General features: G+C 71.7%; 51 protein-coding genes and 1 pseudogene (2 of these 52 only partly in view). 29 read left to right on the top strand and 23 right to left on the bottom strand.

All coding sequences use genetic code 11. The features are described from left to right. The 4 genes from ACTVZO_RS21155 to ACTVZO_RS21140 form a co-directional block, all read left to right on the top strand. On the top strand, positions 1–314 hold the end of the coding sequence (locus tag ACTVZO_RS21155; protein ID WP_443299884.1) for a dihydrolipoamide acetyltransferase family protein. It extends 1,123 nt beyond the left edge of the window; only the last 314 of its 1,437 coding nucleotides appear in the window; the start codon falls outside the window, past its left edge; its stop codon occupies positions 312–314. A gap of 128 nt (positions 315–442) precedes the next feature. Next, entirely contained in the window at positions 443–1,378 is a 936-nt protein-coding gene (locus ACTVZO_RS21150) for a GNAT family N-acetyltransferase (RefSeq protein WP_443299883.1), read from the top strand. A gap of 26 nt (positions 1,379–1,404) precedes the next feature. Further along, complete coding sequence (locus tag ACTVZO_RS21145) at positions 1,405–2,169, top strand: hypothetical protein (protein ID WP_443299882.1); 765 nt, start codon at positions 1,405–1,407, stop codon at positions 2,167–2,169. Positions 2,170–2,334: 165 nt separating this feature from the next. Further along, a complete protein-coding gene (locus tag ACTVZO_RS21140; RefSeq protein WP_443299881.1) occupies positions 2,335–5,112 on the top strand; it encodes a PKD domain-containing protein in 2,778 nt (925 codons plus the stop codon). Positions 5,113–5,189: 77 nt separating this feature from the next. On the opposite strand, the gene ACTVZO_RS21135 is transcribed toward ACTVZO_RS21140, so the two are convergent. Further along, positions 5,190–5,609, bottom strand: coding sequence for a PPOX class F420-dependent oxidoreductase (locus ACTVZO_RS21135; RefSeq protein ID WP_443299880.1), 420 nt, complete (start codon positions 5,607–5,609; stop codon positions 5,190–5,192). Between the two features lie 82 nt (positions 5,610–5,691). Continuing rightward, positions 5,692–5,853: a hypothetical protein gene (locus tag ACTVZO_RS21130; protein WP_443299879.1), complete on the bottom strand. Its 162-nt coding sequence runs from the start codon at positions 5,851–5,853 to the stop codon at positions 5,692–5,694. 492 nt (positions 5,854–6,345) lie between these two features. Here ACTVZO_RS21130 and ACTVZO_RS21125 point away from each other — a divergent pair, with 492 nt between their 5' ends. Then, positions 6,346–8,226, top strand: a complete 1,881-nt coding sequence (locus tag ACTVZO_RS21125; RefSeq protein WP_443299878.1) for a C1 family peptidase — start codon at positions 6,346–6,348, stop codon at positions 8,224–8,226. Between the two features lie 15 nt (positions 8,227–8,241). Then, positions 8,242–8,583, top strand: coding sequence for a protease inhibitor I42 family protein (locus ACTVZO_RS21120; RefSeq protein ID WP_443299877.1), 342 nt, complete (start codon positions 8,242–8,244; stop codon positions 8,581–8,583). Here the strand turns inward: ACTVZO_RS21120 and ACTVZO_RS21115 are convergent. Further along, a complete protein-coding gene (locus tag ACTVZO_RS21115) occupies positions 8,576–9,751 on the bottom strand; it encodes a DUF418 domain-containing protein (RefSeq protein WP_443299876.1) in 1,176 nt (391 codons plus the stop codon). The genes ACTVZO_RS21120 and ACTVZO_RS21115 overlap by 8 nt on opposite strands. Before the next feature lie 131 nt (positions 9,752–9,882). Between ACTVZO_RS21115 and ACTVZO_RS21110 the strand changes: the two genes are divergently transcribed. The 3 genes from ACTVZO_RS21110 to ACTVZO_RS21100 all read left to right on the top strand — a co-directional run bounded on the left by ACTVZO_RS21110 (position 9,883) and on the right by ACTVZO_RS21100 (position 12,953). After that, positions 9,883–10,533: a GntR family transcriptional regulator gene (locus tag ACTVZO_RS21110; protein WP_443299875.1), complete on the top strand. Its 651-nt coding sequence runs from the start codon at positions 9,883–9,885 to the stop codon at positions 10,531–10,533. Then, positions 10,530–11,870: an MFS transporter gene (locus ACTVZO_RS21105; protein WP_443299874.1), complete on the top strand. Its 1,341-nt coding sequence runs from the start codon at positions 10,530–10,532 to the stop codon at positions 11,868–11,870. The genes ACTVZO_RS21110 and ACTVZO_RS21105 overlap by 4 nt, the downstream gene beginning before the upstream one ends. Before the next feature lie 96 nt (positions 11,871–11,966). Next, positions 11,967–12,953 carry an AraC-like ligand-binding domain-containing protein gene (locus tag ACTVZO_RS21100; RefSeq protein ID WP_443299873.1) on the top strand — a complete coding sequence of 329 codons (987 nt, stop codon included), beginning with the start codon at positions 11,967–11,969 and terminating at the stop codon, positions 12,951–12,953. 143 nt (positions 12,954–13,096) lie between these two features. Here ACTVZO_RS21100 and ACTVZO_RS21095 read toward each other — a convergent pair whose 3' ends face one another. After that, positions 13,097–13,921 (bottom strand): maleylpyruvate isomerase family mycothiol-dependent enzyme, encoded by an 825-nt coding sequence (locus ACTVZO_RS21095; protein WP_443299872.1) that lies wholly within the window; start codon positions 13,919–13,921, stop codon positions 13,097–13,099. Positions 13,922–14,077: 156 nt separating this feature from the next. On the opposite strand from ACTVZO_RS21095, the gene ACTVZO_RS21090 reads away from it, so the two are divergent. Beyond that, complete coding sequence (locus ACTVZO_RS21090; RefSeq protein WP_443299871.1) at positions 14,078–14,875, top strand: carbon-nitrogen family hydrolase; 798 nt, start codon at positions 14,078–14,080, stop codon at positions 14,873–14,875. A 31-nt stretch (positions 14,876–14,906) separates the two neighbouring features. Here ACTVZO_RS21090 and ACTVZO_RS21085 read toward each other — a convergent pair whose 3' ends face one another. Further along, positions 14,907–15,401, bottom strand: coding sequence for an LURP-one-related/scramblase family protein (locus ACTVZO_RS21085; protein ID WP_443299870.1), 495 nt, complete (start codon positions 15,399–15,401; stop codon positions 14,907–14,909). Between the two features lie 32 nt (positions 15,402–15,433). On the opposite strand from ACTVZO_RS21085, the gene ACTVZO_RS21080 reads away from it, so the two are divergent. From ACTVZO_RS21080 to ACTVZO_RS21060, 5 genes are all read left to right on the top strand, one after another. Continuing rightward, complete coding sequence (locus tag ACTVZO_RS21080) at positions 15,434–16,234, top strand: hypothetical protein (RefSeq protein ID WP_443299869.1); 801 nt, start codon at positions 15,434–15,436, stop codon at positions 16,232–16,234. A gap of 28 nt (positions 16,235–16,262) precedes the next feature. Continuing rightward, the gene (locus ACTVZO_RS21075; protein ID WP_443299868.1) at positions 16,263–16,784 is read left to right on the top strand and encodes a DUF4240 domain-containing protein; all 522 of its coding nucleotides are present in this window, start codon (positions 16,263–16,265) and stop codon (positions 16,782–16,784) included. A 96-nt stretch (positions 16,785–16,880) separates the two neighbouring features. Beyond that, positions 16,881–17,060, top strand: a complete 180-nt coding sequence (locus ACTVZO_RS21070; protein ID WP_443299867.1) for a DUF6879 family protein — start codon at positions 16,881–16,883, stop codon at positions 17,058–17,060. 128 nt (positions 17,061–17,188) lie between these two features. Next, a complete protein-coding gene (locus ACTVZO_RS21065; RefSeq protein WP_443299866.1) occupies positions 17,189–17,371 on the top strand; it encodes a Scr1 family TA system antitoxin-like transcriptional regulator in 183 nt (60 codons plus the stop codon). A gap of 161 nt (positions 17,372–17,532) precedes the next feature. Next, complete coding sequence (locus ACTVZO_RS21060; RefSeq protein ID WP_443299865.1) at positions 17,533–19,377, top strand: NHL domain-containing thioredoxin family protein; 1,845 nt, start codon at positions 17,533–17,535, stop codon at positions 19,375–19,377. Between the two features lie 22 nt (positions 19,378–19,399). Here the strand turns inward: ACTVZO_RS21060 and ACTVZO_RS21055 are convergent, their stop codons facing one another. From ACTVZO_RS21055 to ACTVZO_RS21045, 3 genes are all read right to left on the bottom strand, one after another. Next, positions 19,400–20,692: a M18 family aminopeptidase gene (locus ACTVZO_RS21055; RefSeq protein WP_443299864.1), complete on the bottom strand. Its 1,293-nt coding sequence runs from the start codon at positions 20,690–20,692 to the stop codon at positions 19,400–19,402. A 102-nt stretch (positions 20,693–20,794) separates the two neighbouring features. Further along, a complete protein-coding gene (locus ACTVZO_RS21050; RefSeq protein WP_443299863.1) occupies positions 20,795–21,526 on the bottom strand; it encodes a hypothetical protein in 732 nt (243 codons plus the stop codon). A gap of 104 nt (positions 21,527–21,630) precedes the next feature. Next, complete coding sequence (locus ACTVZO_RS21045) at positions 21,631–23,457, bottom strand: acyl-CoA dehydrogenase (protein ID WP_443299862.1); 1,827 nt, start codon at positions 23,455–23,457, stop codon at positions 21,631–21,633. A gap of 271 nt (positions 23,458–23,728) precedes the next feature. Here ACTVZO_RS21045 and ACTVZO_RS21040 point away from each other — a divergent pair, with 271 nt between their 5' ends. From ACTVZO_RS21040 to ACTVZO_RS21025, 4 genes are all read left to right on the top strand, one after another. Further along, complete coding sequence (locus ACTVZO_RS21040) at positions 23,729–24,187, top strand: SseB family protein (protein WP_443299861.1); 459 nt, start codon at positions 23,729–23,731, stop codon at positions 24,185–24,187. A gap of 154 nt (positions 24,188–24,341) precedes the next feature. After that, the gene (locus ACTVZO_RS21035) at positions 24,342–24,608 is read left to right on the top strand and encodes a hypothetical protein (RefSeq protein ID WP_443299860.1); all 267 of its coding nucleotides are present in this window, start codon (positions 24,342–24,344) and stop codon (positions 24,606–24,608) included. Between the two features lie 32 nt (positions 24,609–24,640). Beyond that, a complete protein-coding gene (locus ACTVZO_RS21030) occupies positions 24,641–25,612 on the top strand; it encodes a pirin family protein (protein ID WP_443299859.1) in 972 nt (323 codons plus the stop codon). 169 nt (positions 25,613–25,781) lie between these two features. Continuing rightward, a complete protein-coding gene (locus ACTVZO_RS21025; protein WP_443299858.1) occupies positions 25,782–27,140 on the top strand; it encodes an adenylate/guanylate cyclase domain-containing protein in 1,359 nt (452 codons plus the stop codon). Between the two features lie 122 nt (positions 27,141–27,262). Here the strand turns inward: ACTVZO_RS21025 and ACTVZO_RS21020 are convergent, their stop codons facing one another. The 4 genes from ACTVZO_RS21020 to ACTVZO_RS21005 all read right to left on the bottom strand — a co-directional run bounded on the left by ACTVZO_RS21020 (position 27,263) and on the right by ACTVZO_RS21005 (position 30,552). Beyond that, positions 27,263–27,769 (bottom strand): Pycsar system effector family protein, encoded by a 507-nt coding sequence (locus ACTVZO_RS21020; protein ID WP_443299857.1) that lies wholly within the window; start codon positions 27,767–27,769, stop codon positions 27,263–27,265. Further along, positions 27,766–28,389, bottom strand: coding sequence for an adenylate/guanylate cyclase domain-containing protein (locus ACTVZO_RS21015; protein WP_443299856.1), 624 nt, complete (start codon positions 28,387–28,389; stop codon positions 27,766–27,768). Before ACTVZO_RS21015 ends, ACTVZO_RS21020 begins: the two co-directional genes overlap by 4 nt. A gap of 275 nt (positions 28,390–28,664) precedes the next feature. Beyond that, positions 28,665–29,195 carry an NUDIX domain-containing protein gene (locus ACTVZO_RS21010; RefSeq protein ID WP_443299855.1) on the bottom strand — a complete coding sequence of 177 codons (531 nt, stop codon included), beginning with the start codon at positions 29,193–29,195 and terminating at the stop codon, positions 28,665–28,667. A gap of 1 nt (position 29,196) precedes the next feature. Next, on the bottom strand, positions 29,197–30,552 hold the full coding sequence (locus ACTVZO_RS21005; protein WP_443299854.1) for a helix-turn-helix domain-containing protein: 1,356 nt from the start codon (positions 30,550–30,552) through the stop codon (positions 29,197–29,199). Between the two features lie 193 nt (positions 30,553–30,745). On the opposite strand from ACTVZO_RS21005, the gene ACTVZO_RS21000 reads away from it, so the two are divergent. The 4 genes from ACTVZO_RS21000 (at position 30,746) to ACTVZO_RS20985 (ending at position 33,751) form a co-directional block, all read left to right on the top strand. Continuing rightward, positions 30,746–31,495, top strand: coding sequence for a hypothetical protein (locus ACTVZO_RS21000; RefSeq protein ID WP_443299853.1), 750 nt, complete (start codon positions 30,746–30,748; stop codon positions 31,493–31,495). A 78-nt stretch (positions 31,496–31,573) separates the two neighbouring features. Continuing rightward, positions 31,574–32,485 (top strand): aminoglycoside phosphotransferase family protein, encoded by a 912-nt coding sequence (locus tag ACTVZO_RS20995; protein ID WP_443299852.1) that lies wholly within the window; start codon positions 31,574–31,576, stop codon positions 32,483–32,485. Beyond that, positions 32,486–33,178: a class I SAM-dependent methyltransferase gene (locus tag ACTVZO_RS20990; protein WP_443299851.1), complete on the top strand. Its 693-nt coding sequence runs from the start codon at positions 32,486–32,488 to the stop codon at positions 33,176–33,178. A gap of 15 nt (positions 33,179–33,193) precedes the next feature. Continuing rightward, positions 33,194–33,751: an HAD domain-containing protein gene (locus tag ACTVZO_RS20985; protein WP_443299850.1), complete on the top strand. Its 558-nt coding sequence runs from the start codon at positions 33,194–33,196 to the stop codon at positions 33,749–33,751. A 31-nt stretch (positions 33,752–33,782) separates the two neighbouring features. Here the strand turns inward: ACTVZO_RS20985 and ACTVZO_RS20980 are convergent, their stop codons facing one another. The 4 genes from ACTVZO_RS20980 to ACTVZO_RS20965 form a co-directional block, all read right to left on the bottom strand. Further along, the gene (locus ACTVZO_RS20980; protein WP_443299849.1) at positions 33,783–34,400 is read right to left on the bottom strand and encodes a plasmid mobilization protein; all 618 of its coding nucleotides are present in this window, start codon (positions 34,398–34,400) and stop codon (positions 33,783–33,785) included. A 185-nt stretch (positions 34,401–34,585) separates the two neighbouring features. Continuing rightward, positions 34,586–35,833 (bottom strand): DUF3631 domain-containing protein, encoded by a 1,248-nt coding sequence (locus ACTVZO_RS20975; RefSeq protein WP_443299848.1) that lies wholly within the window; start codon positions 35,831–35,833, stop codon positions 34,586–34,588. A 485-nt stretch (positions 35,834–36,318) separates the two neighbouring features. Then, a complete protein-coding gene (locus tag ACTVZO_RS20970) occupies positions 36,319–36,942 on the bottom strand; it encodes a recombination directionality factor (RefSeq protein WP_443299847.1) in 624 nt (207 codons plus the stop codon). Between the two features lie 421 nt (positions 36,943–37,363). After that, entirely contained in the window at positions 37,364–39,127 is a 1,764-nt protein-coding gene (locus ACTVZO_RS20965; RefSeq protein ID WP_443299846.1) for a recombinase family protein, read from the bottom strand. Positions 39,128–39,199: 72 nt separating this feature from the next. Here ACTVZO_RS20965 and ACTVZO_RS20960 point away from each other — a divergent pair. Together ACTVZO_RS20960 and ACTVZO_RS20955 are read left to right on the top strand one after the other, a co-directional pair. Then, positions 39,200–39,961: pseudogene (locus ACTVZO_RS20960) on the top strand (pirin family protein); the annotation flags it as partial. A gap of 127 nt (positions 39,962–40,088) precedes the next feature. Beyond that, positions 40,089–40,640 carry a GNAT family N-acetyltransferase gene (locus tag ACTVZO_RS20955; protein ID WP_443299845.1) on the top strand — a complete coding sequence of 184 codons (552 nt, stop codon included), beginning with the start codon at positions 40,089–40,091 and terminating at the stop codon, positions 40,638–40,640. A gap of 69 nt (positions 40,641–40,709) precedes the next feature. Here ACTVZO_RS20955 and ACTVZO_RS20950 read toward each other — a convergent pair whose 3' ends face one another. Continuing rightward, positions 40,710–41,768, bottom strand: coding sequence for an AI-2E family transporter (locus ACTVZO_RS20950; protein WP_443299844.1), 1,059 nt, complete (start codon positions 41,766–41,768; stop codon positions 40,710–40,712). A gap of 119 nt (positions 41,769–41,887) precedes the next feature. On the opposite strand from ACTVZO_RS20950, the gene ACTVZO_RS20945 reads away from it, so the two are divergent. Further along, positions 41,888–42,853, top strand: a complete 966-nt coding sequence (locus ACTVZO_RS20945; protein WP_443299843.1) for an LppU/SCO3897 family protein — start codon at positions 41,888–41,890, stop codon at positions 42,851–42,853. A 26-nt stretch (positions 42,854–42,879) separates the two neighbouring features. Here ACTVZO_RS20945 and ACTVZO_RS20940 read toward each other — a convergent pair whose 3' ends face one another. Further along, positions 42,880–45,027, bottom strand: coding sequence for a SpoIIE family protein phosphatase (locus ACTVZO_RS20940; protein ID WP_443299842.1), 2,148 nt, complete (start codon positions 45,025–45,027; stop codon positions 42,880–42,882). A gap of 159 nt (positions 45,028–45,186) precedes the next feature. On the opposite strand from ACTVZO_RS20940, the gene aspS reads away from it, so the two are divergent. Beyond that, on the top strand, positions 45,187–47,004 hold the full coding sequence (gene aspS / locus ACTVZO_RS20935) for an aspartate--tRNA ligase (protein ID WP_443299841.1): 1,818 nt from the start codon (positions 45,187–45,189) through the stop codon (positions 47,002–47,004). Positions 47,005–47,066: 62 nt separating this feature from the next. On the opposite strand, the gene ACTVZO_RS20930 is transcribed toward aspS, so the two are convergent. Next, positions 47,067–48,395: a VWA domain-containing protein gene (locus ACTVZO_RS20930; protein ID WP_443299840.1), complete on the bottom strand. Its 1,329-nt coding sequence runs from the start codon at positions 48,393–48,395 to the stop codon at positions 47,067–47,069. A gap of 295 nt (positions 48,396–48,690) precedes the next feature. Here ACTVZO_RS20930 and ACTVZO_RS20925 point away from each other — a divergent pair, with 295 nt between their 5' ends. Then, a complete protein-coding gene (locus ACTVZO_RS20925; protein ID WP_443299839.1) occupies positions 48,691–50,778 on the top strand; it encodes a PhoX family protein in 2,088 nt (695 codons plus the stop codon). 18 nt (positions 50,779–50,796) lie between these two features. Here the strand turns inward: ACTVZO_RS20925 and ACTVZO_RS20920 are convergent, their stop codons facing one another. The 4 genes from ACTVZO_RS20920 to ACTVZO_RS20905 all read right to left on the bottom strand — a co-directional run bounded on the left by ACTVZO_RS20920 (position 50,797) and on the right by ACTVZO_RS20905 (position 55,787). Further along, positions 50,797–52,080, bottom strand: a complete 1,284-nt coding sequence (locus ACTVZO_RS20920) for a sensor histidine kinase (RefSeq protein WP_443299838.1) — start codon at positions 52,078–52,080, stop codon at positions 50,797–50,799. After that, positions 52,068–52,778, bottom strand: a complete 711-nt coding sequence (locus tag ACTVZO_RS20915; protein ID WP_443299837.1) for a hypothetical protein — start codon at positions 52,776–52,778, stop codon at positions 52,068–52,070. Before ACTVZO_RS20915 ends, ACTVZO_RS20920 begins: the two co-directional genes overlap by 13 nt. Before the next feature lie 114 nt (positions 52,779–52,892). Further along, on the bottom strand, positions 52,893–54,878 hold the full coding sequence (locus tag ACTVZO_RS20910) for an FUSC family protein (RefSeq protein ID WP_443299836.1): 1,986 nt from the start codon (positions 54,876–54,878) through the stop codon (positions 52,893–52,895). Between the two features lie 81 nt (positions 54,879–54,959). Further along, positions 54,960–55,787, bottom strand: coding sequence for a hypothetical protein (locus ACTVZO_RS20905; protein WP_443299835.1), 828 nt, complete (start codon positions 55,785–55,787; stop codon positions 54,960–54,962). 105 nt (positions 55,788–55,892) lie between these two features. On the opposite strand from ACTVZO_RS20905, the gene ACTVZO_RS20900 reads away from it, so the two are divergent. Continuing rightward, positions 55,893–56,401, top strand: partial view of an RrF2 family transcriptional regulator gene (locus tag ACTVZO_RS20900; protein WP_443299834.1) — the 5' portion only. The gene runs 4 nt beyond the window's last position; the window shows 509 of its 513 coding nt (coding positions 1–509); its start codon is at positions 55,893–55,895; its stop codon lies off the right edge, out of view.

The raw sequence follows: 56,401 nt of genomic DNA, 5'->3' as shown, positions 1-56,401 counted from the left end.
TGGTCGCCACGGCCCGCGAGGGCAAGACCTCCCCGGCCGACATGCAGAACGGCACCATCACCATCACCAACGTCGGCGTCTTCGGCGTCGACACCGGTACGCCGATCCTGAACCCGGGCGAGTCCGCGATCCTCGCGGTCGGCGCGATCAAGCTCCAGCCGTGGGTCCACAAGGGCAAGGTGAAGCCCCGTCAGGTCACCACCCTGGCGCTGTCGTTCGACCACCGGCTCATCGACGGCGAGCTCGGCTCCAAGTTCCTCGCGGACATCGCGGCGGTCCTGGAGCACCCCCGCCGGCTGGTCACCTGGTCGTAGCGGACACGAGCACGAAGCCGGCGGCCGGTCTCCCCGAGGAGGCCGGCCGTCGGCTTCCCGCCCTGCCGGCGTCCGGCGGGGTGGGAAAGCCCTGGTCCGCGCGGTGCACCCCGTGTGATCATCTGCGGATGTTCTTTCGCGCTGCCACCGCAGACCCCGCACAACTGGACCGCGCCGTCGCCCACCCGGCCGACGGCCCCGTCCCCGCACTGACCGCCGAGAAGATCCGTGAGGAGCTCGCCGGAAACCGGATCAGGCCCGAGTGGATCTGGACCGCCGAGGACGAGGGCGGGCGGATCCTGGCCCGCGCCCTGTGGTGGGGCCGGGCCGACAGCGAGCAGCCGATCGCGCTCGACTGCCTCCAGGTGGGAGCCGGGGCGGCCGACCCGGCCGGGGTCGCCGCCGGACTGCTGGACGCCGGCCACGCCGCCTTCGGCGCGCTCCCGGGCTACAACATCTCCCTGCCCCGCGGCTGGCGCGCCGACCCGGAGCTGGCCGCGGCCGTCGCCTGGCGCCAGGAGGCCGCGCACCGGACCGGGCTGACGCGCGAGATCGAGCGCCTGCGCTACGAGTGGACCCCAGCCGCCGGGACGGCGGAGCCCACCGGCCGGCTCGTCTTCCGCGAGGGCACCGACGAGGAGGTGCTCGACGCCTTCGTCCGGCTCTCCCAGGACAGCCTCGACCTGGCCACGCGGCACGAACTGGAGCTGATGGACGCCGAGCAGCTGGCCCGTGAGGACTTCGCCTTCTACCGCGACTGCCCCGGCGAGCGCTCCTGGTGGCGGATCGCCGAGCTCCCGGACGGCACCCTCGCCGGGATGGCCATCCCCTCGGCGACGCCCTACCACCGCAACGTGGGCTACCTGGGCGTCGTACCGGAGCAGCGCGGCCGGGGCCTGATCGACGAGGTCCTGGCCGAGATCACCCGCTTCCACGCCGCCGCGGGCGCCGAGCGCATCACCGCCACCACCGACGCCGTCAACGTCCCGATGGCCGCCGCCTTCGACCGGGCCGGGTACGAGGTGACGGAGATCCGCCTGGTCCTGGAAGGCCCGTCACGCTGAGGGCACGGACCCGGTAGCCTCCCGGCGTGCCGATAGCCGAGTTGCAGGTGTACTCCGTCGAGGAGGCCGACGTCACGGGCGGGGTGTGCGTGGTCCGCTGCGTCGGCGGGGTGGCGCGGGCCGGCCAGGTCTACGCCGTGGGCGAGCTGCGCCTCGGGCTGCGCCGCATCGAGCGGTACGGCCGCACCGTCGGCTCCTTCGACGCCGGACACGTCGCGAAGGTGCACCTCACGGGCGCCGTGGTCGCGCTGCTCAGCCGGGGCCAGGTGCTGACCTCGGTCCCGCCGGACGGGCACTCCCTGGAGGAGCTGGAGGAGTGGCTGGCCACGGGCCCGCCGCTGGGCGACGAGCCCCATCCGCGGGCGCTGCTCGGCCTGGCGGCGGGGTGGATGCGGGACGAGCTGGTGCCGGAGCCCGTCCGGCTGCGGTGGGGCCGGGTGGCGCTGGCCGCGGCCTACCGCTGCGCGCGGGCCGAGGGGACGGACGGGCCGGCCCGCGGGGCCGAGCCGGCGGCCGTACGGGGCTACCTGATCCGGGAGTTCGGACCGGACCGCGGCGGCGACCCGGCGGCCCTGTGCCGGGAGCTGCTCGCGCTGATCGACCTGACCCCGGGGCAGGCGGCCGAGGAGGCCCGCACCTGGCGCGATCTGCCGCGCCCGCGGATCGTGCACCTGCGCACCGTCAAGATCCTGATCGCCCGGATGGCCCTCGTACGCCCGTACCTGACGGACGGCGATCCCGTGGCGGAGGCGGTCGACGCGTGGTCGGCGGTGCGGCCGGGACTGCCGTAGCACCAAAGGACGTGACATCGGCTTTCGGCCAATGGATGATGATCCTCGTCTTCGTGGGTTTGCGTGCGCCCGACTGACGCTGGGGGAAACAGAACATCTACCAGTCGTGCGGCGCCGCGCCCGAGATGGCTTGAAATGACCTCTTCGATGAAGGAAACCCTTCTGGTGCGTCCCACTCGCGCGACGGTCCTGCTGACCGCAGGTCTCGTCACTCTCCTCGGTGTTCCGGCCGGCGCCGCGGCCGCCGCCGAGAACCCGGCCTCCCTCTACGTGAACAACCAGGACGGCTCGAACTGCTCCGACTCCGGAGCAGGTACGAAGGCCGTCCCGTACTGCACGATCGCGGCCGCGGCCAAGGCCGTGCTCCCGGGCCAGACCGTACGGATCAAGCCGGGCAAGGTGTACACCGAGGCCGTCACCATCAACCGCTCCGGCGAGCCGGGCAAACCGATCGGCTTCGTGTCCGACGTGCAGGGGGACGAGAACCCGGCGCTTCTGAGCTCGGGCAAGGGCCCGGTCGTGATCAGCGGTGCCTCCCACGTGGTGCTGCGCGACCTGTACTTCGGCACCGGAATCCGGATCAACGGCTCCCACGACGTGGAGCTGGACCGGGTCCAGACCAGGAGGGTGCCCGGCGCCGCCTCCGTGCGGGTCGGCGAGGGAAGCACGGACGTACGCCTCACCCGCAGCTGGATGGCCGGCGTCCGGATCGACGGCGGTGCCCGGAACACGGTGCTCGGCCGCAACGAGATCTCGGGCGCGACCGTCCCGGCGGTCGCCGCGGTGGACGCACCCGGCACGGTCGTCACCAACAACACGGTCTACGGGTACTGTGCGGCGAGCCTGTCGGTCACCGGGGCCACGACCGGAGCCGCGCTCTTCAACAACGTGATCTGGACCGCGGGCGGCGCCGCCGAGTGCACGGCCGCCGCCGATCCGCGCAACGCCGTCCTGGTGTCCCAGAGCGCCACGCAGGGCATCCGCGCCGACTACAACCTCGTCGTCGGCAACAAGAACGCCGACAACCCGGTGCCCTACAGCTGGTCCGGCACCACGTACAAGGACCTCGCGTCCTTCCGGGCCGCCACCGGCCAGGGCGCGCACGACATCCTCACCCCGACGTCCGACGACGTCCACACGGGGGAGGGCTCCCCCGTCATCGACTCCGCCGACGCCACGGCGCCGGGCGTGCTGCCCACCGACCTGGAGGGCGTCCCGGTCCTGGACGACCCGCTCACGCCCAACACCGGGAAGGACGGCGGTTACCTCGACCGCGGAGCCTACGAGGTCCGCGACCACATGACCGCGGTGTGGATGACGATCGACCAGCCCTGGGCGCCGGTGGGGACCGAGGTGCAGGTCCAGGCGGTCTCCGACAGCCGCTGGCCGACCACGATGAGCTACCGCGTCGACTTCGGCGACGGCTCGCAGCCGGTCGTCACCCGGCAGGGCGACGGCATGAACGGTGTGGCCAAGCACGTCTACGGCAAGCCGGGCGACTACGCCGTGAAGGTGACGGGGGTCAACGCCGAGGGCCGCACGGCCACCACACAGAAGACGGTCAAGGCGACCCCGGCGGGTCCCGGCACGGCCTCCTTCACCGCGTCGCAGGTCCTGCCGCCCGCGGGTGACACGCAGGAGCGCGTCGCTCCGCTGACCTACGTCTTCGACGCCTCGGCGTCGCTGACGCCGTGGCCGGTGGAGAACATGGAGGTGGACTTCGGTGAAGGCTGGTCCTCGAACAACGGGGCCACGACCAGCGTCCGGAACACCTACCAGAAGCCCGGCGACTACAAGGTGACGGTCAAGCTCGTCGACACCAAGGGCGGCACCGTCACGGCCACCCAGACCGTGCGCGTGGACTACGCGCCGTCCGGATACGTGGCCGTCACCCCTTACCGCCTGCAGGACACCCGCGGCTGGGGCGGCCCCCTGAAGGGCGGCGACCCCGCCGTCGTCACCATGCCGCTCGGCCTCACGACGGGGAACTCGACCGCGGCCGGCATGTCCGCGGCGGTCCTCAACGTCACCCTCACCGAGGCCACGCAGGACACGCACCTCAGCTTGTCGCCGACCCGCGAGGAGCGTCCGGCCACGTCGAACGTCAACGTCCGCAAGGGCGGCACCTCGTCGAACACGGTGACCGTCCCCGTCAACGACATCGGCTGGGTGTTCGTGCGGCTCAACTCCGGCCAGGCCCACGTGATCGTGGACTTCGTCGGCTACTACCAGCCCAACGCGGGCGAGCGGTTCAGCCCCGTCACCCCGGCCCGCCTCTCCGACACCCGTACCTCGGGCGGCGCGCTGGGCTCCGGCGCCACCCGTACCGTCAAGGTCGCGGGCGTGGGCGGCATCCCGGCAGACGCCAAGGCCGTCGCGCTGAACCTGACGGGCACCGGGGCGACGTCGGACACGCACGTCATCGCCTACCCGGACCCGGCCAACCGCCCGGCGACCTCGAACCTGAACCCCGAGCCGGGCAAGGACAAGTCCAACCAGGCCATCGTCCCGGTGGGGCCGGACGGGACGATCACCCTCTACAACAACGCCGGTTCCACGCACCTGGTCGTCGACGCGGTCGGCTACTACGGCAAGGACGGCAAGGCCCTGTTCACCCCGGTCCCGGCCAAGCGCCTCGCCGACACCCGAGCCACGGGCAAGGTCGCGCCGGGCGCGACCACGACCGTGGCGGGCCTGCCGGCGGCCGCGATCGGCGCGGTGCTGAACGTGACCGCGACCGACACCACCGGTCCGGGCTTCCTGACCGTCCACGGTTTCGGTACGCCGCGCACGGACGCGAGCAGCCTCAACACGCTGCCCGGCCTGACCGTCCCGAACCACGTCACGACCCCGGTCGGGGACGGCAAGGTCAGCGTCTTCAACAGCTGGGGCGGAAGCAACCACGTGATCGCCGACCTGCTCGGCTACTTCACGCCGGCCTAGCCGTACCGACGGCGCACACACCGGAGCCCCGGCCCCCGCACCCGCGGAGGCCGGGGCTCCGGCCGTGTCCCGGCGCCTCAGCCGTCGGCGCGCGCCGCGTTGCCCAGGACCCTGGTCGGGGTGACGCGGACGACCACGCGGACGGTGTCGGCCGGGGCGTCCCGGTACTCCTTGCCGGCGCCCGGGCCGAGGTACTCCTCCGCGATGCGGACGGCGACCGCGCGGCCGGCGTCCTCGGCGATGGTGGCCGTGCCGCGGATCTCGGCGTAGACGAAGGGGTTGGCCAGGTCGAAGACCGTGAGGCCGACCCGTCCGTCGCGGGCGATGTTGCGCTCCTTGCGGCGGCCCTGCTCGGTGGAGATCAGCAGATCGCCGCCCTCGCGGGACACCCAGACCACGGAACTCTGCGGGCTCCCGTCGGGGTTGATGGTCGACAGGACGGCGGGATGCGGCGCGTCCAGCAGGCCGCGCACGGCCTCGTTCAGCTCAACAGTCATGGGCGTCACGCTAGTTGGCGGTACTCCTTTCCGCTCGCCGACTACACGAAGTCGGGGTGCGACCACGCCGTTCGGTGGTGGCTCAGCGGCCGGTGACCCGGGTCTTCGCCACGGCGGTGTCGTTGCGCCCGTTCGGATCGGGGGTGCCCGGCGCGCGCAGCCCGACCGCCAGGTCGGCACGCGGCGGACCGGCGCCGACCTCCACCCTGCCGACGCGGTCGCCGAAGGCCTCGGTGAACCACATGTTGCCGTCCGGGCCCCGCGGCGATGCCGGAGGGCGAGCTGCCCCCGGGGATCGGGTACTCCGCGATGTCCCCGACCACGGCCCGCGCGGCGCCGGGATCCGCGGCGAGGGCCGGGGCCGCGGCCGCGGGCAGGCCGATCAGGCTGAGGAGCACGGCGGCGGCCACCCGGTACGCCCAGCGGGGGGCGGCTTCGGGACGACCGGGAGGGGGGACCGCACGGGGCGCTTCGGGGCATGGGGACAGACCTCTCGGCCGGGAGGCGGGGGCAGGTCGTGACGGCGATGCGCTCCGGATGATGCCGGGACGCGCCTTCCGCCCGGCGCTGACAGCCGAGGGCATGTCCCCGAGCTCACCGGCACGGGCTAACACCGGGCGCCGCGGGGAGCCCCCCTCGTGCCACCGCGCGACCTCGCCGCCCCCCTTGACGGGGCCCGGGCGCGGGGGGACGCTCCCACGTCGGGGATCCGAACGGGTGCAGCTGGGGGGCCGCCATGCCGGAGGAATCTGTCCAGACCGCGGGGGAGTTGCGGGCACGGCTCGCGGAGCGCGGGGCGCGGTGGTCGGTCCTGGAGCACCTGGCCGACGAGGAGCCCGTGCCGCGGCCCTCGCTCGGCCTGGAGCCCGGGGTGAACCTGACCCCCGCCGAGGCCGTACGGGGCATCGACCTGCGGGCGCTCATCGGACACGAGAGCGGCAATCCGCACCTCAGCCGGCGCCGGGCCGCCCACGGGCTGCTCCCCGGCACGAGGGCGGGCGCGCGGCCCGCCGCCGTCGACTGGCGCAGCCGCTGGGGCCGGTCCTGGATCACCAAGGTGAAGGACCAGAACCCGTGCGGCTCCTGCTGGGCCTTCGGCGCGGCCGGCCTGGTGGAGTCCATGGCCCGCATCGAGCACTGCGTCTGGGCGGAGCGTTCCGAGGGCGATGTCCACGACGGGCTCAGGTTCAGCTGCGGGCAGGGCAGCAACCCCGAGACCGCACTGGACTGGATCAGGGGCAACGGCGGGCTCGCCGACCCGGACTGCTGGCCGTACAGCACCCCGCCCGCGGGGCTGCCCGCCGCCCGGCGCGAGGCCTGGCGCGCCGAGTACACGCCCAGCTGGGACCGTTCGGGCCGGACCGTCCGCATCACCGACTACGTCCGCCTCGGCGACGTCGAGCAGCAGAAGGTCTGGCTGGACACCGTCGGCCCGCTGACCGCCTGCTTCGACGTGTACGACGACTTCTTCGCCCTCGGCGCCGGGGTCTACCACCGCACGGGCGAACGGCTCGCGGGCGGCCACTGCGTGCTGATCGTCGGCTACGACGACGCGGCGGGATGCTGGCTGTTCAAGAACTCCTGGGGCACCGGCTACCACGTCGGCGGCTACGGCCGGATCGCCTACGGCGAGGTCAACATCGACTACTGGGCCAAGTGCGGCCTGCGCGGCACCAACATCGACCCGTGGAGCAAGCGCCGCCTGCACACCGGCAACGTCTACGAGAGCGGCAACGGCCGCGCCCACCGCAACTTCGAGCTGCTCGCGCGGGCCGGCGGCGGGCGCCTCCAGCACTGGTGGCGCGAGGGCGACGCCCCCTTCGCGTGGGCCCGCGCGGGCACCTTCGCGAACGACGCCTCCGGCCCGCCCGCGTTCACCGGCACCACCTACAACCGGAACATGGAGTCCCTGCACGTGACCACCGGCGGCCGGCTGCGCCACTGGTACTACGAGCAGTCCGCCGGCGTCTGGCGCGACGGCGGCGCGTTCGGCCCGGGCGACGCGGCCGTCGGCTCGACCCCGGCCTTCATCCAGAGCGACTACGGCAAGCCGGGCAACTTCGAGGTGGTCGTGCGGACCGCCGACGGCCGGCTGAACCACTGGTGGCGGATCAACGGCGCCCCCTGGACCTGGAACGACGGCGGCCACTTCGCCTCCGGCATCGCCCACTACGGGCCCGCCCTCGTCCAGACCCGCTCCCGCCGCCTCGACCTGGTCGCCGTCCGCGACGACGGCGCGATGCAGCTGTGGTGGCGGGACGACGCGAACGGCTTCGTCTGGCGGGCGGGTGAGGTCTTCGGCGCCGCGGCGGTCTCCGCGCCCTGCCTGATCGAGGCGCAGTACGGGGCCGTGGACGAGGACACCGCCGGGAACTACGAGCTGTGCGTGGCCGTTGCCGGCGGGCGCGTCGAGCACTGGTGGCGGGGCAACGCGAGCGGTTCCGGGTGGAGCCGCGGCGCGGTCTTCGGGCGCGAGGTCCGGGCGGTCACCGGGATGCTCCAGGGCAGTTTCGGGTTCAACCTGGAGGTGATCGTGCTGCGCACCGACCGTCTGCTCCAGCACTACTGGCGGGACGGGGACGGCTGGCACGAGGGCGCGGTGATCGGCCCCGGCTGAGAGGACCTGACGCGCGTGGAGGTACGGAGCGTCGTGCTGAGCCCCGGTGAGACGTACGAGCTGCGGCTGACCGGGCGCGGGGCGCGCGGATACGTGTGGACCTGGCAGGTCACCGGGGACGCGGACGTGGTGGCGGTGTCCGAGGCGCAGGCGCCGCCGGGCGCTGCGGGCGGCCCGGAGGAGGGTCCGGTCCCGGGGGCGGCGGTGGAGCGCGCGTACGCCGTACGGGGCCTCGCCCCGGGCGGCGGCCGGGCCCGGATCCGCTTCGCGCAGATCCGGCCGCCCTACCCGGACCAGGCCCCGTACGACGAGTTCGTCCTGGAGGTGGAGGTGGAGGCGGAGGCGGAGGTCACCTGAGCACGAACCGCTGTACGGACTCCAGCGGCCCCCGGTCGAAGCGGCGCAGCCACAGCCACGACCCGGCGGCCAGGGTCAGCCCGACGCCCGCCCACAGCCCCATCACCCACCAGGGGCCGGTGCCGGCGAGCTCGGCGGCCAGGCCCAGCCCGAAGCCGTAGCAGAGCAGCATGCACAGCAGGTTCTGGGCGACGTAGCAGGTCAGGGCGGTGCGGCCGATGGAGCCGAGGGCGGTGGCGACGGGCCGGGGGACCCACAGCCGGTCCAGGGCGATGCCGATCAGGCCGATGTAGCCGACGGCGAGGAGCGGCGCGGCCCCGTAGCGGCCCAGGAGGAAGAAGGCGTCTCCGCCGAGGGCGGTCGCGGCGTTCAGGGGCAGCCCGAGGCCCAGGCCCCAGGCGGCCATCCGGGCCCGGATGCGGCGGCCTGCGCCGGTGTCGGTGAAGGCACCCGCGCGGTGCAGCCGGACGCCGAGCAGGAAGAGGAAGACGAGCAGGGCGAAGGAGAAGACGGGCTCGATGCGCAGGACGGCCGCGTTCTCCAGCCGGAAGGCGATCTGCTCGCCGTAGCCGCCTCGGGCGTACAGCTCGACGGCGGCCGCGTCCGGCCCCTTCGACGGGCCGCCCGCGGTGCCCAGGACGGCGAGCGTCAGCAGGGCGAGCAGGGCCAGGTGCACGGCGGCGGCCGTCCACATGGCGCGCCGGCGGACCTTCTCGGAGCGGGCGAGCAGCCAGGCGACGAGGAGGGCGGTGACGGCGTACCCCATCAGCACGTCCCAGGCGAAGACGAGCGCGAAGTGCACGGTGCCCTCGACGAAGAGGAACGCGGCGCGCCGCGGGTAGCGGCCGGGCCAGGGCCGGCCGCGGCGGACGGCGGAGTCGTACTGGATGGCCAGGCCGACCCCGAACAGGACCGTCAGCAGGGCCAGGAACTTGCCGTCCGCCAGGAAGCGGAAGACGCTCTCGGCGATGTTCGCGGCCGTGGGGTGGGCGACCGGATCCGGGGTGCCCAGCCCGCCCTGGAGCACGCCCCACTCGGAGCCGGGCGAGGCGAAGATCCACACGTTGGTCATGAGCGTGCCGAGGATGGCGGCGCCGCGCAGGACGTCGAGGAGGGGGAGCCGGGCGGAGGTACGGCTCACCGGGACGGTGGTCAGGGTGTCGGCCATGGATCCAGCGTCCCCGGCGCGCGCGGCCCCGTACGTCGTGCCGGCGGACGAACCCGGGCTACATCCTTCGATGCAGTCTCGGATGCCGAGACGCGACAAGGCTGTACACGTCATGTATCTATGCTGTGCGCATGCCAGCACCAGCTCCCGCGGCGCCCGCCGCCGACCGCGTCTACCGGCACGTCAAACAGGGCGTCCTCGACCGCCGGTACGAGGGCGGCACGCTCCTCACCGAGGGCGAGGTCGCCGAGGCCGTCGGCGTCTCCCGCACGCCGGTGCGCGAGGCGCTGCTGCGCCTGGAGACCGAGGGGCTGATCCGGCTCTATCCCAAGAAGGGCGCGCTGGTCCTGCCCGTGTCGGCGCAGGAGATCGCGGACGTGGTCGAAACCAGGCTGCTGGTCGAGGAGTTCACCGTACGGCGGGCCGTCCCCGCCCCGGCCGCGCTCCTCGAGCGGCTGGAGGAGCTGCTGCGCGCGCAGCAGCTGCAAGCGGACAGCGGGGACCTGGCGGCCTTCGCGGCCCTGGACCGCTGCTTCCACGCCGAGATCGTCCGGCACGCCGGCAACCAGATCCTCTCCCGCCTCTACGACCAGCTGCGCGACCGGCAGCTGCGGATGGGCGTCGCGGTGATGCACGCCCACCCGGACCGGGTCGCCCGGAACCTCGCCGAGCACCGCGAGGTCCTGGCGGCGCTGCGGGCCGGTGACGCCGACCGTGCGGCGGCCTGCGTACGGGCGCACCTGGGCCGGGTCGGCACCCTGATGCGCGGGGACGCCCGGTGAGCGCCCTCGACCCGCCCGGCGGGCGGAAGGCCGTCGCCGTCTGGTCCATCGGCGTCGCCGTCTACTTCGTGGCGGTGATCTTCCGTACCAGCCTGGGCGTGGCCGGACTCGACGCCGCCGACCGCTTCCACGTCAACGCCTCGGCACTGGCGACCTTCTCGCTGCTCCAGCTGCTGGTGTACGCGGGGATGCAGATACCCGTGGGGCTGATGGTGGACCGGCTCGGCACCAAGCGGGTGCTGACGCTCGGAGCCGTCCTGTTCACCGCCGGACAGCTCGGCTTCGCGCTGTCCCCCTCGTACGAGATGGCGCTGGCCGCCCGGGCCCTGCTCGGCTGCGGCGACGCCATGACCTTCATCTCCGTGCTGCGGCTCGGCACCCGGTGGTTTCCGGCCCGGCGCGGGCCGCTGATGGCCCAGCTGGCCGGGCTGGTCGGCATGGCGGGGAACCTCGTCTCCACGCTGGTCCTGGCGCCCGTGCTGCACGGGGTCGGCTGGGTGCCGGCCTTCGCGGGGAGCGCGGTGACGGGGCTCGTCGTCCTGGTCCCGCTGGTGCTGTTCCTGCGCGACCACCCCGAGGGGCACGCGGCGCCGCCGGTCGCCCGGGGCGAGGGCGGGGGCTTCGTACGCCGCCAGATCCGCGACTCCTGGAGCGAACCGGGTACGAGGCTGGGCCTGTGGGTGCACTTCACCACGCAGTTCCCGGCGATGGTGTTCCTGCTGCTGTGGGGCATGCCCTTCCTGGTCGAGGCGCAGGGCCTGTCCCGGACCACCGCGGGCGGCCTGCTCACGCTGGTGGTCGCCTCCAACATGGCGCTGGGCCTGGTCTACGGCCAGGTCGTCGGCCGCCGCCAGTCCGCGCGGATCCCGCTGGCCCTGGGCACGGTGGGTGTGACCGCGCTGCTCTGGGCCGCGGTCCTCGTCTACCCGGGCGACCGGGCCCCGATGTGGCTGCTGATCACCCTGTGCCTGGTGCTGGGCTCCTGCGGACCGGCGTCGATGATCGGCTTCGATTTCGCCCGCCCGGCCAACCCGGCGGACCGTCAGGGCACCGCCTCCGGAATCACCAACATGGGCGGTTTCATCGCCTCGATGACCACCCTGCTGGCCGTGGGCGTCCTCCTGGACGCCACCGGCGACAACTACCGCATCGCGTTCTCCACGGTGTTCGCGGTGGAGGCGCTCGGCCTCACCCAGATCCTGCGGCTGCGCGGCCGGGCCCTGTCCCGCGAAGCCGCCGGCGCCCGCGCCGTGACCGCCACCCCGCGGGCCCCGCAACCGGACCGGGCCGCTCGGGCGTGTCCCCTTCCGGAGCCGTCGGGGCGCAGGGCACCGTAGGTCGGCCGCCCGCGGCCGCGGGCACCGCACATGACGCATCACGCATCACGCACCGCACACCGTGGACCGTGTACTGCCAGAGGGGGATCTGCCGGAATGTGGACGAGTGTGTCCGCCGAAGCCGTGCCGGCGGCCGACCGGTTCGAGTGGTTCAACGACCTCGTCGCCTCCGCCCTGATACCGACGGCCATCAGGGTCGAGCGGGACGTCGACTTCCGGGCCGAGGCGGCGATGCTGGACCTCGGCGCCGTCCAGGTGTCCGCCTTCGCGCACTCGCCGCTGAGCTCGCGCCGCACGCCCGCCCTGATCCGCCGCGGGGACCCGGAGCAGTACCAGCTGGCGCTGATCACCGGCGGCCGGTGGTGGATGTCCCACCAGGGCGGCGACGAGGAGATCGACGTCGGCGACATGATCCTCTGGGACACCTCGCGCCCCCAGGAGACCGTCGCCCACCCCGGGGACGGCCAGAACCGGTCGGTCATCCTGCACCTGCCGAAGGACGCCCTGCCCCTGCGGTCCGGCAGGGTCGACCGGCTGCTCGGCCGGCGCATCGCCGCGGACAGCGGCATGGCGGCCGTCCTGGCCCGGTTCATCGCCTCGCTCGGCGCACACGGCGCCCAGTGCGAGCCGCAGGAGCTGCGCCGGCTGGGTTCGGTGGCCGTGGATCTGGCAGCGGCCTGCCTCGCCCACCGCCTCGACGCGTACGGGGAGCTCCCCGCCGAGGCCCGCGCACGGGCCCTGCGCGAGCGGATCGACGCGTTCGTCGAGCACAACCTCGGCGATCCGGCCCTCACCCCGGGGCTGATCGCCGCCGCGCACGGCATCTCCGTACGGAGCCTGCACGCGCTGCTGCGCGAGCGGGGCGAGAGCATCTCCGCCGCCGTCCGGCGCCGCCGCCTGGAGCGCGCCCGCGCCGACCTGGCCCGCCCGGAGCTGGCCGGCCGGCCCGTCCACGAGATCGCCGCCCGGTGGAGCTTCACCAACGCCCCCGCCTTCAGCCGCGCCTTCCGCACGGCGTACGGGCTCAGCCCCACCGATTTCCGGCGGGCGGCCGCGCACGGGACCGGCGGCGCGGTGCACTGAGACCTGCGCCCCGGGCGGGGCGGACCCCCGTCCCACCCCGCCCGGACGCGCTGGGCGAGGTCGACACTACGGACGGGCGACGGCGGGCCGTGTGCCGTGCGCGCAGGATCCGTTGATCTTGAGCGCGGTCACGGCCACGGCGCCTACGGCGTCACGGCGAACCCGGCCAGGATGGCCTCGGCCAGCTCCGCGTCGCCCTCCACCTTCACCCGGTCGGCGACGGAGTGCGCCCGGACCCGGCCCGCGGCGAGTCGTACGTACGTCTCCCAGTCCAGCGTGAGCGTCACGGCCGGGCCCAGCGACGGGGCCTTGTCCACCGTCCCCCGCCCGTCCGCGTCCACCCGTACCGTCCGCATGAACTCCACTGCACCGTGCACGTCGATGACCACCGCGGAGTTCGCCGGTGCCCCCGCCCGCTTCGCGACCACCTTCGGCAGCCCGGCGAGCAGCAGGTCCCGTGCCACGTACGCGCCCGGCGAGTCCCAGTTCCCCGGCGCGCCCAGCGCCGCCCGCAGGTCCTGCTCGTGGACCCACACGTCGAACGCCCGCAGCCGCAGCGCCCGCTCCAGCGTCACCTGGTCGCCCAGCGGCCCCCGCACCATCGTGTCCGGATCCCGCTTCTCGTTGCGCAGCTGCCGCGACCGCCGGATGACGGTGTACTCGAGCTCCGAGGTCATCTCCGGCGCGGTGTGGTGGCGCCGCACGTCGACCTGCACCTCCATGTACCGGCTGAACTCGTCCACCACGTGCCGCAGGTCGCGGGCCACGGTGTGGATCGGCCGCGGGTCTCCGAGCTGCTCGCATTCGATGCCGATGATGTGTGACACGACGTCACGGACCGACCAGCCCGGGCACGGCGTCGCCCGGTTCCACTCGCCCTCCGCCAACGGAAGGACCAGCTCGGATATCGCCTCGATGGAGTGCGTCCACGCGTCGGCATAGGGCTGAAGGCTGGGATGGACGGTCAACGGGACCCCTCGCGGTGCTGTTCAGTGGCGCGTTCTGGAAGCTCTGGACGTCAGACTCGGTTTCCAAAACTACGCTGCCGGTGAGCACCCCGGCAGTGCTTTCGTGTGACGATCGTAGGCCCGAGTTGACGGCCGGAAGGCCAGGACGGTGGTAATGTGCGCGCCTCCCTGATTCAAATCGCAGTGAACGAGGGCGAGTCGGTGGATTCCCGGCGCGCCCGCGTGGCCGAACTCGTACGGGAACAGGCCGGCGCCGACCTCGTCGTCCTGCCCGAACTGTGGACGGTCGGGGCCTTCGCCTACGAACTGTTCGAGACCGAGGCGGAACCGCTCGACGGCCCCACCTACGCGGCCATGTCCGCGGCCGCCCGCGACGCCGGGGTCTGGCTGCACGCGGGCTCGGTCGTGGAGCGGGCCGGCGACGGCTCGCTGTACAACACCACCCTCGTGCTCTCCCCGGAGGGCGAGCTGGCCGCCACCTACCGGAAGATCCACCGCTTCGGCTTCGACCAGGGCGAAGCCGTGCTGATGGCGCCCGGCGAGTCGCTGACCACGGTGGAGCTGCCGGAACAGACCCTCGGCATCGCCACCTGCTACGACCTGCGCTTCCCCGAACTGTTCCGCGGCCTGGTCGACGCCGGGGCCACCGCGATGGTCGTCGCCGCCGGCTGGCCCGCACGGCGCCGCTCGCACTGGACGCTGCTGAGCCGGGCGCGGGCCGTGGAGGACCAGTCGTACGTCCTCGCGTGCGGGCTGGCCGGCACCCACGCGGGCGTCGAACAGGCCGGACACAGTCTGGTGGTGGACCCCTGGGGCGAGGTGCTGGCCGAGGCGGGCCCCGGCGAGGACGTCCTCACCGTCGAGCTCGACCCGGCCAAGGTCGCCGACACCCGCGCCCGGTTCCCGGCCCTCAAGGACCGCGTCCTGGGCCTGCGCCCCCCGGCCGGCCACTGACCGCGGACCGCCACCCCCGCCACCCTCCCCGCTAGCCGTCCTCGCGCTCCTTCTCGGCCATCCGGATCACGCACACCGCCACCGCGATCTGCAGCGCCGCGTCGGCGTCCTCGCGGACCACGTCCACCGCGTACGTGTCGCGGATCCGGTACCACTGGCGCGAGACGAGGGCGAGCAGCTCGCCCTCGTACTCGACCTTGAACTCGCGGTCCAGGACCCGCCCGCTGACATCGAGCCCGGTGCCCTCGGCCAGCGTGACGCGGTAGTGGTCGCGCAGCAGCGAGAGCCGCTTGCGCCGGATGACCGCCAGCCGGAGCTCGTCCCTCTCCAAGGTCATCGCGTCGCGGAAGGAGAGCATCTTCTCCCGCAGGGTGATCAGGATCCGGCCGTCCGGATCCTTCAGCTCCAGGGTGTCCCGGACCCGCAGGGCCTTCCCGTCGACGAGGAACGCGTGGCGGCCGTCCTCGTCCTCGATCCAGTAGTCGTCTCCTATGGCCAGCATTTTGTCCCGTACGAGGTATTTCATGGGCTGATCCGTGCCCGCGATAGGTTGCCCCCATGCCCCTCCTCTACGTCACCGACCTGACCTACCCGGCGCGCGGCCGCCGCTACGGCGACGAGGACACCCTCCTCACCGCCCGGCTGCGCGAGCACTTCCCGCTGGCCCTGTGCCATCCGCTGGACGCGGAACGCCTCATGCCCGGCTTCGACGCCGTCGTGGTGCGCAACAGCGGTCCGGTGCTGCACTACCAGGAGGCGTACGACTCCTTCCGCGCCGCCGCGCTCGCCGCCGGCACCCGCGTCTACAACCCGCTCACGGGCCGCGGCGACATGGCGGGCAAGCAGTACCTGCTCGACCTCACGGCCGCCGGGTACCCGGTGATCCCGACGATCGACGACCCGGCGCGGCTGGCCGAGCTGCCGCAGGTCCCCTCGTACGCGGTCAAGCCCAAGCAGGGCGCCGACTCCATAGGCCTGACCTTCACCGCGGAACCGTCGGGCCCGGCGGGCGAGATCCTCATCCAGCCGCGCATCGACTTCGCGTACGAGGTGTCCTTCTACTTCGTGGACGACGCCTTCCAGTACGCGCTGTACGCCCCGGACCCGGACCGCCGCTGGGAGCTGCGGCCCTACGAACCCACCGACGCGGACCTGGCGTTCGCCCGCGCCTTCGTCGAGTGGAACACCCTCCGCCACGGCATCCAGCGCGTGGACGCCTGCCGGGCGCCGGACGGCGGACTCCTCCTCGTCGAGCTGGAGGACCTGAACCCGTACCTGTCCCTGGACCTGCTCCCGCCCGCGGTCCAGGACGCGTTCATCACATCACTCACGGGATCTCTCCACTCCTTCCTCACCTGATGTCAGACCCGGGTGCGAGGCTCGGTCCATGGACAAGCAGACGTTCTGGAAGCTGATCGGCACGGCCCGCGCGGAGGCGGCGCAGGACCTGGTGGCGGAGCGCGCGGCGGCATTGCTCGCGCGGCTCCCGGAGGCGGAGATAGCCGGGGCCCAGCAGGTGCTGTGGGACCTGCTGGCGGAGTCCTACCGCAGCCCCCTCTGGGCCGCGGCCTACGTGATCAACGGCGGCTGCTCGGACGACGGCTTCGACTACTTCCGCGGCTGGCTCCTCACCCAGGGCCAGGAGGCCTTCGAGGCGGCCCTGGCCGACCCCGACTCCCTGGCCGTGCACCCGGCGGTCCGCGAGGCCGCGCGGGAGGGCCTGGAGCTGGCCGACGAGGAGGCCCTGTCCATCGCCTGGACCGCCTACGAGACGGCCACCGGCCGCGAGCTCCCGGCGGACTCCTTCACGATCAGCTACCCGCCCCTGGACCCCGCCTGGGACTTCGACTTCGACGACACCGCCGAAACCACGTCCCGCCTCCCCCGCCTGAGCGCCCTCTTCGACTAGCCCCACCACCCCCGGGCCGGGCCCGGGGGCAATTCCGTACACCTTCGCCGACCTGTCCTCACAGCTCACCAACCTCGCTGCGGGTGAGCTGGTCCGGTGGCTGCCCCGCCGCCAGACGACGGACCCGGCCTCTTCCACCACTTCACCGGACAGGGCCAGTTGGACGAGGACGGGCGGGAGTACACCGACGATCCTGCGCGGGTCCACCTGTGCACCACGGCGTTCCAGGCCGTCTGGCAACGCGCCATCCCGCACGAGGAGTACAAGCCGCGCTGACCGGTCACCACCATGGCTGTCTCACCCTCTTCGAGTGCCCAGCAGGCCCGGCAGGCTCTGGCGAACCGACTCGCCGAACTCTGCCGGGACTCCGGCCTGAACGGGCGCGACCCCGCCCGGCTCTGCGGATGGCACCCGTCCAAGTCATCCCGGTCCTGATCCAGACCCATGGCTACACCGAAGCGGTCTTGCGGGCGGTCCAGCGGAGGCGCGTGGAGGTGGACGACGTGGCCGACGCGGTGGCCGTGCGCAGGGAGCGTCAGCCTGGGCGTGGTGCCCACGCGGACCGATCGGTCCCGGATGCCGGTTGAAGGGTTCTGGATCTTCGATGTGGCCCGAGCACACGGGCCGGACCGGTCACATGACCTTCCTGCGGGAGTTCTCGGAAGTCGCCGTGGTGGAGCGCATGCCCTGAGCAGGCGGTTCGCACCGGCGTGATCCTGCGTTCACGGGCGGATGGCAAGCTTGAAGGATGAACGATGCTGCCCCGGCGCCCACCCCCGCGCCCGCACCCCGCAAGCGTGCCCGTGTCCGTGCCCCCGAGCTGATCGGCAAGGGCGGCTGGCTGAACACCGGTGGCAAGCCGTACACCCTCGCCGACCTGCGCGGGCGGATTGTGATCTTGGATTTTTGGACCTTCTGCTGCATCAACTGCCTGCACGTCCTCGACGAGCTGCGCGAGCTGGAGGAGAAGCACCGCGACACCGTTGTGATCATCGGGGTGCACTCGCCGAAGTTCGTGCACGAGGCCGACCACGACGCCGTCGTCGACGCCGTCGAGCGGTACCAGGTGCACCACCCCGTGCTGGACGACCCGGAGCTGGCGACCTGGAAGCAGTACGCCGTCCGGGCGTGGCCCACGCTCGTCGTGATCGACCCCGAGGGGTACGTCGTCGCGCAGCACGCCGGTGAGGGGCACGCGCACGCGATCGAGCGGCTCGTCGAGGAGCTGGAGTCCGTGCACGAGGCCAAGGGGACGCTGCGGCGCGGGGACGGGCCGTACGTGGCTCCCGAGCCGGTCGCCGGCGCCCTGCGGTTCCCCGGGAAGGCGCTGGTGCTGCCCGGCGGGACCTTCCTGGTGTCCGACACGACCCGGCACCAGCTCGTGGAGCTGGCGGCCGACGCGGAGACCGTCGTACGGCGCTTCGGGAGCGGCGAGCGCGGGTTCACGGCCGAGAGCTTCAGCGAGCCGCAGGGTCTGGCGCTGCTGCCCGACGGGCGGGTCGTCGTCGCCGACACCGTCAACCACGCCCTGCGCGTCCTCGACCCGGAGAGCGGGGCCGTGGAGACCGTCGCCGGCACCGGCCGGCAGTGGTGGCAGGGCTCGCCCACCTCCGGGCCCGCGCTCGAGGTGGACCTGTCCTCGCCGTGGGACGTGGCCTGGTGGCAGGGCAAGGTCTGGGTCGCCATGGCGGGTGTGCACCAGCTGTGGACCTGGGACCCGGCCGAGGGGACCGTCGAGGTCGCGGCCGGCACCACCAACGAGGGCCTGCACGACGGGCCGGCCGCCGAGGCCTGGTTCGCCCAGCCCTCCGGGCTCGCGGCCGCCGGGGACCGGCTGTGGATCGCCGACTCCGAGACCAGCGCGCTCAGGTACGTGCGGGACACCCCCGACGGCCCCGTCGTCACGACCGCCGTCGGGACCGGCCTGTTCGACTTCGGGCACCGGGACGGGGACGCGGGCCAGGCGCTGCTCCAGCACCCGCTCGGGGTCACCGCCCTGCCCGACGGCTCGGTCGCGGTGTGCGACACGTACAACCACGCGCTGCGCCGGTACGACCCCGCCTCCGGCGAGGTCTCCACGCTCGCCACCGACCTGCGCGAGCCCAGCGCCGCCGTGCTGGCCGGCGAGGACATCGTGGTCGTCGAGTCCGCCCGGCACCGGCTGACCCGGCTGCGGCTCCCCGAGGACGCGGTACGGGTGGACGCGGTCGCCCACCGCACCCAGCGCGCCGCCACCGACGTGGCGCCCGGCACGCTCCGCCTCGACGTGGTGTTCCAGGCTCCCGCCGGGCAGAAGCTCGACACCCGCTACGGGCCGTCCACCCGGCTGCTGGTCTCCTCGACCCCGCCCGAGCTGCTCACGGCGGGCGAGGGGGCCGGGACCGACCTGTTCCGGGAGCTCGCTCTGAACCCGGAGCTCACCGAGGGCGTGCTGCACGTCTCCGCGATGGCGGCGTCCTGCGACGACGACCCGGACAACGAGTACCCGGCCTGCCACGTCCACCAGCAGGACTGGGGCGTGCCCGTCCGGGTGAGCGCCGACGGGGTCGCCCGGCTTCCCCTCGTCCTCGCCGGGATGGACGACGAGGGGTAGCGCGTACCGCCTTCCTGGGGGGTCAGCCCTCCAGGAAGGCCACCAGGGCGTTGGCGAGCAGGTACGGGTCGTCGGCGCCGCACAGCTCGCGGGCGCTGTGCATCGAGAGGATCGCGACGCCGATGTCGACGGTCTGGATGCCGTGGCGGGCCGCCGTGATCGGGCCGATCGTCGTGCCGCAGGGCATCGAGTTGTTGGAGACGAAGGTCTGCCACGGCACCCCGGCCCGCTCGCAGGCGGCGGCGAACACCGCGCGCCCGCTGCCGTCCGTCGCGTACCGCTGGTTGACGTTGACCTTCAGGATCGGCCCGCCGTTGGCCCGCGGGTGGTGCGTCGGGTCGTGCCGCTCACCGTAGTTGGGGTGCACGGCGTGGCCGGTGTCGGAGGACAGGCAGATGGTGCCGGCGAAGGCCCGCGCGCGGTCCTCGTACGAGCCGCCGCGGGCGAAGACTGAACGTTCCAGCACATTGCCCAGCAGCGGTCCGTCGGCGCCGGTGTCCGACTGCGAGCCGTTCTCCTCGTGGTCGAAGGCGGCCAGGACCGGGATGTGGTCCAGCTTCCCGGCGGTGGAGACCGCCGCCAGCGCCGCGACGCCCGCGTGCACCGACAGCAGGTTGTCCATGCGCGGTCCGGCCAGCAGCTCGCGGTCGCGGCCGAGGTAGGCGGGCGGCTCGATCGAGTGGACCATCAGGTCCCAGCCGGCCACCGAGCCCTGCTCCAGGCCCTCTTCCTCCTCGAGGAAGGCGATCAGGTCGCCCTCCTGGACATCGCCCAGGCCCCAGATCGGCTGCATGTGCCGCTGCTTGTCGAGCTTGAGTCCGTCGGTGTTCACCGACCGGTCCAGGTGCACGGCGAGTTGGGGCACGCGCAGCAGCGCGCGGTCCACGTTCACCAGGCGCTCGGAGCCGTCGCGCAGGGTCAGCCGCCCGGCGAGGCCCAGGTCGCGGTCGAGCCAGGTGTTGAGCAGGGTCCCGCCGTAGATCTCGACGGCGATCTGCCGCCAGCCCTGGGAGCCGGTGTCCGGCAGGGGCTTGACCCGCAGGTTGGGGGAGTCGGTGTGCGCGCCGACGATCCGGAAGGGGGTGGGGGCGCTCGCGCCCTCCGGGACGAACCAGGCGATGAGCGCGCCGCCGCGGAGCACGAACTTGCCCCCGGTGCCCGCGTCCCAGGCGTCCGTTTCCGACAACTGCCTGAAGCCTGCCTTCTCCAGCCGCTCGGCCGCGTTGGCCACGGCGTGGTACGGCGACGGACTGGCCGTCAAAAAGGTCATCAGATCGTCGGTGTGGCCGCGGTCGAAGCGGGCGGGAGAGCTCATGTGGTTCACCTTAACGACGGTCGTGTACGCCATGGCCGGACTGCGGCGGATAGCCGAGGGACCCGGGACCGCGGGGTGGGTGGTCTGCGGTCCCGTCGATTCTCAGCCCGGCGGACGCTCGAATCGGCGCTGCAGCTGTCTGCGCTCGCCCCGGCGGATGCGCGGGAGCATCTCGGGGGTCTGCGCGGAGCGCTGCGCGCGTCTCTTGCGTCCGGCGCAGAAGATACAGCCCTCACCGGGCGGTGCGTCGGGGTCGATGGGTGCACCGGGGTGTTCGGAGCAGCCGGAGGCGTTGCGCGGCCGGGACAGTTCGCGGGCGACGATGAACGCGCGGTGCAGGTCGTCGGCGATCCGGACGAAGTCCTCGGCGGGCGAGGACAGGGCGAGGTGGAAGCGCTGGTCCTCGACGGTGCGCAGCTGGGCGCGGAGCGTTTCGAGGGTGTAGGGGCCCTCCGGTACGGGGTATCCGAGGCGCCGCTGCTCGGCCGCGGGCGCGGGGCCGGCGGGCCGGCCGCCCTGGAGCCGCCGTCCGAGCCGGCGCCGGTCGTTGCAGATGAGGCAGCGGCCCCAGCCGTCGGGGGCCTCGGGGTCGAGGGCGCCGTTGGGGTGTTCGGGGCAGCCGGTGTAGCTCTTGGCGGGGGCCAGGCCGGCGGCGGTCTGGAAGGCCACGTACAGGGCGTCGGCGATGCCGTCGTACTCGGCGGGGTGCGCGCCGTCGTACAGCTCGCGGAGGTGGTCGCCGAGGCTGCCCAGGCTCGCCTGCAGCTCCTTGAGGGCGTACGGCCGCCCGGTCGGGACGGAGTACCCCCTGCTGTGCTGCTCCTGTGGACTCATACGTATGAGCGTCCCATGAACGACCGACAACGGAAGAACGCGCTGGTAAGCGAGCGGCCGGGCCCCCCGTGGAAGGGGACCCGGCCGGTGGTGCGCGGGGCCGGTTAGAACGCGGCCTCGTCGAGCTCCATCAGGGAGTTGTCGACGCTCTCGGCGAGCGAGCGGGCGACCGAAACGCCGGGCAGGACCTGCGACGCGAAGAACTTCGCGGCGGCGATCTTGCCGGTGTAGAAGGCCACGTCCTTGGCGGAGGCGGTGGCGAGCTTCCCGGCGGCCACGGCCGCGCCCTTGAGCAGCAGGTATCCGACGACGACGTCGCCGGAGGCCATGAGCAGGCGGGTGGTGTTCTGGCCGACCTTGTAGATGTTCTTGACGTCCTCGCCGGTGGCGGTGAGGTCGACGATCATCTGGCCGACGATGGCCTCGAGGTCGACGGCGGCCTTGGCGAGCGCGTCGCGGGCGCCGGCCAGCTCCTCGCCGCCGACGGCCTCGGCCAGGAACTTCTTGATCGTCTCGGAGAGGACGTTCAGGGAGGCGCCCTGGTCGCGGACGATCTTGCGGAAGAAGAAGTCCTGGCCCTGGATCGCCGTGGTGCCCTCGTAGAGGGTGTCGATCTTGGCGTCCCGGATGTACTGCTCGATCGGGTATTCCTGGAGGTAACCGGAACCGCCGAAGGTCTGCAGCGACTGGGCGAGCTGCTCGTAGGACTTCTCCGAGCCGTAGCCCTTGACGATCGGCAGGAGCAGGTCGTTCAGGCCGATCTCGGCGGAGGCGTCCTCGCCGGCGGACTGCTTGAGCTGGATCGCGTCCTGGACGGAGGCGGTGTACAGCACGAGGGCGCGCATGCCCTCGGCGTACGCCTTCTGCGTCATGAGCGAGCGGCGCACGTCGGGGTGGTGCGTGATGGTGACCTTGGGCGCGGTCTTGTCCATGAAGTTGGCCAGGTCCGGGCCCTGCACGCGCTCCTTGGCGTACTCCAGCGCGTTGAGGTAGCCGGTGGAGAGGGTGGCGATGGCCTTCGTGCCGACCATCATCCGGGCGAACTCGATGATCATGAACATCTGGCGGATGCCGTCGTGCTTGTCGCCGATCAGCCAGCCCTTGGCGGGGTGCTGGTCGCCGAAGGTCATCTCGCACGTGTTGGAGGCCTTGAGGCCCATCTTGTGCTCGACGTTCGTGGCGTAGACGCCGTTGCGCTCGCCCAGCTCGCCGGTCTCCCAGTCGAAGTGGAACTTCGGGACGAGGAAGAGCGACAGGCCCTTGGTGCCCGGGCCGTGGCCCTCGGGGCGGGCGAGGACGTAGTGGAGGATGTTCTCCTCCATGTCGTGCTCACCGGACGTGATGAAGCGCTTCACGCCCTCGATGTGCCAGGAGCCGTCCGCCTGCTGGACGGCCTTGGTGCGGCCGGCGCCGACGTCCGAGCCGGCGTCCGGCTCGGTGAGGACCATGGTGGAGCCCCAGCGCTTCTCGACGGCGAGCTGGGCGACCTTCTTCTGCGCCTCGTTGCCCTCTTCGAAGAGGATGCCGGCGAACGCCGGGCCGGAGGAGTACATCCAGATGGCCGGGTTCGCGCCGAGCAGCAGTTCCGCGTACGCCCATATGAGTGAACGGGGCGAGGTGGTGCCGCCGATCTCCTCGGGCAGGCCCAGACGCCAGTACTCCGAGTCCATGAAGGCTTCGTAGCTCTTCTTGAAGGAGGCGGGGACCGGCGCGGTGTTGGTGGCCGGGTCGAAGACCGGCGGGTTGCGGTCGGCGTCCTCGAAGGAGGCGGACAGCTCGTTCTCGGCGAGGCGGGTGAGCTCGGAGAGGACGCTCTTGGCGGTCTCGGTGTCCATCTCCTCGAACGGACCGGTGCCGTACAGCTTGTCGCGGCCGAGCACCTCGAAGAGGTTGAACTCGATGTCGCGGAGATTCGACTTGTAGTGCCCCATGGCGACGGCTCCGTTAAGGCTCGGGGAGACAGGTTCCTCGTACATACCAATCGGTAACGTCATGATGCTACCCGCCGGTAATAAGAATCAACCCTTCTGGGACGACTGTGACCAGGGTCAAGCCAGAAGCGCTCGACGATCACTGGACCGGGGCGCGGCCGTCCTCCGCTCCCGGCCCGGCGGCCCCCGGCGGACCCCGGTGGCGGAGTCCGTGGTCCGCTGGCCGGAACTCGGCGGCCCGGCGGGCCTCCGTCTCGGTAGGCTTCGCCCCATGTACGGCTACGACCAGACCCCGGGCGCCCAGCAGCAGTACGCCCCGCAGCAGCCCCCGCAGGGCTACGCGCAGCAGCCGCCGCTGTACCCGGAGCCGTCCCCGCCCTCCCTCGCGGACGCGGTCCGGGCCTTCACCACCGGGTCGCTGTCCGCCGAGGACTTCCAGCAGATCTTCGCCACCTCGAAGGTCTACTGCCCGCGCGGCGACACCCCGGGCTTCCTGGCGCTGCACAACACGCAGCAGCCGGTCATCCCGATGTTCACCACGCTCAAGGAGCTGCGCCGGTACGCGGGCAAGGAGTCCAAGTACTTCGTGATCACCGGGGCCGAGGTGATCGACCTGCTGCCGACCGGCTACGGCTTCGTCCTCGACATGGAGGGCGACCACCGGATGGTCTTCGACGCGAAGGCCGTCGAGCAGATGGTCGACTTCGCGATGCGCCGGATGTACGGCTAGACGCCACTGCTGCGCGGACGGCCAGGGGGTCGCCCGTGCCAGGTCAGAGCACCTGCGGGCCCCGGGGGAATGCCCCCGGGGCCCGCTCTGTTCTGTGGGGTGTGGCAGAAAGTTCGAGTTTCAACTAAACTCGACGCAGAAGGAGGTCCTGACCATGCCCGCAGTGACTGTTGAGAACCCGTTGACGCTCCCGCGCGTGGCCGAGCCGACCGCGGTCGTCCCGCGCAAGGTGCTGGCCGTCACCACCGCTCCCGGTGGGTTCGAGGGTGAGGGATTCCCGGTGCGCCGCGCCTTCGCGGGGATCAACTACCAGCACCTGGACCCGTTCATCATGATGGACCAGATGGGCGAGGTGGAGTACGCCCCGGGCGAGCCCAAGGACTCTACCAGTTGGGGGAGTGTCCTGACGGACGCTCGCTGACCTGCGGAAACTTGCACCCAGAGGAGCGGACCATGCCTGCTGTAACCGTCGAGAACCCCCTGGCCCTGCCCCGCGTGGCCGCGCCTGCCGATGCCGTTGCCCGCCCCGTGCTGGCCGTGACGAATGCACCGAGCGGCTTCGAGGGTGAGGGCTTCCCCGTGCGCCGTGCGTTCGCGGGGATCAACTACCAGTACCTCGACCCGTTCATCATGATGGACCAGATGGGCGAGGTGGAGTATCAGCCTGGGGAGCCGAAAGGGACCCCGTGGCACCCGCACCGCGGCTTCGAGACGGTCACGTACATCATCGACGGGATCTTCGACCACAAGGACTCCCAGGGTGGTGGCGGCACCATCACCAACGGCGACACCCAGTGGATGACGGCCGGCTCGGGCCTCCTCCACATCGAGGCCCCGCCGGAGCACCTGGTGGTGTCGGGCGGGCTCTTCCACGGCCTCCAGCTGTGGGTGAACCTGCCGGCGAAGGACAAGATGATGGCGCCGCGCTACCAGGACATCCGCGGCGGCAACGTCCAGCTGCTGACGTCCCCCGACGGCGGCGCGCTGCTCCGGGTCGTCGCCGGTGAGCTCGACGGCCACCAGGGCCCCGGCATCACGCACACACCGATCACGATGATCCACGCGACGCTGGCACCGGGCGCGGAGGTCACCCTGCCGTGGCGGGAGGACTTCAACGGTCTGGCGTACGTCCTGGCGGGCAAGGGCTCGGTCGGTGCCGAGCGCCGCCCGATCCACCTGGGCCAGACCGCCGTCTTCGGCGCCGGTTCCTCGCTCACCGTCCGCGCGGACGAGAAGCAGGACTCCCACACACCGGACCTGGAGGTAGTCCTCCTCGGTGGACAGCCCATCCGTGAGCCCATGGCCCACTACGGTCCGTTCGTCATGAATAGCCAGGCCGAACTCCAGCAGGCGTTCGAGGACTTCCAGAAGGGGCGGCTGGGCACGATCCCGGCCGTGCACGGAATGTCCGAGGGCGGCCTGTAGGGCTTGCTGAAGCCAGACGCGGAGGAGCCCGGCCCGCTGAGGGAGGGGCTCGTCCGCGGTCGCTGCCGCCCGCCACCGGGTGATGGCGCCCAGTGAGATGTCCGGCGCGGGAGATCGGGTCGCGGCAATGCGGATGCCGAGTCAGGCGCCAGTCAGGCAATATCCCGGCATGTCTACCGAAGTCAGCGGGATGATCGAGTGCCGTCCTGGTGCCCGCCTCTGGGGCCCCGACGACGAGGACTCTGTGTGGGAGGCCGCCATCGATCTCTTCCTCCTCAACAACGGCAACGCCTACGACGCACTCGCGTGTCTCTTCGGAATCCGCAACCACTGCGGCTTCCGCTCTCTGGCTGAAGGCCGAGGCTTTCCGGCCGACGCGTCCGAGACGCTGCGAGCCGAGTACGCCGCCTATGGCGGCTCGCCTCACACATGGCACAACCTGGATCACCTGGTCCGAGCTCGCCGCCGCCGACTGGAGCGAGAAAGACCGTTCCGGCACCCGACGCCGCGACAGCGTCGTGGGGAACGAGACTCACTGGGGACCGGTCTGGAGCGTGATGTGAACGCTCGGCGAACTCCACGGCGCGGACCAGGTGCGGCTCGTGATCTGGTTCCACTGATTGCAAGGTTGGCGGCCGGACGGCCGGAGATTCCGCTGAGAGCCACAGGGGAGCGGGCATGCTACGGCGCGCACTGGCATGACCTGTTACGGCTTCGTTCGGGAAGGCCGCTTCGGATCTCACTTGCCGCATTGTCAGTAGCAGTTGTTACGGTTCCGGCATGCTGGCGAGCAGGTGCAGGGGATCGTATGACGCTCGGTGATGACATCAGGTCGGATCTAAACAAGTTGGTTCGCATGCCCTGGAGCACTCGGGACGGGCGAGTGGTGCCAGATACGGAGGACATCAAACTCTTCTCGAACGATGCAGTGAAGCTCGACGCTGTCTACCTCTATGCCGACCTACTTGGATCGACGAAGCTGGCCCGAGACTTCCGGCCCGAGACGGCGGGTAAGGTGATCCGCGCCGTGCTCCGTACTGCGTCCACCATCATCAAGGGGTACGGCGGCGAGATCCGCAGCTATGACGGTGACCGAGTGATGGCTATTTTCATCGAGGGTGCCAAAAACACGATGGCCGCCGAGTGTGCCCTGAAGATCAACTACGCCATCCAGTACATCGTCGAGCCAGCGTTGTACGCCGAGCTACCGCATCTGGAAAGCGCCGGATTTCAAGTGCGCATGAGCATGGGTATCGCATCCGGGGAGGCGTTCATTACACGAGCTGGCGTTCGGGGAAGCAGTGACCTTGTCTCAATCGGACGCGCCCCGAACGTTGCGGCCAAGCTCAGCGACCTCCGGAAGGAGCCGCACTATCGAATCTACATCACGTCGGATGTCTACAACTGCCTGCTGGATGCGTCGAGGTTCGACAACGACGGCAAGGACATGTGGGTGTCCTACAGCACGGAAGTCGGCGGAGAACAGATGACCGTCTACCGCAGCTCCTACTACTGGGGGCTGGCGTGAGTGGGCAGGCAGGAGGGCGTATGAAGTCAGTCGCAGAGCCGTTGTGCTCGGGCCGCCGCTGGTCTCCAGACGAAGATGGCCGCGCAGAAGCTCTGCGCGGCCTATCGGCTCGCTGGCCTGACTCACGAAGCAATGCCGGCTATGAATACGAGCGTGCCGCCAAGCCCAGCCAGGACGAAAGATAGTTGGACGAAGCGGTGCTTACGCCAGGTGATCTTGCTCATGTTGACGAGTTGGTTACTTAGTGCGGGGAGCATGTCTTGCTGCTGCAGCCGATCCGCCAAGGCGGTCGGTTCCCAAAACTGAAGGTGGCCAAAATAGATGAAGTTCTGATCGAACTCGGCCTTCAGCGCCTCCCTGGGGCGCAGACGTGGCACGACGACAAGGATCGCGAGGACTGCAGCCGCCAGGATCAGTAGGATGCCCGCCCACAGGGGACCGCGCACGCCGAAACCGGTGAGGTTCGCGAAGAGACGGTTCTTGTCGGACAGGGCAACGATTCCTGCCAATGCGGCAGACTCCAGGGTGAGCGCGAACGACGCCTTCGCATCGACTCTAGCCGTCCATTCCCCAAGCGCCGCGTGTATCCGCCAGGCCGTCTCGCGGGGGTCAGACGAAGGGTTGTTCATACGGGCCACGTCCAGTTTGAGCGGTAGACGTTGATGGTTTGGCCGCCTACTTCTCGTGCGTACGGGCCAGCCCACATTGCCTTCTTGTCGCCGCCGACGTTGTACTTGGAACTGTCCGCCATGCTGTCGAAGACGGACTTGGTAATGTAGGAGCGGTATTCACCATCGCGGACGTCGCTGAGTTTGGCTGCCACGTTCGGCGCTCGACCGATGGAGACAAGGTCGTTACTTCCCCGGACTCCGCCACGCACAACCAGCGCTGTTCCCGAGTCAATGCCAACACAATGGTTGACCTGGAAGCCCTTGGCTTTGATGGAGGAAAGGTTTGCCTCCACCTTGGGTCGGACGATCTTCTGCACGACGTGATGGATCTGCAGAGCGCACTTCGCGGCCTCTGTGTTCTTGTTGGCGCCCATGAAAATCGCCATGACGCGATCGCCGTCGAAGCTGCGGATTTCCCCGCCTCGCGCCTTGATGACCCTGCACGTGGCGTCGAGGTACGCCCGGATCACCTTCGCGGCCGTGGTACGTGTGAAGTCTCTGGCCAGGCCAGTGGAGTCAGCAAGGTCTGCGTACAGGTACACAGCGTCGACCTCGACGGCTCCGTTGCGGAGACTCACGCTATCGGTTGTGGGTACGACAGTACCTTTGCGTGTGTTCCAGTCTGAGCACACAACGTTGGTGACGGCGGCGTTGATCTCGTCTGCCAGGCCCACAAGCCCCCCAATCTCGGTACGCAACGAGCGTCCGCAACCTAGCAGGACCCACTGACAGTCCTCACCGGATGCCGAGGATCCGCCTGCGGGTGTCCCGTCTTGGTCCTGACGTCGTGAGGTGTGCGGTCAGTAGGTTGCCCTAGTTTGCGCGGCGCGATGCTACGGCGCTGTGCTGCCGTCTACCTCCAACCGTCCAGGGAGACTTCGGGACCCCCGGCGAGGTAGCAGCGCAGTGCGCTGGCGGTGGTCTCCACGAATTCCTCGGGGATGGCGTCGGCATCGACCCAGCGGACCTGGGAGTGCTTGCGGGGTTCGCGGTTTTCGGGTTCGCCGGTCCATTCGTGGGCGGCGAAGACGACCGTGAGGAAGCCGTTGGGGGCTTCGACGCCCCAGGCGCCGTGGATGATGTGGGCGACCTTTAGGGACTCGGGCTTTACCGTGAGGCCGGTCTCCTCGTAGAGCTCGCGGACTGCGGTCTCCGTGATGGGCTCGCCCGGTTCGCTCTTGCCGACGGGGAGGTCCCACATCCCCTGTGCGAACTTGGCGTTCTCGCTGCGCTGGAGGAGGACGACGCGGTTGGTGGCCTTGTCGTGGACGATGACGGCCGCGACCAGCAGGGTCATCGATTCGAGCGCCGGCTTGAGGGCTTCGGAGCGGTCGTCGGTCTGCTGGGCCACGGTGTTCCCTTCATCGGGCGGGTTGTTGGGCATGTTAGGCGAGGGCCTCGCGGGCGCGGCGGGCGAGATCGGCGGCGCCGGGGACGTGGCGGCGCTGGTAGACCGCGAGGGTGGAGCGGATCGAGGTGATCGCCTTGCGGGTGCGGTCGGAGGTCATGCCTTCCATGAGGACCAGGGCCTGGGTCCAGGCGGCGACCGCTTCGTCAGCGCGGGCCTGGGCGGCGAGGCTGTCGCCGAGGTCGGCGTGGGTGAGGGCGTGGACGCGCTTGTACTTCTCGGGGTCCCAGCGGGTGAGGGCGTCGCGGTGCTGTTGTTCGGTGCCGATGTGGTCGGCGAGGTCGGTCAGGGTGCGGGCGGTGTGGCTGGCCACGGTGCCGGCGGCGGGGCCGCTGACGCGGGAGTAGCTGGGCTGGGGGCCGTCGTCCCGGAGCAGGGCGTCTTCGGCGGCGAGGAGGGCACGTGCGGCAGAGGGGCTCGCGTCCGTGGCGGCGTAGGCGCGGGCGTGGGTGATGTGCAGGAGGGCCTCGGTCTGGCCGTCGACGTGGCCGAGGCCGCGCCGCAGGGCGCCTTCGACCAGGTCGACGCAGTGGTGGGGTTGCTTGAGGCTCAGGGCCTGGTGAGCGAGGGCCCGCATCATCCAGGCGGCGTGGCCGTAGGGGTCGGCTTCGCAGGCGAGCTGGTAGCCGACCTGGTAGTAGCGCTGGGCGGCGCCTTCGTGGCCCAGGTCGTGGTGTTTCCACCCGGCGAGATAGGCGAGTTCGGCGACGGCACCGAAGGCGGCCTGACGTAACGGCTCCGAGGGGAAGCGTCCCCGGAGCATCGGGGCGGCGGTGTCCGCGAGGTAGGCGGTGACGGTGGTCAGTCCGTGGCCGCCGCCGAGGCGTTCGTCGGCTGCGCTGAAGGCGGCGGTGATCTGCCGTACGACGTCGATGTCCTCGGTTCCGACGAGTGAGCGGCCGGTGCGGGCGCGGAGCATCCGGGAGGTGGCTTCGTGGTCGTGGAGCAGCGGCATGGCGACGCCGGCTGTGGTGAAGGCGGCGATGGCGAGGAAGCGGCGGCGTTCGACGTCGGCACGGCCGAGGTCGGTGACTGCCTCGACCGGATCGCCGTTCGAGGTGGCCTCGGCGTCGCCGGGCTGAAGGCCGATCTGGGTCTGGGTGACGACGCGGCCCAGGCGGCGGGAGAGAGCTTCGGCAAGGTACTGGCCGACCTGGCCTGAGGGCGCGCGGGTGCCGTTGGCCCAGTGCGAAATCGCGGACTTGTTGGTTTGGAGAAGTTCGCCGTTCTCGGCGGCGATGCGGCGGACGTCCTTGGCGAGGGCTTCGTACGTGCATCCGGCTGCGTGGATCGTCTCGCGCAGACGGGAGTTGGGGTCGGTCGGCGCTGGCACGTTCCTCCGTCCCGGAGCTGTAAACCGCGTATACCGCTTGGGCTCGGTCACACCGTACCCACTCTGCGTAGCCGGCGGTTCACTTATGGACAGCCGCCCCACTCTCGGGCCGGGCGGCCCCCAAGTTCCGTACGCCCCTACCGGGCTCGGGCATTCCTATGCCCTGGCCCGGACGATCAGAGACGGAGATACGGTGACCACCATCGACACCGCGACCATCACGGTCGAGCTGCCCGACGTCTTCGACCCGCGCTGGAGCCGCCTGCCCGGCATCCAGGTCGAGGGCCGACGCCTCACCATCGACCCGGCCGAGTACTTCTTCCGCTTCGAGTCCAACACTTGGCTCGTCGCCGACTGGGAGCTGGTCAAGACCCAGCTCCTGGACGTGGACGAGACGACCGAGAGCGCGGTCGAGCAGCTCGCGCTCGACTTCATCAAGAACAACGACGAGTCCACCTCCGACGCCGCCCGCGTCCTGGCCACCGCGTACGAGGTCTACACGTACCTCTTCCGCGACGAGCACCTCGCCGGCCTCGGACTCCCGCAGATCACCGCCGACCACCTGCGGATGCTTCGCGAGGCCGCCACCTTCATGGCGCTCAACAAGGTCGAGCTGGACGGGCACATCTCCAACGTCGGCCCGTGCTGGTTCTTCCCTGCCGCCACCTCCGTCGTCTTCGACCTGGACGACGAGACGGGCGGGATGCTCGACGAGGTCTACCACGGCGGCTGGTTCAACGAGCACCGCCGGATCGAGTCCATCAAGGCCCACGCCGCCCTCGGTGGCCGGCTCGTGCACGGCTGCCAGTCCGTGCCGGACCAGTCCGGCGGCGTGGTCGCGCCCTACGGTGCCTCGATGGCCAACTTCCGTGACGACCTCGCCGCGTTCAAGGCGGGCTGGATCGAGCAGGTCTACGCCCACCGCGTGACCGCGGCCGAGTAGCCCCCACCCCCGTACGGCTCCGGGGCGGGCTGACACGCTCGCCCGCCCCGGAGCCCACCAGCCCCTGGAGACACCCCCATGGATCAGAGCCTGACCGCCGCCCTGCTGGACGACCTGTGTGCCCTCATCCGCAAGCCCCTCCCCGAACGCACGGAGATCCGCGTCTGGGGCATGTCCGGAGTCGAGCGCGTCACCTTCCCCGACGGCACCACGGCCGTTTTCAAGTACGCCAAGGAACCCTTCGACCGCGAGGCCCAGGCCCTGCGGATCGCACACCAGCGCGGGCTGCCGGTCCCCGAGCTTCACGCCACCGCCATGCAGGACAAGTGGCTCGGGATGCTCATGGACGACCTCGGCACCCCGGTACGGGAGGCCGACGACCTCGACGGCGTCGCCGCCGCCGTGATGCTGCACGCCGCCCGCCCGGCCAGCGGCTTGCCCTGCCTGGACGGCGCGGGCCTCGTGGCCCTGCCCGGGCGGGCCCTCGATCACCTCCAGCTGCTGCAGAAGGCCGAGCGGTGGACGGACTGCGACGACATCGAGACCGCGCTGGGGAAGATCTCCGCAGCTGCCGAGTCCCGTGCTCAGGGGGCGACGCTCGACCCGTTCGGCTGGGTGCACTCCGAGTTCCACCCCACGAGCGTCCACATCGGGGAGGAGGGCTGGCACCTCCTCGACTTCGCCCGCGCCTTCACCGGCCCCGGCCTCATCGACCTCGCCTCGTACCACGGCACCACCGACACACCGAGCCCCGTCCAGCTGCGGGTGTTCCTGGAGCAGTACGTCACCGCAGGCGGGCACGAGGACGCCCTCGCGCCCAGGGGCGGTCTGACCGCGGAGGCATGGGCCCTGGGCTGGCACCGCATGTGGGCCGTCGAGTGGTTCATGGAGCAGGCGATCCGCTGGATCAACGACCCGACCAAGGACCCCGCGTACATCCCCGTCGTCCGCCGCCACCTGAACGACGTGGTCCAACTCCTGGAGGTCTAGGTGCTCGCCCAGGTCTCCCCCTGGTACGCCCACGCAGCCCAGCGCCTGACCACCGCCCCGGTCCACGCCCTCAATCCTCCGACACGGATGGAGTGGAGCACCCACCCCGGCCTGGGCCCTGGCGCGGAGATTCTCGGCCGGGACCTGCGCGGCAAACGCCTCCTGGAGCTGGGCTGCGGCCCCGGTCACAACGTCGCCCACCTCGCCCAACACCACCAAGCCCGCGTCACCGGCGTCGACCTGGTGGGCCTCCAGGTACGGCGAGCGCGGTCGTACTACGGCCACATCGAAGGAGCCACCTTCGCCGCCGGGCAGGCACTGCACCACCTCCAGGCCAACGGGCAGACCTTCGACGCGATCTGCTCGGTCTTCGGCGCTGTCGGCTTGGTCGCCCCAGAGCTGCTACTCGCCGCGGTCTCCCGTCGTCTGGTACCGGGTGGCGTACTGGCCTTTTCCGTACCCCACCCGGCACGGGCCGGAAGACATCCTTCGACGGACGACCGTCCCCGCGAGGACTACGTGACCATGCCCGACCGCACCCGTCTGCCCATCGCCCGCTGGGAGTTCGACGCCCACCGATGGGCCGCCCATCTCTCCCGGACAGGCCTGCGGATCACCTCGGCCATCGAGCTGCGGCACCCGCGCCTCGACCCGTGGCCCACCACTCTCCTGATCACCGCCCGGAAACGCTGACAGATGGAGGCAACGATGCCCCTGCCCTACATCCTGCTGGACATCGACGGTGTCCTCATACCGTTCCCGGCGTCCGACGGCAGCACCCCGCCCACCCACGTCCGCCACACCGTCCTGCCCGCGGGCCGCGACCCCGACAGCCCGGTACCGATCTGGCTCAACCCCGCCCACGGCCCGTTGCTCGCCGCCTTTCTGGCCGACGCTCTCGTCGCCCCCGTGTGGTGCACGAGCTGGCGCAAGGACGCCACCACCATCGTCGGGCCACTCCTCGGGCTGCCGGAGTTCCCGTACCTCGACCTCCCCCGCCCCCAGATCACGACCAGCCACCCCAACGGCTACCTCTGGAAGCGCGACCACGTCGAACCGTGGCTCGGCGGATCGGCCGTCGCCTGGATCGACGACGACTTCACCGACCTCGACCACATCTGGGCCGCCGAACGGACCGCACGCGGATATCCCACGCTGCTGGTCCAGCCGGACCCGTACGTGGGCCTTCAGGAGGCTCACCTCGTGGAGGTCTGCCAGTGGGCCTCCCGGCACGAGGTGGCATCGGGGTCTCCCGAAGCGGCGTAACAACGCCGGACTGGTCGGATTGTCGCCTCGCTCAGTGGGGCTCCGCCTGGGCGTTCCGGTGGGCGATCAAGTGCGCGACCGCAGCGTCCAGTCGGCCAGCTGTCTTCCTCACCCCTTCCAAGACGGCACGGGATTCGGCCGCCTCCGCTCCGGAGTTCAGGGCCTTGGCCACCTGATTCAGGTTGTTTCCTATCCGGCCCAGGGTGCGTCGAGCGGCGAAGAGTTCGACGACGAGTTCTCGATCGCCGGCAACCTCGGCGGCAGTGCGGTTCAGGTCACGGGATGCGGTGAGCGCGCAGTGTGCAAGGAAGCCCGCGAGGGTCATGTCACAGGCGCGTGCGCCAGCGGTGATCAAGGCGAGCTCGGTTGCACTGAGACGAACGGTGCGGACGAATCTCCGCTGCGTCCCGCTCCGATGGCGTCGACGAACCTGGGGCAGCGGCGCGCTGGTGACGGGAAGGACGGGCTCCCCCACAGGCTGCGGTCCGCCCTCGGTCGCGGTCTCTCCCTCCGGCGCCCCCTGGTGCCGGAGCGCCCCTTTGGATGCTCCGCCGACGGTGGAGTATCCAAAGGTATAACTTGCTGCGCTTGTGGCGGCGGTGGTCCTGAGCTGCTTCTCGGCGGTCGGTAGGTGCTGCGTGATGTTCATGAGGTGGTGCTCCAGAGGTTGATGGGTGGGACGCTGCCGAGGCGTTGCATGCGTCCCGTGGCCGGTCAGGGCAGGTACGGATGGAGGTGCCGGTACGGAGCACTCCGTCCCGATGGGGAGTTCCGTCCCCGCGCTGATCTGCGCGGGGACGGATGCGACGGAGTGAGGCGGTTCCGGGGTCCGGGTCAGCGGGCGCGCTTCGGGGACCCCGGCGGACCGGGCGGTGGCGGTGCTGCCGGGTGGGCCGGGGGCCTGGGCAGTGTCTGCTTGGGTGCCGGGTTCGCGACGGGTCGGGCGGATGGTGCAGGGGCGGGCGCGTTCGGTTCGCGCTCGGCGGCCGGGGCGGTGAGTTGGGGGCAGTAGCGGGCCCAGGCGTCCAGGAACTGGTTGCGGGTATAGCCCTTGGCCTGCCTGCCGCTGTCGAAGCGGTGGTTTGCCGAGCTGATTCCGAAGTCCCTTAGCAGGTGACCCAGATGGTAGGAGTTGAGGCCCTTGGTGCCGTACTCAGCCCAGGGTGCGTCAATGTCCTGGATCAGTCCGGCGAGCAGCTCCGCGGTGGGCAAGGCTGCCGGGTCTCCTCGGTCGGCGTAGATGCGCTGGATGTCGCGCAGCAGGCGCGTCCTGAGGGTGGTCTCGGCGTCCTGGCCCACCTCGTGCCGGGTCATGGACAGGCATGCCGCGCGGGCCAGGTCGGGCCAGTGCTTGCCGGCCAGGTCCGCGATGATGACCAGCGGCTCCCATGTGTCCGCGGCGCGGTCCTCGACCGGCATCGGCGGCACGAGGCGGGCCGCGCTGGCGCGCAGAGGGGCAAGCCACGCGGCCAAGCGTTCGCGGAGTGCCTTCAGTTCCGGCACAGCGTCACGCGATCGGAATGGCGACACCTGCTCGCCCGGCTTGCGCTTCTGCATGCGGATCACGACGGCCCGGTCCATGATCGTGTCCGGTAGGTCGCCGATTCCCGCCAGCGCCGCCATGGCGAAGGTGTGGAAGGCGGTCGGCTTCTGCTCGGGGCCCGAGATCCGCCAGGCGGGACGGTTGCGCTGGTGTCCGGCATTCAGGAGGCCTCGCAGGTCCTCCTTGTCGCCGGCCTTCGGGCCGAAGATGGTGTCTGCCTCGTCCACCAGCAGCGTCGGCGGGTTCTTGCCGATGATCCGGAAGATGACCGCCGGGGACGTGTTCACGGTCATCATTGCCTGGTGGACGGTCTCGTGGAGGACGTCCAGGAGGCGTGACTTACCGCACCCCTTGGTCGGCCCGACGACCGCCAGGCGGGGAGCGTGCTGGAGCGCCGGCTGGATGTGGGTGGCGGCCACCCACAAGCTGACCGCCGTCAGCGCCTCCGGACTCGGCAGCACCACATACCGGCCGATCGCCGCACGCAGCTCGTCCAGCAACTGCGCACCTTCACTGGCGGTCCGGTCCCCGTCGGCCATCGGTCCTCGGGTTTCGGTGGGACCGGTCCCCGCTTCCACATCCGCCGTGAGGGGACCGGACGTCGCCGGTTGGTAGGCGGCTTCGGGGACCGTGAGACTGCGGTCCCCTGTCCCGTGATCGTGGGGACCGACCGGATTCGCGTCTTGGGGACCGGTCCCCAGAGCCCCGACCTGCGGTTCTGTCACTGTTACGGGGACGGGAGAGGCGGTCGGCGGCACCGTCCCCGTGTGGTCCGGGGACCGGTCCCCGCGACCTGAGTAGTGGGGACCGAGAGGTGTTTCGGGACGGTCCCCATTTCGGGGACCAGCAGACCGGGGACCGCTATGGTCCCCGTGCGGCTCTTCTGCGAGCGGGATGAGCGTCTGGCCGGGGATGGCGACCGGGGGCCAGAGGGCCTTGTACTCCGAAGCGGAGATGAGGGAAGCGTCTTCCATAGTGCTCCTGACTGGCGCCTGGGCAGGGCCCGGCACCGGGTGGGGATGGTTCAGTGGCAGCTGACGACAGCGGGCTTTGCCTGCTCGCCGGGTGCGGGGGTCGGGACGGAGGGTGTTCCGGTGGCGTACGTGTCCGGAGATGTGCCGGGGTCGCAGGTCCAACGGCCGAGCACTCTGACGATCGGCTTCTGATAGCAGACCCGGCGGCCGTTCCCGGTGGTGAACTCGACTGTTTCGATGGCCAAGTCGCAGAGAACCGGACCGTCCAGGTCGAGCAGATGGGCCCGGGTCTCCTCCACCCCCTCTGCGAAGCGCCACGAGGAGGAGCGGAAGCGGAACAAACCGAGCTCAGAGGCATCGGCGAGCCGGAACAGCAGAGTTGTGACGGGCTGCGGCCCCTGACCGAGCCTCGCTCGGACCTTTCGCTCCTCCATGAGCGACGGACAACCGCAGAGGCTTCCTGCCCGGGCCACCGGCGACAAGTGAATGCGTCCGTCACAGTGGTGGGCGAGGCCGCGAGAGTCCCATGACTTCATGTACGTCGTAAGACTTTGCGGTCGGTCGATGACGACTCGGAGAGCGTCCTGCCCCAAGACGACCTGACCGCTTTCTGGTCCATTGGCCTGGTGCTGGTGCGGTTCCGTACCGAACAGACGTGCGAGGCTCTCCGTCATGCGCACCGACGCCGGAAGCAGGCGCCAGACTGGCTGGGACAGCAGCTTGCCATCGACGATCCGACCGAAGTCGACATCGCAACCGACTTCGTTGTGCGCTCCGGACGCTGCGCACGTGCTGGGAAGGCCACGCTGCTGGCAGCGAGTGACCTGTGGACGAGGGTGGCCATGCGCTCGCGCCGGGTTACGTCGCTGATGCCCAGGGCGTCTGTGGGCGGCGGGGAGCGGTGTGGCCGTGCCGGATGCGGAGGCGGGGTTGGGCAAGTATGGCTCCTGACTGTTTGGAGGCGGGGCGGCAGGAGGGCATGGATCTCTCTGCCCACCCGCCGCAGCGAGTTCCTCCATGGTCTGGAGAATCCCCGGTTTCCCTAACCGGGGATCCGGGTGTATATTGCCGCCGCCTACACCGGCCAGTAGGGGATCAGACCACTGCGGCGAGTTCCTCTTCACGCGCGGGAAGTCCCAGATCCAGCGCTTCGAGCTCCTCCTCATCCTCGGTCAGTTCCGGCTGTACGAACTCGACCGTCGCGCGTTGCTCCACCGGCGTCGACTTCCCCGCACCGCCCGCCTTCGTGACCGTGATCCGGCGGACGAAGAGCTTCACGAAGTCCCGGCGCTCCTGCGTCGTTGCGGCCTCCCACCACGATCCTTCGCCCACCGGGTCGACGTCTCCCGCACCCACCGGCAGCCACAGGTGGATCGGGAGCGTGGGTGTCGCCGCTTCCTCCAGTTCGGCAAGTCGTGCCTCCGCCCGCTCCATGCGGCCGAGGAGCCGTTCACGGCGCTCGCGGAAGCGCCGACGGCCGACCGGATCGTCGTAGTCGCCGGCCTCCTCGCGGTCGTACAGCTCCTCCAGCGCATGCTTGGCGTCGGCACGCTCGGAGACGAGGATGCGACGTTCGCCCACGATCTCGGGCCGCTCGGTCCGGGCCGCGTACCGGCGTGCTGCCTCGGCGAGGATGATCGCCGTGTCCGGGTCGTCCTCGGCGGTCTGGATCAGAGCGAAGATCCGTCGGGCCACGTACAGGTCCAGGGTCTTCATGCTGACGGTGCACTCGCCCTCGTGCTGGCCGGGCAGTGCCTTCCGGCGGCGGCACCGGTAGGCGGCCTTGTTCGGGGTGGGTGCGCGGTGCGAGGTCATAACCGCGCCACAGTCGCAGAACAGGACGTCCAGGGCGGAGAGGACGGCGTGTCCGCGCGACAGGCCCTTGCCCTGGCCCCGGCCGTCGAGCCACTCCTGGAGTTCGTGCCACTCGTCGGGCGGGATGATCGGCGGGTAGGCCGCGACCGGTGCCATGGTCTCGGGGTCACGATCGATGCGGTAGCTCTCGATGGTGCTGGTCAGCTTCCCGTCCTCGCGGCGCTTGTAGACCGGGGTGGCGGCGTATCCGGCGATGCGCGGGTCGCGGAGGATGCGCATGGCCGTCTTCGGGTCCCAGACGCTGTCCTTCGTCTTCTTGCCGACTTTCTGGCCCTTGGTCGGAACGCCGTCGGCCGTCATTTGGGCGCAGATGCCCGTGAGTGACCCGGGGTGCCGGCGTCCGGCACCCGGCTTGTACGGCATGTCCTTGTGCTTCTTGATCCTCGCCCACATGTCCTGGATCACCAGCACCTCGTCGGGCTCGTGCTCCAGTACCTGGATCACGACTGGCTTGCCCTCGGGCGTCAGGCGCGTCGCCGGGACCATGCGGAAGCCGTACGGCGGCTTGCCGCCCAGGTAGCCGCCGAGCTCGGCCGCCGCCTTCTTGGCGGCCCGTACCGCGTCGCTCTTGTTCTTGCTCTCGCTGTGGGCTGCGTCGAGCCGCAGGATCAGATGGATCAGGTCCATCAGGTTGCCCTTGCGGAACTCGCCCTCGGTGAGGCTGACGATCGTCACGCCGAGGTTGAGCAGCTCCGTGACGATGGGGATGGCGTCCAGCGGGTCCATCCGCGACAGGCGGCTGATGTAGTAGACGAGGATGAGGTTGATCCGGCCCTCGTGGCAGTCCTTGAGCAGCCGGTCGAAGTCCGGGCGCTCGTCGCCCGTGAACGCGGATATCCCGAGGTCCTCGTACTCGGTGATGCTGACGGCGCCGCGACGCTTGGCCTCGGCGACGCCTGCCGCGCGCTGCGTGGCGGTACTGACCTCGGACTTGTTGGCCCGTCCGACGGACTGACGGCCGTAGACCCCCGCATGGATGTCCATGCCGGTCACCACCCCTGGTCTTTTCATGGGGGGACTCTAGCGGTTTTCTTAGTCCCCCAACTGGTTTCATCCAAGGGCACCCCGTGGCACCCGCACCGCGGCTTCGAGACCGTCACCTACCTGATCGACGGAACCTTCGTCCACCAGGACAGCAACGGCGGCGGCGGAGTCATCAACGGCGGTGACACCCAGTGGATGACCGCCGGGGCGGGCCTGCTGCACATCGAGGCCCCGCCGGAGTCCCTCGTCGTGTCCGGCGGGCTGTTCCACGGCCTCCAGCTGTGGGTCAACCTCCCGGCCTCCGACAAGATGATGCCCCCGCGCTACCAGGACATCGGCGGCGGCCAGGTGCAGCTGCTGACCACCCCGGACGGCGGCGCCCTGCTCCGCGTGATCGCGGGCGAGCTGGACGGCCACGAGGGCCCCGGCATCACCCACACCCCGATCACGATGATCCATGCGACCATCACCCCGGGCGCGCAGATCACCCTGCCGTGGCGCGAGGACTTCAACGCCCTGGCGTACGTCCTGGCCGGGCGCGGCTCGGTCGGCGAGGACCGCCGGCCCCTCCACACCGGGCAGACGGCCGTCTTCGGCGAGGGCGGCTCGCTCACGGTGCGGGCCGACGAGACCCAGGACTCCAACGCCCCGGCCCTCGAGGTGGTCCTCCTCGGCGGGCGCCCGATCCGCGAACCGATGGCGCACTACGGCCCGTTCGTCATGAACAGCCGGCACGAGCTCCAGCAGGCCTTCGACGACTTCCAGGCCGGCCGGCTCGGCACCATCCCGACCACCGCCCGCGAGCGGACCAAGTCCGCGGAGCAGCACTCCTAGGACCCGTCCCGGTACCGGACCGCCCCGCCGCCCTCCCCCGTGGGCGGTGGGGCTCCCGGGCATCGGGGCCTCCGGTCCCGCGACGCACCCTTGCCCGGCCGCGCCGGACCTCACTAGGGTCCGGCGCATGCACCCGGTCGCCCGCCGCCGCCCCCGCCTCGCCCTGCGCGAGCTGGGTCCCGAGGACGTGGACGCCGTCCACGCCGTCTACGGCAGCGCCGAGGCGACCTTGCACCTCTCCTTCGAACCGCGCAGCCGCGAGCAGTGCGCGGGCATCGTGGCACGCTCCGTCACCTCGGCCGCCGCCACACCCCGCGAGGAGTACGCCCTCGCCGTCACCCGGGGCGAGGGCCCGCCGATCGGCTTCGCCCGCCTCGCCCTCGACCCCCACCAGCAGCGCGCCGCCACGATCGGCTTCGCCCTGCGCCCCGACGCCTGGGGCGTGGGCCACGGCACCGAGACCGTCCACCTGCTGCTCGACCTCGCCTTCGAGGACCTGGACCTGCACCGGGTCTGGGCCGCCCGCGCCCCGCTGAACGAGGCCTCGGCCCGGACCCTGCTGGCCGCCGGCATGACCGAGGAGGGCCGCATCCGCGGGCACGTTCACGTACGGGGCGGCTGGCGCGACTCGATCGTCTACGGCGTCCTGAAGGAGGAACACCGGACGGCGCGCACCTAGGGCCTGTCGTCAAACTCCCGTCGTCGCCCGGCAGGCGTCGCGGGGCAGACGGGAGTTTGACGACAGGCCCTAGGCGGGCTCCGCGGGTCCGGCCGGGGCCGCGTACCGGGCGCGCAGCTCCGAGACCACCCCGAAGGCGGCCGCGGTCAGCGGGACGGCGAGCAGCATGCCCAGGATCCCGGCGACGCTCGCCCCCGCGGTGATGGCCAGCATGACCACGGCCGGGTGCATCTGCACCGTCCGGCTCTGCACCATCGGCTGGAGCACGTACCCCTCGATCATCTGGACCGCCAGCACCAGGCCGAGCGCCCACAGGCCGATGATCCAGCCCCGGTCGGCGAGGGCGACCAAGACCGCCACCGCGCCCGACAGGAAGGCGCCGAGGTAGGGGATGTAGGCGGTCACGAAGACCAGGGCCGCCAGGCCCGGCGCGCCCGGTACCCCGAGCACCAGCAGCCCCGTGCCGATCAGCACGGCGTCGACCAGGGCGACGAAGGTGGTGCCGCGCATGAAGCCCTCGACGGCCTCGAAGGCGCGCCGCCCCATGGCCTCCATCAGGTCGCCCGAGCGGGTCGGGACCAGCGAGCGCAGCGTCCCCACGGCCCGGTCGGAGTCGCGCAGGAAGAAGAAGATCAGCACCAGCGCAAGCAGGGCCGTGGCGATCATCGTGCCCACCACGCTGAGCCCCGTGACCACGCCCGAGGCGGCCGTGCCGCCGAACTTGGCGAGCAGGCCCCTGGAGTTCTCCGCGACGTCCTCGAGCGAGGTGCCGACCGCCCCGAAGTGCTCCGCGAGGCTCTGGCCGGCCCGCCGGAGCGCGTCGACGATCTGGTCGCCGGTCTCGATCAGCGCGAGGACGACGACGTACGCGGCCCCGCCGACGACGGCGACCACGGCGAGGCAGGTGAGGGCCGCGGCGAGCGAGCGGTTCACCTTCATGCCGACCAGCCGCCGGTGTACGGGCCCGAGCAGGGCCGTGCCGAGCACCGCGAGCAGCAGGGGCGTGACGACGGTGCGGAACACCCCGCACAGCCAGACGACGACGGCGAGCACGGCGGTCGCGACGAGGGCCACGGCGCACCAGGCGGCGAATCGCCGCACCGGCTCGGGCAGCAGGGGGTTCGGCACGCCGTCATCCAACCACGGCCGGGTCCGGCCGTCTTGACGGAACGGCTGCGTCCGGCCAGGTGGCCGAGCCACAATCCCAGGAGACCCGTCCGGCACGTACCGGCCCCGAGGAGCAGTTGGTGTCGTCGCATGAAGTGGACGTAACGATCACTCCGCAGCAGGCGGCCCACGGGGTGATCCTCACGGTCACGCTCGCGACCGGGCCGGCCCGTCTGCGCATCCCGTCCGGCACCCAGGACGGCGACCTGGTCCGGGTGCGGGTCGGCAGCGCCGAGGTGCCCGTACGGGTCAGCGTGTCGTCACCCGCGACGCCCCCGCCCGCGACGCCCCCGCCCGCGACGCCGACGCCCGCGACGCCGTCCGCCCGGCCGGGGGACGGCAACCCGTTCGCGACGCCGACGCAGCAGATGCCCGCACGGCCCGGCGGCGGCAACCCGTTCGCCGCCGCGCCGACCCAGCAGATACCCGCACGGCCCGGCGGCGGCAACCCGTTCGCCGCGGCGCCGGTCCCGCCGGCTGCGCCGGGCCGGACGGGCGGAGGCAGGCCCGCGGCCGTGGGCTGCCTGGTGGCGGGCGGCATCGTCGCGGCCGTGGTCATCGCCCTCGGCATGACCGGTCCCGGGGACGACGGCGACGGCAAGGCCTCCGGCTCCGCGACGGCGAGCCGGTCGTCCGGCCCGGAGCCCTCGTACTCGTCGTCCTACAGCCCCTCCTACAGCCCTTCGTACAGCCCCTCCGAGGCCCCGGCCTCGCCCGGCTACACCGCCACGGCCGAGCCGACCCGGGAGCCCGAGCCGACGGAGGCCGCCGCCCCCACCCCGTACGACAAGGGCACCTGCCTCAACGGCACCCTGCCCGACTCGACGACGGCGCAGCGCGTCGACGACGTGGAGGAGGTGCCCTGCTCGGCCTCCGACGCTCACTACCGGGTGATCGGAAGCATCCCGATGACCTCCGACATGGACCGCTGCGAGGACTATCCGAAGACGCAGTACGCCTTCTCCCACCGCTACACCCTCAACGGCGCCGTCATCAACCAGTACGTGTACTGCCTGGTCGGCCTCGGTTCCTACGCACGGCCCTAGGGGTGTCTCCCGGCAGCGCGAACGCGTCAGGAGTCGGGCCGCTTCGAGCGCTCGTAGAGCTCGAACCAGATCGACTTGCCCTCGCCGCGCGGGTCCACGCCCCAGGCGTCGGCCAGCATCTCCGTCAGCAGCACGCCGCGGCCGCTGGAGGCCATCTCGCCCGGGTGCCGCTTGTGCGGGAGCTCGTCGCTGCCGTCCGCGACCTCGACGCGCAGCCGGCGTTCGCCCAGCTCACCCACCGCCTCGGCGACCAGCAGGGCGTCGCCGTCGGTGTGCATGAGCACGTTCGTCACCATCTCGGAGACCATGAGCACCGCCGAGTCCACCTGCTCGTCGTCGGCCCAGTCGTGCAGCAGCTCCCGGATCTGCCGCCGGGCGCCCGCGATCCGTTCCGGTTCGGCCTGGGCCACGGTCAGCATCGTGCGGCGCGCCGGACGGACCGGGGGCCGCGCTGAGGCGCCACAGCCGCAGCCCTCGCCCTCGCGGCACAGCAGCACGACGGCTATGTCGTCCTCGCGGCGGTCGGCCAGCGGGCCGGTGGTGTGGTGCGAGGACGGTCCGTGCACGGCCTGGACCAGCAGGTCGGCGAGCTTCTCCAGGGACTCGGACCCGTGCGTGTCGGACTCCAGGATCGCGCGCAGTCGCGCCCAGCCGGTGTCGAGGTCGTGGCCGCCGGTCTCGATGAGCCCGTCGGTGCACAGCATCATCGTCTCGCCGGGTTCCAGGGTGAACCGGGTGGTGGGGTAGTCGGTGTCGGGGACGATGCCGAGCGGGAGCCCGCCCGCGGTGGGGCGCATCAGGACGGTGCCGTCGGGCATCCGGACGGCCGGATCGGGGTGGCCGGCGCGGGCCACCTCCAGCAGGCCGGTCCGCGGATCGCACTCCACGTACAGGCAGGTCGCGAACCGGGGGCTCTGGAAGTCCGGGTCCTCGTCCGCGTCGGCATCCTGCGAGGAGCCCAGCCCGGCGAGGAAGCGGGAGGCGCGCGAGAGCACCGCGTCGGGCCGGTGGCCCTCCGAGGCGTACGCCCGCACCGCGATCCGCAGCTGGCCCATCAGCCCGGCGGCGCGCACGTCGTGGCCCTGGACATCGCCGATGACCAGCGCGAACCGTCCCGAGGGCAGCGGGATCATGTCGTACCAGTCGCCGCCGACCTGGAGCCCGCCGCCGGTCGGGACGTACCGCGCGGCGATCCGCATGCCGGGGATCTCGGGGCCGAGCTGCGGCATCATCGACCGCTGGAGGCCGGTGGTGAGTTCCCGCTCGGATTCGGCCACGCCGGCGCGCTGGAGGGCTTGGGCGAGCATCCGGGCCACGGTGGTCAGGACCGACCGCTCGTCGGGCGAGAAGGACACAGGGTGCTTGAAGGCGGCCATCCAGGCGCCCATGGTGCGTCCGGCGACGATCAGGGGCAGGAAGGCCCAGGACACCCGTCCGAAGCGCTGGGCGAGCGGCCAGGTGGCCGGGAAGCGCCGTTTGTAGTCCTCCGGGCTGGGCAGGTAGATCGCCCGCCCGGTACGGACGACCTCGGCGGCCGGGTAGTCGGTGTCCAGCCGCATGTCCGCGAAGGGGGCCTCGTCCCCGACGCCGTGCCCGTGGTGCCCGATGATCGACAGCCGCTCGCCGGCCACGCCGAAGACGGCCAGTCCGTCGGGGCTGAAGCCGGGCATGGACAGCGAGGCGGCGACCCGCAGCACCTCCGCGGTGGACCGGGCCTCGGCCAGCGCGCGGCCCGCGTCCAGCAGGAAGGCCTCGCGGGAGCGCCGCCAGTCGCCGGTGATCGGGGTGTGCACGGCGGTGGTGCCGGGCTGCGGCTCGGCGATCTCCTGGATGGTGCCGATCAGCTCGTAGTCGACGCGGCCCTCGGCGGTCCGGTTCTCCACCGGTTTGGAGCGGCTGCGTACGGTCCGCAGGACCCGCCCGTCCTCGTCCATGATCCGCAGCCGGGCCTCGGCGAGCGTGCCCTCGGCGACGGCCAGCGTGACGATGCCGTTGATCTCGTTCCAGTCCACCGGGTGGAACCGCGACCGCACGGCGACCTCCGGCAGCACCACCGGCTCCGCGGGCAGCCCGAGGAGCCGGGCGGCCTCGCCGTCGAGGGTGACCGTCCCGGAGGCGTTGTCCCATCGCCACAGACCCGTCGCGATGGCGGCCAGGACGTCCTCGGTGCGCACCCGGTCATCTTTACAGGTCATCCGTCCCGCGTGCCTGTTCGCCCCGTGCGCCGGGCCCGTGCGGGCGGGCCCGGCGGGCGTGCCCGACCGGCCCCCCGCCCGGACGGTAACCTTGTGAGGGTTGAATCCACCCTGGTATCGCGAAGAACTGGATGACTGATGCATCGGTACAGGTCCCACACCTGCGGCGAGCTCCGCGCCTCTGACGTCAACGCCGACGTCCGGCTGAGCGGCTGGCTGCACAACCGTCGAGACCTGGGCGGCATCCTCTTCATCGATCTGCGTGACCACTACGGCATCACGCAGCTCGTGGCCCGTCCCGGCACCGCCGCCGCCGCCGTCCTGGACAAGCTCTCCAAGGAGACCGTGGTCCGGGTCGACGGCAAGGTCGTCTCGCGCGGTACCGAGAACATCAACCCCGAGCTGCCCACCGGCGAGATCGAGGTCGAGGCCGTCGAGGTCGAGGTGCTCGGCGCGGCCGCCCCGCTGCCCTTCACCATCAACACCGACGACGGTGTGAACGAGGAGCGGCGTCTCGAGTACCGCTTCCTCGACCTGCGCCGCGAGCGCATGCACCGCAACATCATGCTGCGCTCGGCGGTCATCGCCGCGATCCGCCACAAGATGGTCGCCCTCGGCTTCAACGAGATGGCGACGCCGATCCTCACCGCGACCTCCCCCGAGGGCGCCCGCGACTTCGTCGTCCCGTCCCGTCTGAACCCGGGCAAGTTCTACGCCCTGCCGCAGGCGCCGCAGCAGTTCAAGCAGCTGCTGATGATCTCCGGCTTCGACCGGTACTTCCAGATCGCGCCCTGCTTCCGCGACGAGGACGCCCGCGCCGACCGCTCGCCGGGCGAGTTCTACCAGCTCGACGTGGAGATGTCCTTCGTCGAGCAGGAGGACGTCTTCCAGCCGATCGAGCGCCTGATGACCGAGCTCTTCACCGAGTTCCGCGGCGGCCGCGAGGTCACCTCGCCCTTCCCGCGCATCCCGTTCCGCGAGTCGATGCTGAAGTACGGCAACGACAAGCCCGACCTGCGCGCCAAGCTGGAACTCGTCGACATCACCGACGTGTTCGAGGGCTCGGAGTTCAAGGCGTTCGCGGGCAAGCACGTGCGCGCCCTGGCCGTCCCGGACACCGCCGCGCAGCCGCGCAAGTTCTTCGACGGCCTCGGCGAGTACGCGATCTCGCTCGGAGCCAAGGGCCTGGCCTGGGTCCGCGTCGGCGAGGACGGCGGCCTGACCGGCCCGATCGCCAAGTTCCTCACCGAGGAGAACGTCAAGGTCCTCACCGAGCGCCTGGGGCTGGCCGCCGGCCACGCGGTGTTCTTCGGCGCGGGCGAGTTCGACGAGGTCTCCAAGATCATGTCCGGCGTCCGCGTCGAGGCCGCCAAGCGTGCCGGACAGTTCGAGGAGAACGTCTTCCGGTTCTGCTGGATCGTCGACTTCCCGATGTACGAGAAGGACGAGGAGACCGGGAAGATCGACTTCTCCCACAACCCCTTCTCCATGCCGCAGGGCGGGATGAAGGACCTCGAGGAGAAGGACCCGCTGGACATCCTGGCGTGGCAGTACGACATCGTCTGCAACGGCATCGAGCTGTCCTCCGGCGCCATCCGCAACCACGAGCCCGAGGTCATGCTGAAGGCCTTCGAGATCGCGGGCTACGAGGCCGAGACCGTCGAGCGCGAGTTCGCCGGCATGCTGCGCGCCTTCCGGCTGGGCGCCCCGCCGCACGGTGGCATCGCCCCGGGCGTGGACCGCATCGTGATGCTGCTGGCCGACGAGCCGAACATCCGCGAGACCATCGCCTTCCCGCTGAACGGCAACGCGCAGGACCTGATGATGGGCGCGCCGACCGTGCTGGAGGAGGCCCGCCTGCGCGAGCTGAACATCGCGCTGCGTAAGCCCGTGGAGACCAAGGCGGCCGACGCCAAGCCGATCGCCGAGGCCGTCCACCCCGACGCCGCGCGGTAGTTGGACCAGGTGTGACGAAGGGCCCGGGATCGGACGATCCCGGGCCCTTCGGCTCGTTCCGGCTAGAAACGCTCCAGGACGCCCTTGAGGAGGGCGGCGGAGGTCAGTTCGCGCGGGGCGGGGCCGGCGTGGAAGAAGCCGGCGTTCTCGGCGTCCAGCTTGCGCAGGAAGTCGAAGGCCTTGTTGTCGTGGTCGCCGAACGCCACGAACTGCCAGTGCAGGCCGGGGGCGGTGGTGGCCGCCTCGGCCAGGGCGGCCTTGGCGGGCTGCCGGTTGTCCGGGGCGCCGTCGGTCTGGAAGACGACCAGGGCCGGGCCCTCGCCGCCGTCCTTCTGGTAGCGCTCGACGACGGCCTCGACGGCCACGTGGTAGCTGGTGCGGCCCATCCGGCCGAGCTCGGCGTGGCGGGCCTCGACCCAGGCCTCGTCGTGGCCGTCGAGGGCGAGGTCCGCGGTGCCGTCGAGCTCGGTGGAGAAGAACACCGTGTGCACGGTGGCCTCGTCGTCGAGGTGCGCGGCGAGGGCGAGGGCGTGGTCGGCGAGGTACTGGGCGCTGCCGTCCTTGTAGAACCCGCGCATGGATCCGGACCGGTCCAGGACGAGGTACACCTTGGCGCGCGCCCCGGCCTTGCCCTTGCTCCGGAGCACCTGGCCGGCGGCCTTGTAGGCCCCGGCCACCCCGGGCGCCCGCCGCCGTACCGCGGCGGCGGCGTACGCGGGCCCACCGGCCTCGTCCTCGGGCTCGGCGACGACGGCCACGGCCTCGGCGGCCACCGGCTCCGCCTCCGCGGCCACCGGCTCCGCCTCCGCGGCCACGGGCTCCGGCTCGGCGACGACCTCGGGCTCTACGACCTCGGGCTCTACGACCTCGGCCTTTGCGACCTCGGCCTCTACGACCTCGGGCTCCGCCTTCGCGACGGGCTCGGCCACGGGCTCGGGCTCGGCGACGGCCTCGGCCGCTGCGGCCACCGGCTCGGTGACGGCGTCGGCCGAAACGACCTCGGCTGCGGGCTCCGCCTCGGCGACGGGCTCGGCTTCGGTAACGGCCTCCGCCACCGGCTCCGGCTCCGCCTTCGCGACGGGCCCGGCCGCCGGCTCGGGCTGCTGAACCGCCGGAGGCGACGGGCGGCGGGCCTCCGGGACGGTGGGGTCCGCGACCGGGGACGGGTCCGGGGCCGGAGCCGTCAGGACCGTGCCCGGCTCGCGGTCCCGCGGTGCGGACTGCGGCGGAACGGTGGGGTTGTCGAAAGAGGCGGCGACCAGTTCGGCCGCCGCGTCCAGGGGAGTGCGTTCCGACTGGCTCGGGAGGGCCGCCGAGGGCGTGCCCGACGATTCCGGTACCGGTTCCGCAGACCGTCCGAACACCTTGCGCAACAAGCTCCGAATACCCATGGGCCAGGCCTTTCGCATGAGATGCGTGCGTCATTTGTCCGTGCTGCGCGGATGATCCCTGCCCAGAGTGGACACGTAAGGTTATCGGCCGCCTGGCTGGATCTTCGTGAGGGGCGGCTTTCGTGGCGTCCGGCTCCCAGTCACGCGCACACTGCGCCCGAACTCCCGCCCCGACGTGCCGGGTTCACCGATCGTTCATCCGCCCGCCGCCGCTTCGGCGCCACCCGCGCCTAGCCTCACCGCTGGATTGTTCCGACACGTTGTCGGCGCCCACGCAGCTACTCGGAGGACACTCGTGCGCAAGCTCCTGCCGCTCATCGGCAACCCGCATGGGGGCGGCCGTTCCGCCCTCACCTGCCGCTACCGCTGTGGCGACGCATGCTTCCACGAGGTGCCCAACACCAGCGACAACGAGTACGCCGGCGATGTCATAGCCCGCGCGTACTCCCGCCGCTCGATGCTGCGGACCGCCGCCGTCGTGACGGTCGCCACCGCCGCCGGCACCGCGATCACCCTCAGCGGCCCCGGCCAGTCCGCCAACGCCGCCCCGGTCGGCGAGGCCGAGGCCGCCGGCGCGGGCAAGGGCGGGGAGGCCGCCCGCGGCCTGCGCTTCAAGTCCGTCGCGCCGAACACCGCCGACCAGGTCACCATCCCTGAGGGCCACGAGCAGAACGTGGTCATCCGCTGGGGCGACCCGATCATCAAGGGTGCCCCGGGCTTCAACGCCGACAAGCAGACCGCCGCCGCGCAGGCCGGCCAGTTCGGCTACAACAACGACTTCCTGAGCCTGCTCCCGCTCGGCGACAAGTACGAGCGCCAGCAGCTCCTCGTCGCCAACCACGAGTACACCGACGAGCACCTGATGTTCAAGGCGTACGACCCGGCCAACCCGACCCGCGAGCAGGTCGAGATCGCCTGGGCCGCGCACGGCCTGTCCGTGGTCGTCGTCCAGGAGGACCACCGCAGCGGCAAGCTGACCGCCGTCTCCCGCCACCAGCTGAACCGCCGGCTGACCACCACCAGCGAGTTCCGGATGACCGGCCCGGCCGCGGGCGGCGCCCTGCTGAAGACCTCGGTCGACCCCTCCGGCACCAAGGTGTTCGGCACCCTCAACAACTGCGCCGGCGGCACCACACCGTGGGGCACCACGCTGCACGGCGAGGAGAACTTCAACCAGTACTTCGCCAACGCCGGCCAGGTCACCGACCCCGTCCAGGCCGCCCGCCTGAAGCGCTACGGCATGACCACCGGCGCCACCGAGCGCAAGTGGGAGCGTTTCGACAAGCGCTTCGACGTGGCCCAGGAGCCCAACGAGTCGCACCGCTTCGGCTGGGTCGTCGAGCTGGACCCGTACGACCCCAACTCGGTCCCGCGCAAGCGCACCGCGCTCGGCCGCTTCAAGCACGAGGCCGCGCAGCCCCGCCTGACCGAGGACGGCCGTCCGGTCGTCTACATGGGCGACGACGAGCGCTTCGACTACTTCTACAAGTTCGTCTCGTCGAAGCAGATGAAGAAGGGCGGCTCGCGCGCGGCGAAGGAGCACAACCTCACGCTGCTCGACGAGGGCACCCTCTACGTCGCCAAGCTGACCGGTGACACCCCGGCCGCCGAGTTCGACGGCTCCGGCAAGCTCCCCTCCGACGGCGAGTTCGACGGCTCCGGCGTCTGGATCAAGCTCGCCACCGGCAACGTGTCGCACGTCGAGGGCATGACCGCCGAGGAGGTGTACGTCTTCACGCGCCAGGCCGCCGACAAGGTGGGCGCCACGAAGATGGACCGCCCCGAGGACGTCGAGCCCTCGCCGCGCACCGGCCGCGTCTACGTCGCGCTGACCAACAACACCGACCGCGGCAAGGCCGGCAAGGAAGGCGCCACCGAGTCCAACCCGCGCAACCTGAACAAGCACGGCCAGATCCTGGAGCTCGCCGAGAACTTCGACGACCCGGCCGGCGACGGCTTCGCCTGGCGGCTGTTCCTGGTCGCCGGTGACCCGAACGACCCGGCGACCTACTTCGCGGGCTTCCCGAAGGAGAAGGTCAGCCCGATCTCCTGCCCGGACAACGTGGCCTTCGACCCGCACGGCAACCTGTGGATCTCCACCGACGGCAACCAGCTCGGCTCCCACGACGGCCTGTTCGGCGTCGCGACGGCCGGTGACCGCCGCGGTGAGCTCAAGCAGTTCCTGACCGTCCCGCGCGGCGCCGAGACCTGCGGCCCGATCATCCAGGACAAGCGCGTCCTGGTGGCCGTGCAGCACCCGGGCGAGCTGGACGGCGCGTCCGTCGAGAAGCCGCAGTCCGTGTGGCCCGACGGCCCCGGCAAGATCGTCCGTCCGGCCGTCGTCTCGGTCTGGCGCAAGGACGGCAAGAACATCGGCGTGTGAGCCGGCCGGTGACCACCCTCAGTCCGCCTCCGGCAGCCGTCCGACCGGCAGCCTGAGGGTGGTCACCGCACCCCCGTCGGGGGCGTTGGAGAAGGCCAGCCCGACCTCCAGCACGGCCGCCTGGCCGACCACGATCGTCAGCCCCAGCCCGTGGCCCCGACCGCGCCCGGGGTCCCCGGTGCGGAACCGCTTCGGGCCGTGCTCGATCAGCTCGGGCGGATAGCCGGGGCCGTGGTCGCGCACCACCACCACCGGGCCGTCCACGGTCACCTCGACCGGCGGCCGGCCGTGCTTGTGGGAGTTGACCAGCAGGTTGGCCAGGATCCGGTCCAGGCGGCGCCGGTCGGTGAGCACCACCGTGTCCCGCAGGACCCGTACGGTCGCCTCCCGCCCGCTCCCGGTGACCGCCCGCCGCACCGCCCGGCCCAGCTCCACCCGCGCCAGTTCGGCGCGTTCGACGCCCGAGTCGAGCCGGGAGATCTCCAGCAGGTCCTCGGTGAGCAGGTGCAGGGCCCTGAGCCGGTCGTTGATCATCTCCTTGGGGCGGCCCTCCGGCAGCAGCGCCGCCGCGGCCAGCGAGCCCGTGAGCGGGGTGCGCAGTTCGTGTGCGACGTCGGCGGTGAACCGCTTCTCCGCCTCCAGCCGGTCCTGGAGCGAACCGGCCATCGAGTCGAGGGCCTGCGCCACGTCCCGTACCTCGTCCCGGTAGCGCGCCGGACGCGGGGCGTCCCCCTCCCCGCCGTCGTCCCCGTCGCCCTCGGCGGGGAAGCCCACCCGCGCGTCCAGGTCGCCGGAGCTGATCCGGCGGGCCACGGCGGCCGTGGTCGCCAGCCGCCGGCTGATCCGGTCGGCGAGGAAGAGGCCGGCCAGCGCGACCACCCCGGCGGCGAGGGCGGCGGAGGCGAGGATCGCGGTGTCGATGTGCCGCAGCCGGTCGCGGGTGTTGCCGTACGGGACCCAGATCGCGAGGGCGTGCTCGTCGGCGGGGCCGGCCGCCCACATCACGGGCTCGTCCCCGCGCCGGCCGACCATGCTGCCGGTGTCCCCGCGCGCGACCAGTGCGCGCAGCGGGTCCGGCAGGCCGGGCGGGTCCAGGGCGACGTCCACGTCCCCGTGGGAGGTGCCGTACTCGTAGTGGCCGAGGGCGTGGTCGAGGTCCGCCTCCGCCTTCGCGCGGACCTCCCCGACCATCTGGCGGGCGACCACGTTGTGCACCAGGACCCCGAGGGCGGCGGCGACCATGCAGCACACGGCCGTGGTGGTCAGGGCGATCTTCCAGCGCAGGCTGCTCAGCGCGCGCATCGCGGCCCGTCCCCGCTCAGCGGGAGGTCCCTCAGGGCCGGGCAGTCGTCGAGGGTCAGCTGCGCGAGGTTCATGACCCCGGCCTTGGGGTCCCACTCGTAGTCGGAGACCGCCACGTACTTCGGGTTCGAGGTGGGCTCGCGCACCGCCAGGTGCTCGGCGGCGACCTCCACGCCCTCCAGTACCGCCCGCCGGGCCAGCACCCGGGCGATGGAGCCGTCGTCCTGGACGGTGTAGACGCGCAGTTCGCTGAGCCGGCCGTCGATGTCCAGGGCGGTGATCAGCTCCTCCTGGCCGTTGCCCGTCAGGTCGTGCAGCACGCCGGGGCGCACCGGGCAGTCGGGGCCGCCGCCCGGGGCGTCGGTGCAGAGCGCGAGCCGCTGCACGGCCCGGGGGTCGACGAGGCGGCCGGTCCCGCCGTCCTGCGCGGTGGCGGAGGTGATGTCGGCGCGTAGGACGTCCAGGGCGTCCGCGCCCCGCATGCCCTTCGCGGACGCCCTGGGCAGCCCGGGCACGACGGCGGCCGTGCCCGGTTTCTGGCCGGGGTCGGGCGGGGTGGGGCGCAGGTCCTTCCAGAGGCTCTTCGGGGCGTGCACGGTGCCGAGGTCGCCCTGGCTCCTCAGCCCCTCGGCGTCGGCGCACCCGGCCAGGGCCGCCAGGGCGGCGGCGAGGACCATCACGGCCGGGGCGCGGTGCATGTACCGATGCTCTCCCGGCGCGGCCCCGGGGGCCCGGGCACGGGTCCATCCGGGCGATCCGGGCGATCGGGCGACTGGGGCGGCCGGGGCTCTCGGCCGGACCGCGGCGGGACGTCAGGGCCGGGCGAGGGCGCGGGCCGCGGCGACCTCCTGGCGGACCGCGGCCAGGACGCTCGACTCCTCGCCCGCGGGCTCCGTCCCGGTCCGTACCGGGGTGGTGCTGCGCACCCGTTCGGCCAGTTCGCGCAGCTGGCGGGCGAGGGTTTCGACCTCGTCCGCCGAGGGCGGCGCGGCCCCGTGGTTGACGCGGACGCGGGCGGCGGTGGTCGCGTCCACGATGCGTTCGACGGCCACCACGAGCGGCCACCAGGCGGCGGCCCGGGGCCCCGTGGGCGGCGGCTCGGTCAGGGCCCGCTGGAACTCGCTGCGCACGCCCGACAGGTCCCGGTAGATCCGCCGCCTGGCCTGGACGCGGATCGTGCGCGCCTCGGCGAGCGCGGCCTCGTCCGGGACCGGGGCGAAGGCCCGTTCGAGGTAGCGGGCGGCGTCGTAGACGGTGTCGGCGAGCCGGTCCCCGATCCGGGCGTGCCAGCTCTCGGGCCACAGCAGGTAGCCCGCGACGAGGGCGATGGCGCAGCCGATCAGACTGTCCAGCAGGCGCGGCCGGATCAGGTCGAAGCCCTGGTGGTTGAGCTGGTCCGAGAGCAGCAGGATCACCGGGGTGATCGCGGCGGTCTGGAAGGCGTACCCCTTGGCCGAGAAGGCGGGGATCAGTGCGGCGAGCACCACCATCACCGGTACGTCCCACCAGCCGCGCGGCACCTCGGCCAGCACCGCCGCGGCCACCACCAGCCCGGCCGCGGTGCCCAGCGCGCGCAGCACGGCCCGCGAGAACACCGAGCCGAAGTCGGGCTTGAGGACGAAGGTGACGGTCAGCGCGACCCAGTACGAGCGCTCGACCTCGACCAGCGAGACGAGCGACTGGGCGAGCCCGATGCACAGCGCGAGCCGCAGCCCGTACCGCCAGGAGGCACCCGAGAACATCACGTCGCGCACCGTGCGCCGGACCCGGACCCCCAGGGCGGCGGGCCGGCCGAGCCGGTCGTCGCCGCTGTGCAGGTCCGGTTCGGCGAGGTGGACGACGTCCGCGGCGTGCCGCAGGGCCGAGTCGACGGCCCGTTCGGCCGGGGTGTGCGGTGGGGGCAGGGCGAGTGCGGGGGTTCCGGTGCGGCCCTCCTCGACGGCGTCGGCCAGGTCCCGTACGGCCGCCGGGACCTCGGGCGGCAGCGGGCGGCCGCGCAGGTGCGCGGCGGGGGCGGCCTCCACGAGCGGGATCACCACGTTGAGCTGGGCCAGCATCCGCACCAGCGAGGGGCTGCGCCCGTGCACCCGGGCCCGCCGGCCCAGGACCAGGTCGTAGGCCTGGTTCAGGGCCTGGGTGACCTGGCGGCGGCGCTCGTCGTAGACGGCGGCGGGACCGCCGGCCGACTCGAGGGAGTCCGCGAGCGCCCGGTAGGTGGCGGCGACGGCCGTGCGCTCGGGGAGGCGGCCGCGCAGCGGCCAGCCCAGCAGGCTGAGCAGGAGCACGAACAGTCCGCCGGCGGTCAGCAGCAGGGGGGCCGTCCACCAGGGCCGCGGGAGCGGCAGTCCGGCGCCGATCACGGCGTTGAGCAGGAGCAGCAGCCCGGAGACGGAGGCGACCGTGCCGATCGAGGAGATCATTCCGGAGATCAGGGCGACGAGGGTGAGGGCGCCGACGGCGAGCCAGCCGTGTCCGAAGACCAGGGTGCCCAGGGTGACGCCCACGGCGCCGAAGAGCTGCGGCACGGCGATGTTGAGGACGCGCATCCGGTAGGCGTCGGCGGTGTCGCCGATGACCCCGGACAGGGCGCCCATGGAGACGAGCGCACCGTACTCGGGCTCGTTGAGGGCGAATCCGACGGCGAGCGGGACGGACAGCGCGATCGCCGCGCGCGCCGCGGCGGCCCACGGGATCGGTGCGGAGCTCGGCCGCAGTCCGCCCAGCAGCCAGGCGGGCGGGGCCAGTGGATGGGGCCGGCCTCGCCCGGCCGCTATGTGTTCGGTGCGTTCGGTGCTCATTCCGCTTCCGTGCCGCCGCTCGAGAATCGGTTCTTCTGGGCTCTTCTGCGTGGTTCTGCGTACGTTGGGTACCTTCCGAGCTTATGGGGTGCGGCGTAGCCGGCCCGTCACCCAGGCGCCCAGCGCGGCGGCGAGCCCGACCGCCAGCACCACCCAGGCGGTGGTGCGCAGGAACGCGGTGAGCGCGTCGTACACCGCGCCGGCGGCCTGCCGGTCGATGTCGGCCGGCAGGTCGTCCAGGGTGAGCCGGCGGCAGAGGTCCACGGCGATCCACAGCAGGGCGGCCCCGACCGCGAGTCCCAGCCCGGTGGCGATCACGGCCCGCCGGCGGCGCACGGCGACGGCGATGGCCGCCGCGGCCAGCACCACGGTCAGCACGGGGAGCCAGACGCCCGCGATCTGGAGCATGCGGAAGCCCTTCCGGAGCGCGCCGAGGTTGTCGTACTCCATGACCTTGACGGATACGTGGGTCACCGGGATGCGGTCGGCGAACGGCACGCCGTCGTCGACGAGTTCCCCCTTGACCTGGGCGATGACGGGCGCCAGGTCGATGGTGACGGCGTCGCCGTGGCCGGTGGTGAGTGCTTCGAGGAAGGCGGCGTGGGCGGCCCGGTTGGCCGCGTCCCAGGCGGTCCGGTAGGCCTCGGTGCCGGCGAAGGAGCGCAGGGCCTCGCCGAGCAGGGCGTCGACCCCGCTCTGGAAGGGGCCCGCGTCGATCTCCCCGGCGAGGGCGCGGGTGGCCTGGGTGACGACGACGCCCTGGACGGCGGGGTCCTCGGCGAGCGGGGACATGGCGGCGGTGTAGCGGTCGGCGTTGCCCAGATCGCGGTCGGCCCAGTACGCGACGGCGCTCGCGGGCACCAGCAGGGCCACGAGCGCGATCAGTACCGCCGACAGGATGGTGCGCACGTCACCAGGGAATGCCGCGGCGGTACCGGGCGCGAGCGGTGTTGCTGCGGGCGGGTGGCGCGGCACCCGCGGAGATCCTGGATATTTAATATCCAGATTATGAGGATGAGCGAGGGCGTCGAGTGGGCGCTGCACAGCTGCGTCAACCTGGCGTGGAGCGGGCCGGACCGGGCCGTCCCGGCGGCCCGCCTGGCCGCGTGGCACGACCTGCCCGCGGCCTACCTGAACAAGCAGCTCCAGGCGCTGGCCCGGGCGGGCATCGTCACCTCCGCCCCCGGCCCCCGGGGCGGCTTCCGGCTGGCCCGTCCGCTCGCGGAGATCTCGCTCATGGACGTGGTCGCCGCCGTCGAGGGTCCCGAGGAGGCCTTCCGGTGCACGGAGATCCGGCAGCAGGGTCCCGGCGGGGCCGGCCGGGGCGCGGACGGGGGGCCTGACCGGACCGGGCACCGAGCGGCGGCCGATGCCCCCGCCTGCGCCATCGCGCACGCCATGGGCCGGGCCGAACTGGCCTGGCGCACGGCCCTGGCGGCCCAGGACCTCGACGAGGTCCGTCGGCAGGCCGAACGGCAGGCCCCCGGGGCCCCCGAGCGGCTCCGCGCCTGGCTCGCCGCCCC

It is taken from the genome of Streptomyces sp. IBSNAI002, assembly GCF_052244475.1.
Classification (GTDB): Bacteria; Actinomycetota; Actinomycetes; order Streptomycetales; family Streptomycetaceae; genus Streptomyces.
The sequence above is the reverse complement of the archived record's forward strand: the minus strand, read 5'-3'. Positions and strand labels throughout refer to the sequence as shown.

What these genes read in the sequence shown, in the direction of transcription:
- ACTVZO_RS21135 (WP_443299880.1), bottom strand. Translation starts at nt 5,609, where the DNA reads ATGACTGTTGAGCTGAACGAGGCCGTGCGCGGCCTGCTGGACGCGCCG.
- ACTVZO_RS21110 (WP_443299875.1), top strand. Translation starts at nt 9,883, where the DNA reads ATGCCAGCACCAGCTCCCGCGGCGCCCGCCGCCGACCGCGTCTACCGG.
- ACTVZO_RS20955 (WP_443299845.1), top strand. Translation starts at nt 40,089, where the DNA reads ATGCACCCGGTCGCCCGCCGCCGCCCCCGCCTCGCCCTGCGCGAGCTG.
- ACTVZO_RS21130 (WP_443299879.1), bottom strand. Translation starts at nt 5,853, where the DNA reads ATGTGGTTCACCGAGGCCTTCGGCGACCGCGTCGGCAGGGTGGAGGTC.
- ACTVZO_RS21050 (WP_443299863.1), bottom strand. Translation starts at nt 21,526, where the DNA reads ATGAGTCCACAGGAGCAGCACAGCAGGGGGTACTCCGTCCCGACCGGG.
- ACTVZO_RS21040 (WP_443299861.1), top strand. Translation starts at nt 23,729, where the DNA reads ATGTACGGCTACGACCAGACCCCGGGCGCCCAGCAGCAGTACGCCCCG.
- ACTVZO_RS20970 (WP_443299847.1), bottom strand. Translation starts at nt 36,942, where the DNA reads ATGACGGAGAGCCTCGCACGTCTGTTCGGTACGGAACCGCACCAGCAC.
- ACTVZO_RS21030 (WP_443299859.1), top strand. Translation starts at nt 24,641, where the DNA reads ATGCCTGCTGTAACCGTCGAGAACCCCCTGGCCCTGCCCCGCGTGGCC.
- ACTVZO_RS20995 (WP_443299852.1), top strand. Translation starts at nt 31,574, where the DNA reads ATGGATCAGAGCCTGACCGCCGCCCTGCTGGACGACCTGTGTGCCCTC.
- ACTVZO_RS20915 (WP_443299837.1), bottom strand. Translation starts at nt 52,778, where the DNA reads ATGCACCGCGCCCCGGCCGTGATGGTCCTCGCCGCCGCCCTGGCGGCC.
- ACTVZO_RS21100 (WP_443299873.1), top strand. Translation starts at nt 11,967, where the DNA reads ATGTGGACGAGTGTGTCCGCCGAAGCCGTGCCGGCGGCCGACCGGTTC.
- ACTVZO_RS21055 (WP_443299864.1), bottom strand. Translation starts at nt 20,692, where the DNA reads ATGAGCTCTCCCGCCCGCTTCGACCGCGGCCACACCGACGATCTGATG.
- ACTVZO_RS21085 (WP_443299870.1), bottom strand. Translation starts at nt 15,401, where the DNA reads ATGAAATACCTCGTACGGGACAAAATGCTGGCCATAGGAGACGACTAC.
- ACTVZO_RS21045 (WP_443299862.1), bottom strand. Translation starts at nt 23,457, where the DNA reads ATGGGGCACTACAAGTCGAATCTCCGCGACATCGAGTTCAACCTCTTC.
- ACTVZO_RS21075 (WP_443299868.1), top strand. Translation starts at nt 16,263, where the DNA reads ATGGACAAGCAGACGTTCTGGAAGCTGATCGGCACGGCCCGCGCGGAG.
- ACTVZO_RS20930 (WP_443299840.1), bottom strand. Translation starts at nt 48,395, where the DNA reads ATGGGTATTCGGAGCTTGTTGCGCAAGGTGTTCGGACGGTCTGCGGAA.
- ACTVZO_RS21060 (WP_443299865.1), top strand. Translation starts at nt 17,533, where the DNA reads ATGAACGATGCTGCCCCGGCGCCCACCCCCGCGCCCGCACCCCGCAAG.
- ACTVZO_RS21020 (WP_443299857.1), bottom strand. Translation starts at nt 27,769, where the DNA reads ATGAACAACCCTTCGTCTGACCCCCGCGAGACGGCCTGGCGGATACAC.
- ACTVZO_RS20910 (WP_443299836.1), bottom strand. Translation starts at nt 54,878, where the DNA reads ATGAGCACCGAACGCACCGAACACATAGCGGCCGGGCGAGGCCGGCCC.
- ACTVZO_RS21065 (WP_443299866.1), top strand. Translation starts at nt 17,189, where the DNA reads ATGGCACCCGTCCAAGTCATCCCGGTCCTGATCCAGACCCATGGCTAC.
- ACTVZO_RS21150 (WP_443299883.1), top strand. Translation starts at nt 443, where the DNA reads ATGTTCTTTCGCGCTGCCACCGCAGACCCCGCACAACTGGACCGCGCC.
- ACTVZO_RS20980 (WP_443299849.1), bottom strand. Translation starts at nt 34,400, where the DNA reads ATGAACATCACGCAGCACCTACCGACCGCCGAGAAGCAGCTCAGGACC.
- ACTVZO_RS20965 (WP_443299846.1), bottom strand. Translation starts at nt 39,127, where the DNA reads ATGGACATCCATGCGGGGGTCTACGGCCGTCAGTCCGTCGGACGGGCC.
- ACTVZO_RS20985 (WP_443299850.1), top strand. Translation starts at nt 33,194, where the DNA reads ATGCCCCTGCCCTACATCCTGCTGGACATCGACGGTGTCCTCATACCG.
- ACTVZO_RS20920 (WP_443299838.1), bottom strand. Translation starts at nt 52,080, where the DNA reads ATGCGCGCGCTGAGCAGCCTGCGCTGGAAGATCGCCCTGACCACCACG.
- ACTVZO_RS21080 (WP_443299869.1), top strand. Translation starts at nt 15,434, where the DNA reads ATGCCCCTCCTCTACGTCACCGACCTGACCTACCCGGCGCGCGGCCGC.
- aspS (WP_443299841.1), top strand. Translation starts at nt 45,187, where the DNA reads ATGCATCGGTACAGGTCCCACACCTGCGGCGAGCTCCGCGCCTCTGAC.
- ACTVZO_RS21010 (WP_443299855.1), bottom strand. Translation starts at nt 29,195, where the DNA reads ATGCCCAACAACCCGCCCGATGAAGGGAACACCGTGGCCCAGCAGACC.
- ACTVZO_RS20975 (WP_443299848.1), bottom strand. Translation starts at nt 35,833, where the DNA reads ATGGCCGACGGGGACCGGACCGCCAGTGAAGGTGCGCAGTTGCTGGAC.
- ACTVZO_RS21115 (WP_443299876.1), bottom strand. Translation starts at nt 9,751, where the DNA reads ATGGCCGACACCCTGACCACCGTCCCGGTGAGCCGTACCTCCGCCCGG.
- ACTVZO_RS21035 (WP_443299860.1), top strand. Translation starts at nt 24,342, where the DNA reads ATGCCCGCAGTGACTGTTGAGAACCCGTTGACGCTCCCGCGCGTGGCC.
- ACTVZO_RS21125 (WP_443299878.1), top strand. Translation starts at nt 6,346, where the DNA reads ATGCCGGAGGAATCTGTCCAGACCGCGGGGGAGTTGCGGGCACGGCTC.
- ACTVZO_RS21025 (WP_443299858.1), top strand. Translation starts at nt 25,782, where the DNA reads ATGTCTACCGAAGTCAGCGGGATGATCGAGTGCCGTCCTGGTGCCCGC.